Raw genomic sequence first — 56689 nt, forward strand, 5'->3', positions numbered from 1 at the left:
CTTCATCACGGCTAAAGGAACCAAATAGCCCAACAAAATGAATACCAAACTTGTCATAAAAATATGTTTGATTTGATTTAAGGTATTTTAAAATATCTTGTTTATCCATTAGGCTTACTCCTTTTTTGTATAATTATATCATAATTCAAAATAAAACTATTAGCAAAAATAGATAACTAATCAAGCACTAAAAGTAAAGACTAAAACCCTCCATAAGACTACAATAAAACCAAAAAGGAACACCCATGAAACGCTCATTCATAAGAGAGATACTCGAACATACCAGCAGTAACACCATTAGCTTTGCAGGAGGACTGCCCGATGTATCGCTTTTCCCTTGTGAGGCACTGCAGAGTGCTGCACATACAGCACTACAAAACGCTGAGAGTTTACAGTATGGTACTTCTACAGGGTATGCACCCCTTAAAGAGCAGATAGCTGGACACTACTGTAACCGTGGGTTTCCTACTACTCCTGAAAATATACTCATCACCTCTGGCTCACAGCAGGGGTTAGATATCATCTGTCGGTATCATGATGGTGCTTCCATTGTCATAGAAAAGCCTAGTTATTTGGGTGCTTTGAATATCTTCAAATTAAATAATATGAAAGACTATAGCGTACCTCTAGAAGAGGACGGCATAGCACTAGAAGGCTTTAGACAAAGCATAGCCAAAAGTAAACTAGCCTACCTCATACCCGACTTTCAAAACCCAAGTGGTAGATGCTATAGTGATGCACACCGAAAGGAAATAGCCGACATAATAGAAGCTTCACAAACCCTACTCATAGAAGATGCACCCTACAGTGAACTCTACTTTCATGCACCACACAAGAGCATCAGCCACATGCTCCCAAAACAGAGCTACCATCTAGGCTCATTTTCCAAGGTACTCTCACCTGCCTTACGTGTAGGTTGGATACGTGCCGATGTAGAGCTACTCACTCCACTCATCGCCTACAAAGAAGCGATGGACTTACACACCTCAGGCATCACACAGAGGATGGTATGTGAGTATTTGAAAGATGATACATCATTTGAGAAGCATCTACAGACCCTTAGAGTAGCCTACCAAGAGAAGATGCATTACTTCTGTCAACAGTTAGACCTGCATCTACCTAGTTTTGAATACACACAACCCAAAGGTGGCATGTTTATCTACGGACGCTTTAAAGGGGTAGATACCAGAGCATTGGTACAACAGTGCTTGGCAAAAGGAGTTGTTTTTGTTCCAGGTGCAGAGTTTGGTGGAGCAAATGACGAGATACGCTTTAACTTTACATATAGTAGCTTTGAGGAGATAGCTGAAGGGTTGAAGAGGATAAAGTCTGTACTTTCTTCTAACTAGATGCTTCTCTCTTGCGTAATACAAACCGAGATCCAGAAGTATATTCTGTGTCTAATGCTAAGTTATATCCATTATTTTCAGCCAAATTCTTTGCAATAGACAAGCCCAAACCAAAACCACTTTTTTCTCTGTTTTTACTCTCATCAGCGCAGTAAAAAGGCTCAAATATCATGGTGGCATCTTTACTGTCTATGCCAGAGCCTGTATCTTCTACGATGATACCTTCATCAAAAGATTTGACGGTGATACTCCCTTGTTCTGTATGTTTTGTAGCATTGTGCATGAGATTGACCAAAATACTTTTAAGTGCTATGCGGTCAAAGGTGATTTCAAACCCCTCTTCTATTTCACATTTTAGCTCTACCTCTTTTTTAGCACGCACTAAAGGACACACTTCTTCATGTAAAAAATCTTTAAGCACTATGGTTTCTTTTTCTGATCTGTTTTCAAGTGACTGCAAGTAGTGTATGACTTCGGAACTTAGTTCGTTGATATAGGCTGTTTCTTTTTTAAGTGTTGCGATGACAGCTGGTTTTTGCTCTGGGGTGACGATATCATCTTCCAACTCCTCTAAGTACCCTTCTATGATGCTCAGAGGAGTCTTAATATCATGAGAGAGTGAGAGTATCATGTTATTCAGTTGTGTATTATTCTTTTTGAGTGTAGTGATAGAGTTTTCTAGACGATGAGAAAGCTCATGGATAGACTCATGAATAGCATTAATATCGGTGATACTCTCTTCATGCTTGTCTGTTAAAAATTTGTCTTCACTAATGTCATCGAGAGAGAGGCTAATAGTTGAGAGTCTATCAGACAAATATCGACCTATGATATAGCTCAACAGACCAATAATAGGTAGTGTTGCAAGAATGGTCAAGAATATTTTAAACATCATCTTCTGACCGATAGGCACATCAATAATCCAATAGGTCATCAACGCTGTAAACAAAGAGATGATGACCCCTGCGATGGAGTAATAGACTATCAGATACATCTTAGCGTTCATAGAGTGTATACCCCACATTTCTTATGGTTTTAATCATATCATCCTTACTGAGCATGGCTATTTTCTTGCGAATTTGGTAAATATGTGTGCCTATACCCTCTTTATCAATATTCCCGATGTCTTCATTATAGAGTATTTGTGACAGCTCCTCTTTTGAAAAGACCTTTTTAGGGGTTTCAAAGAGTATTTTAAAAATAGTATATTCACTGACGGTTAACATGAGAGGATGTGTATGGATATAAAACTGCTTTAAGGCACTATCATGCCGGATATTAGCATAACATGGTAGAGGTGCATGTAGCATTTCTATACGTCTTTTGAGTAAAGACTCTATCTTGATGGCTACAAGTTTAGGGGAAAAAGGTTTAGGGATGTAATCATCTGCACCTAGAGTATAGGCTTTTTCTTTTTGCACAATGGTATCAAGTGCAGAGATGATGAGTATCAGTGAATCTTTATGCCGTTGACGTACATTTTCGCACAAGGTTAAGCCATCTACATGAGGAAGCATGATGTCTAATGTAACCAAATCATAATGATGTTGTTGTATATTTGCTAATGCCTCTGCACCATCTAGTGCCACAGTGACATCAAATATCTCACTATCTAATCTATTTTCGATGAGCCTCACAATGTCAGGCTCATCTTCGACGATAAGGATTTTATATTTCATTGCTTAGTGTGTACTTTGTAGTTTTGTAAACAGATAATCTGTCTCTTTAACAGCACTGTGACATGAGATGCATCCTTTGCTCCCCTTATCCCAAGCGACATAGTTACCCTCTTTTTTAACAAAACGTGCATAACCCCAGTTGTCACCATTGGCATTAAATGTCTTAGAATCTTTTACCATATACTCAACCCTTTGTACTTTGTCTGCTTCAAGTGCATTAGGGAAAGTAGGCATCTTTTTCACAGACCAGCCTATTTTTACTATTTTAGACCCCTCAGGCATGACTTTTGCTTTTTCTTTTAAAGCATTATACCCAATAGGGTTTGCGAGTATGTAGCGTATCTCATTTTTATCTGTTCTAAAATGAGTGGCAACTATCTTGTAGTCTTGGTAACCTTCTATCATCTTAAAGGTTAAGTTGTTATCTGCCATCTTTAGTTCAGGCAATGTTTTGTTGTGTGTTTGGTAGATGTCATTGGCACTTAAACTAACCATGAGTGCTATAGTAGCTAGTGTGATTTGTGTTAAATTTTTCATTCTTTACTCCATTTCTATTTTTAATTTACTTATGAAGTATAAAAAAGTTTTATCAAGATTGCATGAAGAGGGTAGAAACCTCTTTTTAAGTACTTATCTACTACACTTTTACCAACAAAATAAAAGGAGAGCATCATGAAAACATTTTCATACACTACACAAATCACCCAAAGATTTTCTGCTCTCCTTCTCTCTTTTTTCCTGCTTAGCCTCTAAGCATTTACCTAACATTTTATAGATTCCTTATTGGATGACCAGCTAAGATAGGCTGTGTATGCACATATGTAGGGTGTTGTCCCTGACAACACCTTTTTCTTTGGATACAAAATATATTTGCATATTGGATTATTGGTGTTGTCGGGGGACAAGCATTAAAATGCAGTGCAAGCGAAGCACTAAATGCTGAGTCGTACAACACCCTACATGAAAAAGAGAAATAATGAAAAACAATAAAAATACAAAAGAAACCAACTACTGGAACCCAAACACTTACAACAAACACACGGCATTTGTCTCACAGTTAGCATTGCCTGTTGTGGATCTACTTGATCCTCAGAATGGAGAGAAAATTTTGGATGCAGGCTGCGGCGAGGGAACTTTGGCTGTCGAGATAGCGCGCAGAGGTGCAAAAGTTATCGGTGTTGATATGAGTGCCGAGATGATAGAACAGTGTCAAGCCAAAGGCATAGAGGCATATGTGGGTTCTGTGACAGATTTGCCCTATAATGAAGCCTTTGATGCCGTCTTTTCCAATGCGATGTTGCATTGGGTGAAAGATGCAAAAGGTGCTGTGCAAAACATAGCCAAATCACTCAAAAGCGGCGGGCGTTTTGTGTGTGAATTTGGAGGTGAGGGCAATGCCTATCATTTGATATCTGCCATGCAAGAAGTGTTTGCCAATCATCCAGAATTTGGAGTATTTGATAATCCTTGGTATTTTCCAAGTATTGAAGCGTACACAACACTTTTGGAATCTGAAGGGTTTAGTGTGGAGTACATGGAGATCATTCCCAGACCTACACCGATGGATGATGTGTCTCACTGGTTAGAGATCTTTGCCAATGGTGTTACAAAACATTTAAGCCAAGAGCAGTTTGAAACTTTTAAAGAGGAGTGCCGAGTAATTTTGAAAGAGACTATTTATATAGAAGAGGAGGGATGGATGTTGGATTATAAGCGGTTGAGAGTAAAGGCTGTTAAAAAGGGTTAAACTTTTTACTGTACACTTCTTAAAAAGAATAAAGGATAATGATGAAAAAGATAGTACTTTCATTAGCTGTATTGAGTGTGAGTCTCTTTGCAGAGTTTAAAACAGTAAGTGTAGATGAGTTTGCAAAGCTTCAGGGGAAAGGATATCCAGTTATAGATATACGTACGCCGGGTGAATGGAAACAGACAGGCATTATCAAAGGTGCACACAAGATGATGTTCTTTGCTCCGAACGGTCAGCCTGATCTGGCTAGATGGTTTTTTGAATTAGGGCATCTGGTCAAAGATAAAAAAGAACCTATACTTTTATATTGTGCCCATGCTAACCGTTCTAAAGCTTTGGGCGAGGGACTTAGTAAAATGGGGTTTAAACATGTGTATGAGCTCAAAGGCGGTATAGAGAATGGTTGGATAAAAGCAGGTAAGAAGACAGTCAAACAGTAAGGATATATCATATTTATATTTCAAAAGAATGAAGGGCAAAAAGAGAGACTGGAAAAGCTCTTCAAAAAAGCAAAACTACTTTATGGTACAGTGCCTCCCCAAATAACCTTTTTGGGTAACATTGATGCCATGTATTTGGAAGAGTTTATGGTTCAGGTGCTTCGCATAGTAAAGCATCCACATATAGATTCTGATCTGTTTGGATTTATACGATTATATATTGCTTTTAAAGAAGGGTATACCTATTGTAAAGCATACAATACCAAATTTCTTTTAGCTAAGAGGTATACGCAAATTCAACTCAATGAAACCATAGAAAATATAGCTAAGGTACCTTTTGATGAAAAGCATCAGGCATTGGCAGAGTTTGCAATAAAAGTTATATATGAAAGTAAACAGTGTAGGCAAGATGATTTTGATATTCTTTATGCGATGGGTTGGAGTCAAAAAGATGTGTTTGATGCTGTAGAACATGCAGGAGCAATTTTGCGCAATGGGCGTATTCTTACTGCGTATAGTATAAAAGAGTCATAGATGCATATTACTTCCATACCTTTTGTACAGTATACAGGCATAGAGAAACTTACAGAAGATACTTTGGCATTGAACAATAAGACAACGCTTTGTAATCATATGGGTACTATGCATGCCGGTGCACTTTATACACTGGCAGAGAGTCAAAGCGGGTTGCATCTTCAAACACTATACCCTGAGTTGCGTGATCAGGTTATTCCTTTGTTGCGTGAGGGGAGTATGAAGTACAAAAAAGCAGTCAGTGAAGGTGTGTATGCTCTCTCTGATGTGAGTGATGAAATTAAATTTCAGTTTGAGAAGCAGTTTTCCAAAAAAGGCAGGGGCAGTATTACTGTGAGTGTTAAACTTAAAGATGAAGCTGGTGATATATGTGCAGAAGGAATATTTGTGTGGTTCATACAGTCTCTTTGAACCAACGTTTCAAAAATACCTGACGTTCATATATTTTGGCACCAAGATGCAGTTTATAATCCATATAGGGCTGCCCCAGATTCCAAAAGGCAAAGTCATTCTTTTGAAGATATTTTGCCAGTAGGACGAGTTGTGCTGTCCCATAGTTGGTATATTTTTTTTCTTTACTGCTGAATCCGCTTAGACTGGTATAGGTTTTACCTATGATGTAGCCTATCTCTCCCGCAATGATTTTTTTATCCTCTTTGATACAGGCGGATATCACTTTGAAATTTTTATCTATGTTCTGTGTTGCTTTGAGTGTCTCAATATACTGCGGTGTAAGCCAGCTGTTTTTATATGCTTTGTCTATACCTTCAGCAACATCATCCAAATCTTGACCGATCTCGATTTTTAGTTCTTTTTTGTTTAATAGCTGTCTTACTTTTTTACTGATATGAAGATCTTCAAAATCCAAAAGGGCATAACTGAACTGGATCTCTGGAAGAAGCAACTCTTTCTCCTCATAGACATCTGTTACTGCAATAAAACCGGCTTTAGCCTGTGCAATATAGTATGCTGCAGAAAAGTCATTACTCCAATAGTAGTTTTTGTACATATCAGGATAGATCTTTTCATGCAAGATGGATCGATCTGTAATATCTTGATAAGAGAGGTGATGAATACCCAATTGTACATTTTCCATTGTATATTGTACTAAAACAGCATAAGAGTTAAATGGATTATATTGATTTATTGTAATGAAAAATTGGAAGAGAAAGGTGTTTAACCTTTCTCTTTATAATAAGTGATCTATGAAAATGTGCTAAGCGCCAAGTCCATATCCTACAATTCCGGCATTGGTACTGCCGGAGCCTTCTATGATCATTTTTGTTTTCGGATCACTTCCATATGCAGGTACAAGACCATCAGGAAGTGTTGAATCATCTACATCTACTTTTGTTTCACCGCCAGGAAGGTTAACTATGAACCATAGCCCGTTTTCATCCGTAATAAGAGTATGCTCGTTACCGTTCACATCTGTAAGGATCACTGCAACTCCCGGAATACCGACATCGCCACTGTCATATTGCTTGTTTCCGTTGGTATCCATTTTTACCCAACCGTAGATGGAACTTCTTCTGTGGATCGTATACCCGTCCATTCCGGCATCTGTTTCTGCGTTGAGGACAACATTAACCGTTGACGGATTTTCACCGTAAACATATTTATGTCCTTCAGGAAGCGTGTCTTCAACTACTTCAACAGTTGCTTCTCCTTCCGGAAGACCTGGTAATGTCCATTGACCATTTGCATCTGTTACAGCAGTATGTATATTTCCTTCACTGTCTGTAATGTTGAGTGTTACGCCGGCAAGACCTGTATCTCCGCTATCATAACTTCTACTGCTGTCTACATCTTCAAGAACTTGACCGAATATAGTGCCAGTTGGTATAGGAAGTATATAGCCATCTGCTCCGGCATCAATATCTTTATTTGCGATAATATTGATGTCATTTGGATCTAACCCATATGTTAATTCTGCTCCAGCAGGTAATGTAGAGCGATCTATTTTTACCGTTGCTGATCCTTCCGGAATATTAATAACACAATAGTTTCCTCTGTCATTAGTCACTGCTTCATGCGTGTCTCCGTTATGATCTGTAATTATGACTTTAATTCCTGCTGCACCTACTTCTGTGGAGTCCTGTACGCCATTTTGATTGCTGTCTTCAAAGATCGTTCCGCATGCATTACCAACAGGTTCCGGAAGGGTATAACTATCTTTACCAGCAGGATTGTTCTGATCTGCAACTACAGTGATGTCATCTGTGACAGTTCCCGTAAATGTTGCACCGTCAGGAAGGGTCGTTACATCTACTGTTACTGAAGCAGAACCTTCAACCACATCTTTGAGACAGTAGTTACCTGCATCGTCTGTGGTTACTTCATGAGAATCACCGTTTGCATCAATGATCGTTACTTTGATACCGGCGGCACCTTTTTCGTTATCGTCTTGGGCACCATTTTCATTGCTGTCTTCATACACTGTACCGCATACATTACCTGTAGGTGCCGGGAATGTATAGCCATTTTTCTCTTCCCAGTTTCTACGATGTGCTTTTACCTCTACATCTGTAGGGTCAGTTCCTACCACTTGAGTTGGATTATCCGGTAATGTAGTCTCATCAATATCAACAGATGCCGTTCCTTCAGCAATATCACAGGCACAATAATAACCACGTTGATTGGTTTTAACTGTATGGACTTTACCTTTTGAATCGGTGATCTTCACTGTTACATTTGCCAAACGTTTGTCTGATCTTTTATCGAATTCTCCATTGGCATTAGAGTCTTCAAAGACAAGACCGCATACTTTACCTGTCTTATTGATATTCGCTTCACATTTTTTGTAAAGATTCATATAGTAAAGATAATAACGGTAATAACAGTAATATCCGCATCTATTGTATGCTGCCAAATACTTATCTGCAAGATTTTTGTATTTAGTACAATTGTCTGCTGTCTGATTTGGTTTGCAAGCGTTTGCTTTTTTCATGTAATGGACATAGAGTCTGTAGTATTTGTAGTTATAGCATTTGTAATATGCTCTTAAATACTTCGCAGCAAGTGCCTTGTATTTATTATATTTTGATGTGCTACAACTTGATCCATGAGAACCGTGTTTTTTGGAACCATGATGTGCTTTTGATCCATGAGAACCGTGGTTTTTAGAACCATGATGTGCTTTTGACCCGTGGTTTTTAGAACCGTGATGTGCTTTTGATCCATGATTTTTAGATCCATGCGAATTAACATTGCATGATGATCCATGTGCTTTAGAACCATGAGAACCGTGTGCATTTGCCATGGATGGCAAGAATAGAGTAATAGCGAATGCTATTATCACGCTTCCTATGAACGAGCTAAGTTTATTAGATGAGTTCATCTTTTCCCCTTTTATATACATAAGTTTAGGTTAAGACGATCGTCAATAAGTTGTAAGAAGTGATTATTGATAACCGTCAATTGCTTTCTTATGCAACCCGGCTATCTTCTTAAGGCTATGCTTAATAGAGAAGACCCGTAGCTTTCTGTCCTATTCTCGCGAATAGTTTAGCTATGCGCTTATTATGACATAAGCAAATTTTGACATACCTTAAATGTATTACCTAAGTGTTAACTATTTGTAATAGATAGTTAAATATAAATAATTTTGTGTATCATTGTAACATCTACAACAATAGAATAAGGAGATTGATCTATTATGAAAATAACACTTCATACAAAACAAATTATTAAATTTCTTTCTTTAGTTGCTATTTTGCTGATCCTTGCAAACAGTGTTATGTTAATGATCTATTTTGATATCAATGATCCGGATAAATTTGACTTTGTTCAAATGGTTGATCTTGACCAGGAAGCAAATCTACCGACACTTTTCTCTTCTACCTTATTGTTGATAGCCGGTTTCCTTTTTTATTTACTTGCTCAAGTTGCAAAGGAAAAAACAAAAGAGCAATATAAGTATTGGCTCGGCTTAAGTTTTGTTTTTGTCTTTTTAGGTTTTGATGAGAGTGCCACAATTCATGAAACATTAGGAGATTATACAGAGAAATTTGTGGATACCAGTGGATACCTGCATTACCCATGGGTACTTTCTTATGGTTTATTATTAGTGATTTTAGGCTTTTTGTATTTACGATTTTTTTTACGTATGGAGAAAAAAATATTTTACTCTTTTATATTGGCAGCTTTTATCTTTTTGAGTGGAGCCATAGGGTTTGAACTTTTAGGTGCAAAAGAGGCTGCTCTTCATGGGACAGACACAGTGCTCTACTGTACACTTTATACAATAGAGGAGAGTTTGGAGATGTTTGGAGTAATCTTTCTAATATATATTTTATTGAACCTTTTGACAGGAAAGAGCTTGGAGGTGCATAGCTAAAAAAGAACCAAAACAGCAGATGTGATCTACGGTTCCAGGCACTTTGCAAGTTCTTCCGGTGTTTTGGAGGCTTCAATGCATGTTTGCATCTCCTGCATCGCTCTTGTACCTGCTTCTATCTCTCTGATCATATTCGTCTTGGTCTCTTCATTCCAGGTGAAGTCTTCACCATATCCTTCACTTGGTTCATCGGAAAGGTCGCCCATTCCCATGGCAAGTTCTTTGTTAAGTGCTCTTAATGTCTTACTGCAGGCAAATGCTTCTTCTTTGCTTTGGGCATTTTCCAGACATTCGGGTATTTTTTGCATAGCTTCAATAATACGGGGCTGGATGGTCTTGAAGGCACTGGTCTCCAGTTCTTCCAGACTCTCTGTAACCACCTCTTCCTGTGAGATATTGGTCTCAAGTGTCGGTTTAAAGGGTTTAAGTATTTTGACAGACACCTGTGCATCTGAGATATTGCTCTCTTTTAGAGCATCGTCTTTTTGAATGATCTTTACTTTTCCAGGTTCTTTCTCTTCTCGCTTTTTTTCACTGCAGCCCGTAAAAAAAAGACTTAAAAGAGAGATACTTATGATCACTTTTCTCATGCTTATCCTTTGTTATACAAAAATGTTGTAACCCGGCTATCTGTAATAAAAGCAGACCACGTGGCTTTCTGTCCCACCCTCACAAATGGTTTAGCGATGGTAAATTATGCCTTATAGAAACTTAAGTCTTTTCTATGAAAGAGACTGCTCCTTTGGTGACTGCTGCATCATCCAAAATTTTTCTATGTCCCAAACCTGTAGTTTTTTTTAGTATAGCCCATGGCCATTTTTGACATAAAGCAAGGGAATGTTCTATCCCTATCTCTCTATCCTCCTTATCGTGAAAAATGAGTGTCGGTACATGAAAAGAGGAGTTAAAAAGATCATTCCAGTCTTTTCCGTACAGTTCAAACCGTTGTCTGTTCTGTTCCCAGGTATAGTCACGCATTTTTTTTACGATGGCAGAGGAAATACCTAAGCGTTGTGCAAAATTGTCTGAAACGGTGATGACATTGTGAATAGGTGCTATTAAAACCAGTTTTTTTGTATTTAACCCAAGTTTGGAAGCCACTGTTACAGCAGCACCTCCAAAAGAATGAGCAATAATACACTCTGCCTGTCCGGTCTGCTTTAATGCAGCTTTTACACTGTCTGCCCAGTTGGCAAGGTCTGAGAGTTCTGCTTTTGTTTCTCCGTGACGCAATGCATCATAGGTAACCACCTGAAAGTGATGGTTGAGTAATCTGTCGATAAAATGGCTCATGCTCCGTGAAGTTGTAGACCAGCCGTGTACAAGGAGAACTACCGGGTCTGTTGCATCTCCCCATTTATAGCCTTGCAGTGTTACGTTCCTATAAAGTGGTATTGTGAATTTTTCAGCCTTGGGCAGAGGGAGTTCATTACGGTTTTTTCTTGTTGTATTCACAGGATAATGGAAAAGCCTATAGGCAGAAACAACAGCTAAAGAAGGGAACAGGCGGCTGACAATAAAAAAATACAAACGTATGAGTTTGAGTTGTATCGGATGATGCATCATTGTCTCCTTTCTTTTATTATAGTCAAAAGTTAGGTTATAATGAAATATGGATTTTAAAACATTAGATAAATATATCAGATCGAAAAAAGGGGTAACGTTTGACTATCCTTTTGATGATATAGTACGGGTGTATCGTATCGGTGAGAAAATGTTCGCACTTACTTCAGAGGAGAGACCCTTAAGGGTGAATCTCAAATGTGACCCGATCTATGCGTTGGAACTCCGTTGCATTTATGAGGGTGTGATACCGGGGTATCATATGAATAAAAAACATTGGAATACGGTTACTGCAGAGGATTCTGATGTAGATGAAGAGAGTGTGAAAGAGTTGATAGACCATTCCTATGAATTGGTCTATAATAAATTAACAAAAAAACAGAGAGAGCTCTTGGGATAAATGATGTTAAAAAAAATTTGTACAATAAGTATGGCTGTATTTCTAGTATCAGGTTGTGGAAGTTCTGTAAAGAAGGATGATTTAAATAATATATCTTCTGTAAATCATAAGCCTGTACCGGTATACAATCAGGCATATCAGGAAAATTATGCAGCAGATAGTATAATAGATATCATCGATCATGCAAAAGATGCCTATGTATTGATAGACCCGTTTGAAGATAATGTATTTCAGGATATTCCAAAGATCAAAACAAATAACAATCAAGTCGCCGGATATATTTCAGCAGGAACAGGGGAAGACTGGCGTGAGGATTTTAAGGCACTGAAGCCGTTCCTTACTACAAAAGAATGGCCACAGTGGAAAGGTGAATATTTTGTCAGTGAAACGACCACAGGTATTTTAACGGTGATGAAAAAACGCATTGATAAAATGGCTGACTGGGGTTTGGGCTGGGTAGAGTTTGACAATATGGATTGGCTGGATGAAGATACACGTGTACAGTACAACCTTACTGCTACTGTACAGGAAGCAAAGACCTACATCAATGCACTGTGTGACTATACACATGCTAAGGGTATGCAGTGTATGGCTAAAAATACGGTAGATGGCTTCGGGCAGTTCGATGGGGTACTCTATGAGTCCTTTCATTCTGAAAAAAACTGGTGGGACAAACAAGGTACAAGAGACTTTTTAAATGCAGGTAAACTGGTGATCATCAACCACTATAATGAGACAGAGTGTGACAGTGTCTATGAAGAGTATAAAAACTTTTATCAGAATGAAAATATTTCATTTATTTGTGAAAATGTTGCTACAAAAAAGTATAAACATTATAATGAATAAAATAGCTATTCAAACGTATAAAAGTCCTGTTGGTGAAATGCTTTTAGGTTCATATGAGGGCAAACTCTGTCTGGCAGACTGGCGATACCGAAAGAGGCGCTCTGCTGTAGATAACAGAATTCAAAAAGGGTTAAATGCCGAGTATGTGGAAGAGAGTTCCAAGGTCATAGAAAAAACCATAGACCAATTTAAAGCGTATTTTACAGGTGAACGTAAGAGCTTTGATATCCCTCTGCTTATGGTAGGTACTGATTTTCAAAAATCTGTGTGGAAGGGGCTTATGCAGATACCTTATGGCACGACTGCTTCTTATCAGGAACTCTCAAAAAATATCGGTAATGAAAAGGCTGTTCGAGCCGTAGCCTCTGCCAACGGAGCCAATGCTATCTCCATACTCATACCTTGTCACCGTATCATAGGAAGTGATGGTAACTTGGTCGGGTATGCAGGTGGGTTGACTGTGAAGAAAAAGTTGTTGAAGTTGGAAAGAGGATTATAAATATACATTAACCAATGTATTATGATAAAATAGTTAAAAGAAAAAAGGAGCATACGATGTTCTTACATAAAATAATGATGCTGATCCTCATAAGCGGGATTGCTTTGGCAAATGAAGTAAACATCAAGATATGGGATTTTGAAGAGACCAAAGCAGGAGAGATCCCTTCTTTATGGCAGATTGCTGCTACACATCCTAAAAAGACGTTGGCAACGTGGGAAGTAAAAGAGGTCAATGATGCACCCTCTGGAAAGAAGGTACTTGTTTTAAGCAGGATAAATCATCTTTACGGTGGTACATTTAACCTGTGCTATACGAAAAGTATGGAATTCACTAATGGTGAGATCTCTTTAAAATTCAAGGCAAACAGCGGGAAGATAGATCAGGGTGGGGGTATCATGTGGCGTGTGCAGGACAGTGACAATTATTATGTTGCCCGGTTCAATCCTTTAGAAGATAATTTCCGTTTTTATGTGGTCTTGGATGGTATGCGTATGGAACTTGCCTCTGCTAATGTGAGATTGTCAAAAGGGTGGCACCGTATGAAGATCATACAAAAGGAAGATCATTTTGAAGGGTACCTTGACGGTAAAAAACTTTTGGAACATACCGATAAACAACTTGCCAAAAGCGGAGGGGTAGGTGTGTGGACCAAAGCAGATGCGGCAACAAGTTTTGATAATTTCAGTGTGAAGGTACAACGATGAAAAGAGTGATACTGCTTTGCACAGTGCTGATGATCACTGCTTGTTCCTCTCAAAAAGAGCAGCAGAGTGTCACAGTCTATGTTTCTGAAGATCAGGTCTTTTCTGAGCCGATCCTAAAGGATTTTGAGAAAGAGACAGGGATCAAGGTCAATGCGCTGTATGATACAGAAGAGTCCAAAAGTACAGGGGTAATGAACCGTCTGATCGCAGAGAAGAACAATCCCCGGGCAGATGTCTACTGGGCAAATGAACCTGTTCGTGCCGAAGTACTCAGACAAAAAGGAATATTGATCCCCTATCTCAGTCCCAATGCCAAGGGGATCCCTGAAGTCTTCATACAAAAAGCGCATTACTGGACGGGATTCTCAGCGCGGGTAAGGCTCCTTTTGGTAGGTGAGGGAGTTAAGCACAAGCCGGATTCTATTCTTGCCTACACAGCAAAAGCGTACAAGGACAGGGCAGTCATTGCCAATCCACTTTTTGGAACGACGACCACCCATATTGCAGCACTGTTTACTCTCTGGGGAGATACCAAAGTCAAAACCTTTTTGGAGGCACTGAAACAAAACGGTACAGCCATTTCCACAAGTAACGGGGAGAGTGCTGATTTTGTTGCAAAAGGAAGGTATGCGTTTGCTTTGGTGGACAGTGATGATGCTGTGAGCAGAGTGCATCAAAAAAAGCCTGTCAGTATTGTCTATCCTGATCAAAAAAAAGGAGAACCCGGCGTATTTGTCGTACCTAATGCCGTGATGATGATCAAGGGGGCACCCAACCCCAAAGCAGCGCAAAAGCTGATCGATTATCTGTTGAGCCGAGAGACTGAACAGAAGCTTGCTTTTGCGGATTGCGCACAGATACCGCTGCATTCAGGGGTAAAGATGCCTCAAGATATCAAGCCGATCGATCAGATCAAAGTGATGCAGGTTGATTATGAGCAGGTTGCCCAAAAACTTGTTGAGATACAACCTTATCTGAAATCATGGTTGGAGCAGTAGCATGAAGGAGCGTACACTCTTTGGCGGAGTGGTCGCATTCTTATTTGTAGTGGGTGCATTACCTCTTTTGATGATGCTTTTTGGCAGTCTATATGACAATGGCAGATTTACTCTGACAGCCTACAAAGTACTTTTTACCAATACTGCACTATTAGAGAGTTTAAAGAACAGTTTTCTTCTGGCATTGACCGTAGCCACAGCTAGTACGTCAGTAGGTATTGGACTTGGCATACTGCTGGGTAAAAGTGACCTCAGGTTCGCAAAGTTCTTTACACTGATGCTTGTTATACCCCTTGTGATACCACCGTATATCCTTGCCTTTTCCTGGGCGGATCTGTTTGGAGAGTGGTTTTTCGGTTTTTGGGGTGTGGTATTTGTACTTTTTACTGTCTATCTGCCTATTGCAATACTGGTCACGATGCTCTATCTTCGTCAGATAGATCCGCATCTGGAAGAGGCAGCCCTGCAGATGAGCAGTTGGAAAAAGGTACTTTGGCTGGTTACCCTCCCTTTGATCAGACCGGCTATTGTTTTTGCCTTTTTACTGGTGTTCATTTTGGCTTTTGGTGAGTTCAGTGTGGCGAATTTCTTACGCTACCCTGTGTTCAGTACACAAAGTTTTGTCTATTTCAGTGCGTTTTATGATTTTAGGGCAGCTACTGCAGCTGCTTTACCTATAGTAGCGGTTGTTGCAATGGTGTTCTGGATGCAACGTTTTTTAGCCGAAACAAAAATGCATTTCATTCCTGCATCTTTGATGCAAAAGATAAGACTTTTAAAATGGCGTTTACCGCTTTTTCTCTTTGTCCTGCTGATTGTTATGCTTTTTGTCATTACACCCCTGTCTATGCTGGTATTCAAAACGAACAGCATGGAGAGTTTTCTTGAAGCAGGAGAGAAAGCGCTTGATCCTTTGGGAAGAAGTCTGTTGTTTGCTATGTTGGGAGCAACTCTTTTGAGCGTATTTGGATTTTTGAGTGCCTATATTATTCATAAGAGATTGTTCCGATGGTACAGATGGCTGGATGGAAGCATACTTTTGCTGTTTGCACTGCCTGCATCTCTGTTCGGTATCGCTTTGATACTCTTTTGGAACAGACCCTATACAAATTTCATCTATGCCACACCATTGATACTGCTCATTGGTTATCTGGGAAAATATCTGGCACTCACGACCAAGATCACAGAAACAAAACTCGTGCAGATCCCACAGAACCTTATGGATGCGGCAGCACTTTCCGGTGCATCCTGGTATCATACTCTATGGTATATCATCCTTCCGCTTTCCAAGGAAGTCTTGTTGGTCGGATGGGTGGTGGGATTCATCTTTTCGCTTCGTGAAAACACCATGACGATGCTGCTCTACCCGCCTGGGTCAGATACGCTGCCAGTCTATATTTTTACCCAGATGGCAAACGGAAAAGCATCACTGATCGCAGCACTGTGTCTGATTATGATCACCGCGACACTGCTGCCGCTACTGTTTCTCTGGCTTTATAATACGGCAAGAAGGAGGGATGCATGATCATTTTAGAAAGTATTGATGTCAGCTTTGATGAACAACCGATCCTGCAAGATGTTCATTTGAAGATCGCTGACAAAGAGAGGCTGGTACTGCTTGGCTCTTCAGGTTCGGGGAAGACAACAGTATTAAAGCTTATTGCCGGATTTGTCACTCCCGATAGAGGCAAAGTATTCATCGATGGGCAGCTTGCAAGTGAAGAGGGAAAGATACTTATGCCCCCACACCAAAGAGATGTAAGTATGGTCTTTCAGGATCTGGCGCTCTGGCCGCATATGAATGTTGCCAAGAATATAGCATTCGGTCTTAAAATACAGGGTATGCCTAAAAAAGAACGTGAGAAAAAGGTTCATGATATTCTCTCCATGGTCGGTCTTGAAGATGCCGGTAAAAAACGTATTGAACAGCTTTCAGGAGGGGAGAAACAGCGTGTGGCACTGGCGCGTTCACTGGTACTTTCCCCTAAAGTTCTTTTGATGGACGAACCACTCTCCAGTCTGGATCCTGCATTGAATGTGCGTTTGCGAACGCAGATCGTAAAACTGCAGGAGGAACTCGGCTTTACTTTGGTGTATGTCACACACAATGAAGCAGAGGCAAAAGAGATCGCAACACGGGTGGTTTCTATGCAAAAAGGTAAGATAGTGGAATAAAATTACAATCCCAACTCATTCATACATGCTACACAATACACAGACTCAGGCATCAGCTTGAGTCTTTCTAGTGGTATATCTTCTTCACACTCTTTACAGATGCCATACTCCGGTGTATCGATCTTCAGGTAAGCATGTTTAAGTCTGTTGAGACGCTTTGTGGCTTCTTCATGACGTTGTATATGTATACTTTGGTCAAGCTTGAAGTTGAGGTGTGCCACTTTGTCAGAAGGCCCTTCTCCACGTTCTGGGTAAAGAGCTTTTTTGATGGTGGCTATCTCGGCACTTAGCTCTTGTATCTGTTCGTCTATTATTTTTTTAAATGTTTGTTTTTCTTTTGGGGTCATGTTTTTCTCAGATTGGATTGATGAAATAATTTTAGCATATTATGGCTATATCTGTAGGGTGTTGTGCCCTCACAACACCAAAAAGTCAAATAGTAATTAAAAGTCAGAACTTTTTAGACTATCAGATAAAAAAGGTGTTGTCGTGGGACAATACCCTACGCCTTTATGCAATAACTTGTATTGATATGTATTCAGAAATTTGTAGGGTGGGCATTGCCCGAAGGAAATACCCTTGGGGTGCTTGCCAACCAAATAGAGAAATATACATATAGTCACATTTTCACCGTAAGGCTTAATGTCTTTGAATAGTAGAATAGGTTGAAATATGGGTATCCCACCGAGGACGGATGGGAACCAGAGAAAAAGAAGTTGTTGAGGTTGGAAAATGACTTATTGGGTGAATAATATTTTGAATGAGTGATTATAAATCAGTTTTCTATTTTACCTTCTCGATTCGTGCCCCATGAAAATGTAAAATATTTTTCTCTTTTGTAACGATGAGAGCACTGCCGTAGAGTATTTTTTTGTTAAAGTCTATCAGTAATGTAACATGGTCTCCATATCCTTTTTCATACCATGAAACCATATAGACATTTGGATAGACTTCAAAAGCCGTATAGGGGAATTGTCCCCACCAGGAGGAGGGAGAAGTCCCTGTCAGGTATTGATAGCTGATACCTTTTGGAGTGAATTTCACATGGTAAGAGCGTCCGCTTGTATAATGATAAGTAATCGCTTTCCCATCAAGTTTATATGTCTCTTTACTTAATGATGAAGCAGTAGTCTCTTGAACAAACAATAAAAAAACAAAAAATATTATAAATACTCGCATGCTGACTCCTTTTAAACAGTGTAACTAATGCAGCCTTTTTTTCTTCTAATAACAGCGTACCTATATATAGAGAGATATTTAAAATACTACATCCTCTTCTTCGTCCGACTCGTAGCCTGTGCCTCCAACGGATCATCAGGCCAATAATGCTTTTTGTACTTCCCTCGTAACTCTTTTTTGACATCTTCATAGGTATTTTCCCAAAAGCTTGCCAAATCTTGGGTGACTTGCATAGGGCGGGAGGCAGGGGAGAGTAGGTGTAGCATCAGTTTTACTTTGCCGCCCAGTATGGTGGGCGTATCGCTTGTACCGAACATCTCCTGGAGGCGTACTGCTAAGATGGGTTGGGTGGGGTTGCTGTAGTCTATGGCAATGTTGGAGCCTGAAGCGACTTTGAGTTTGGCAGGGGCTAGTGTGTCTAAGGTTTGGGTCTGTTCGTAGCTTAATTGTCCCAGCAGTATGTTGTGTAGGTTTAACCCTTTGACACCCCGTATGGAGTTAATACCTTGCAGGTAAGGGGCTAACCATTCGTCCATATTTTCTAATAGATACGCATCTGAAAGATCGGGCATTACTTCGCCATGATACTTGAGGAAATTGACTCTGCTTTTAAGGCTAAGCGCTTCTTTACTCCAGTTGAATGTCTCCAGGCCCAAAGCTTCCAGCTCTTCTAGCAGCAAGTCTGTTACTTCTGTGTTGTCGGTAGATTTGACAGGCTTCTGGGAAAGCACGATGCTACCAAATCGCTTAACCAAACGTACCTCGACTCGTTGCTCCTCATCATTCCAGTCTAGCTCTTCATTCTCTTCTATCTGCTCTTTCAGATAGCTCTCTATCTGTGCTTGGGTGAGGGCTATGGCTTTGTAGATTCTGGCATGGGTGGCTTTGGCATCGAGGTCAGCGATGACCAAGAAACGCTCTTTTGCCAAAGTATCATCGGCTTGTAGTTTAGCCCCCTTGCCACTGCTTAGCAGATAGGTAGCTGTGTTGATATGGCGCTGTTTGGCGATGCGTTCTGGGTAGGCGTAAGCCAGGAGTATGCCTAGCAGCTCTGTGTTGAGTATGGCTTTTTGTTTGGGCTCTATGCGTTTGGCATTGGCTAGGAGGTAGTGACATTGTTTGGTGTTCACACCTTGCATGCCTAGACTCTGCTTGTTGGCTATACGATGCAATACCTCTACACGCTCACGCAGGTCTACACTTCTGTATTGTGAGCTAAAGATGTCTTTTTCTGTAAGAAGGGTAGCCACAAGAGAAGCCTCATAGGAGAGTTCAAGTTCCTTAGCCTTTAGCATCATATGTGAAAGCCTGGGATGTAAACCAAATTTGCTCATGGCTCTACCGTGAGGGGTGATGACCCCTTTTTCATCTAGTGCACCAAGTTGTTTGAGCAGTGTTTTGGCATGGATAACAGCAGTGGGGGAAGGCGTGTCCAGCCATGTGAGAGAGTTGATGTCGTCATTGCCCCAAAGAGCTAGTTCAAGGGCTAGCTGCGTGAGGTCTGCCTGGAGGATCTCTGGGGTGTCGTGTTTTTGGAGTATTTTGGACTTGTGCCAAAGGTGGTAGGCTTTGCCTGCACTCAGTCGTCCTGCGCGTCCTGCCCTCTGGGTCGCTGCATCTTGTGAGATGAAGTGTCTCTCCAGGGTGTTCATGCCTGAGAATGGGTTAAAAACAGCGTGATTTTGAAGCCCAGAGTCTACGACTATCTTGATGCCTTCTATGGTGAGAGAAGTTTGTGCGATGTTGGTGCTTAGCACTACTTTTCGTTTGCCCTTGGGAGGGGCTTTTATGGCTCTGTCCTGTGCCTCTTTGCTTAGGTTTCCATAGAGGGTAGAGATGTAGGTATCGGTGAACTTCTCTTCTAGCAGTAGTTTCTCAACCGCCTTTATCTCCCGAACTCCAGGCAAAAAGACCAAGATGTTTCCCTCCTCTTCAGCCAGTAGTTTGCGTACACGCTTATGTACATAAAATGGCAACTCTCTTTTGCTAGGTTGTAGGGTAGTGGGGTCTAGGTAGTAACGCTCCACTGGATAGGCACGCCCCTCACTCTGGATGCTGGGTGCATTTAGCATAGAGGAGATAGTTTGGGTGTTGAGTGTGGCAGACATGATGAGGATTTTGAGGTCTTCACGCAGTACTGTCTGAGACTCTAGCGCCAGTGCCAAAGAGAGATCCGCATGCAGTGAACGCTCATGGTATTCGTCAAAGATGATGAGTGCGACATCTTCCAAGCTGGGGTCGGATTGAAACTTGCGCGTCAAAATACCCTCAGTCACGATGAGGATTTTGGTCTGCTTGCTCTGCACAGAGTCCATTTTGATCTGATACCCTATGCGCTCTCCCACCTTCTCCCCCAACATCTCAGCCATGCGTGCTGCACTCGCACGTACAGCCAAACGCCTAGGCTCCAGCATGATGATCTGCTTGCCCTTTAGCCATGGTTCATCCAGTAGAGCTAGGGGCAAAGCCGTGGTCTTACCTGCACCCGGAGGGGCTTGGAGTACGACAGTACTATGGCTTTGGAGTTTTTCTTTCACTTCAGGAAGGACGTGGGTGATGGGAAGTGTTTTCATGGGTAGGATTATACTGAAAAGTTTTGCTACAATGGTTTATGCAAAAATATCTAGAAGCCACAGAGATCATAGACTGCCATGATAATAATATACAAGCCTTGGCTAAAAAACTTTCAGAAGGTATGGGTGAGGATACAGCTATAGCAAAGAAGTGTTTTGAATGGGTGAGAGATGAGATACACCACTCAGGTGACCATAAAGATGACATCACTACCTACAAGGCTTCTGATGTACTCAAACACAAAACAGGCTGGTGTTATGCCAAGTCTCATCTGCTTGCCGCATTGCTTCGTGCCAATGGGATACCTGCCGGATTTTGTTACCAGCGTTTGGGCTGTTCAGAGTACAAACCTGATATTTATTGTCTACATGGACTTAACTGGATATATTTAAAAGAATATGGATGGTACAGAGTGGATGCTAGAGGAAATAAAGAGGGGGTAGATGCACAGTTTACGCCACCTCATGAGCAGTTGGCATTTGCGTTAGGTGAGCATGAGTTTGATTTGAGTGAAAATTTGGCTGAGCCTTTAGATGTAGTAGTCGAGACATTAAAGAAAAACAGATCTTATGATGAAATGATATGCAATTTCCCAGATATAAACAGTAAGGATAACCATGTCGATGATACAATTTAACAAAGAAGAGAAAGCTTCACTTGTCCAAAAACTTAAAAGATATTTCAATGATGAACTGGGTCAGGACATAGGGCAGTTCGATGCAGAATTTTTGTTGGAATTTGTCTCTAAGGAGATAGGGGTATACCATTACAACAAAGGCTTGCAAGATGCACAGGATATTTTTAAATCAAGAGTAGAGAGTGTGACAGATGCCATCTATGAGTTAGAGATTCCTACAGAGTTTTCAGGGAGATAAGATGCCCAATGTAGAAAAAGTAGATACCTACACTTTTACTTCTATCCTCACCAGACTCCAGACATGGTACATAGCTCCATTACCTAAAAGTATGGTCATAGAAGCCGTGCAGCCCTTCGGACGCACACCTGTCATCGCAACACTCAACGGCAAAGAGTGGCAGACTTCACTCTGGACAGAAAAGAGTGGAGAGACAATGATAGCAGTACCCAAAAAGGTTAGAGGGAAGTTAGAAGAGGGTGATGAAGTGGAGATAGCGTTTGTGTTTGATTATGATAGGTTTTAGAGTGTTTTCTAGTTCCTATCGTCCACGATGGGAATTCATACTTTAGTCTTATATGTATATTAAGTTTATTTTGTTTATTGAATTGAAATATGCGTTCCTACCGAGGACGGATAGGAACGAGTTAAAACAAAACACAGTACTAAACATACTAAAATCAGACAAAAATGTCTTCATCACAGGGTCAGCAGGGACGGGTAAGACGTATTGGTTTAACCTCTATACAAAGTACTTCAAAGAGCGTCGGGTTTTTTTAGTTCTCATTCTCCCTGATGTGAATGTATAGTTTTTTGATTAGATTGTGTATGTGCTACCACCTAGAACGGCTTTGTGGATGAGTTAAGTACACAAAATAAAAAGCCTTACGCCATAAACTACATTATGTTATAATCATTTCATGAAACAAACACTACAAAACATCACCTCACAAATACGTGAGATAAAAAATAAATATCAGAATGAAGGCTTTGAGATAGTGGGTATATTTGGCTCCTATGCGCGTGGTAATGCCGATAACTTTAGTGATGTAGATATAGCGTATAGTGTAGACTACAGTAGATTTGACCAAAAATTTAAAGGTGGGTTTGCAAAGATATTACGTATCGAAGAGATAAAAGATGAGTTACAAAAACGCTTACACCTCAAAGTAGACCTTGTCTCCTTAAATAGTAATAATGATAAATTTAAACAAAAAGTACAAAAGGACATGGTGTATGTCTAAGGTACTTGAACGTGTAGAAAATATTGTTAAAAGCATAGAAGATATAGAGTTTATTTTAGATGACTCTCATATTAAGCTTACCCATGCCATAGAAAATAAAATTATCAAACCTGCCATTCGCATGCATATCGTGAAAATTGCAGAGCAATTTACTAAGCTCAAAGATGACAATGCTTTTAAAATATTAGCAAACTTCTCGGATAGTGATTTGCGTGGTATCAGTGCTGTACGCAATTATATAGCACATGATTATGATAGTGTAGATGACCATATTATAGAAGATACTATCAGATATGATTTACCACATATTAAAGCACAAGCTCAAAAAATATTATCAAATTAATTTAAAAGATACTTACCCCTTATGAAACAAACCACAGCACTAAACATACTAAAATCAGGTAAAAATGTCTTCATCACTGGGTCAGCAGGAACAGGTAAAACGTATCTACTAAATCTTTATACAAAGTACCTCAAAGAGCGTCGGGTGTATCCTACCATTGTGGCACCTACGGGGATAGCGGCTTCACATTTGGGTGGACAGACGATCCATTCTTTTTTTGCTTTGGGGATTCGTGAGAATATAGACGAGGGGTATGTAGAGTTTTTAATGGAGAAGAAGTACTTAAAGACACGTTTTTCCAAGCTCAAACTTCTCATCATCGATGAGGTCTCTATGGTTTCTCCTGAGCTTTTTTCAGCTATGGATTTGGTGTTGCGTGGGTTTAAAGGGGTGGATGCTCCTTTTGGTGGGGTGCAGGTGGTCATCTCTGGTGACTTCTTTCAGTTGCCACCTGTGAGTAAGCAACCAAAAGAGAAACGCTTTGCGTGGCAGTCTCCTTCATGGAAAGCACTTGAACTTCAAACCTGTTATTTAGAAGAGAAGTTTAGGCAGGATGACAACAGGCTTATTGATGTGCTGGATGACATACGCTCTGGTAATATTTCGGAGAAGACCAATAAGGCATTGGAAGCACGGATGGATGTGAGTTTGTCAGACGATGCGAAAATCACCCAACTCTACACCCATAATGCAGACGTAGACCGCATCAACCTAGCTGAACTTGACAAGTTAGAGGGTGAAGAGAAGCTTTATGTCTATGAGTCAAAAGGGTCTGCTAAAAATATAGATAAAATCTTCAAGTCTTCGCTTGTTTTAGAGGAGTTACGGCTTAAAAAGGGTGCTTTGGTCATTTTTATAAAAAATAGTCCTGACGGGGAGTATGTCAATGGTACTACAGGTGTGGTGCAGAGCTTTAGCCCCATAGACAAGATGCCTATTGTCATCACCACAGAGGGTAGGAAAGTAAAGCTAGACTTAGAGGACTGGTCACTAGAAAATGACAGTGGCAAGGTGACGGCTACCGTCTCACAGGTACCATTGCGACTGGCATGGGCTATCACCATACACAAGTCACAGGGTATGACACTGGACGCTGCACAAATAGACCTCTCTAAGACCTTTGAAGTAGGACAGGGGTATGTTGCTCTGTCACGTATAAAAAGCATAGAGGGGCTTAGTTTACTAGGGCTAAACCCTATGGCTTTACGTGTAGACCCTCTCATCCTACACATTGACGACCGTATAAAACAGGCTTCTGTAAAGGCACGTGAAGTGGTGGAGGCTTTGGGTGAGGATGCTTTTGTATCTGTATGTGAAAAGCATATTTCTAGTATGGGTGGTGTGGTAGAAAAAGAGAAGATAGAAGAAGAGATAGCCAACATCAAAGCAGGCAAACCCTCACACTCTGCCTACGTCACCCCCACACACATCAAAACCAAAAACCTCATAGAGAAGTCAGATAGCCTCGTGAAACTTGCTGTTAACAGAAAACTGGCGAAGGGTACCATCATACAACATTTGGCACTCATAAAAGAAGAAGAACCAGAGATAGACTTGAGTAAATATAAACCATCAGACGAACTCTTTGATGAAGTAGAGAGTGCGGTACTTAAACTGATGACAAAAAAGCTTCCTGAAAACTTTACAGAGGATGGTAAGTTACGTCTCAAGCCTGTGCACGAGGCTTTAGAGGGGAAAATGAGTTATGATGATATTCGGGTTTGTTTGTTATTTGTTTAGATATGTTACACTTAGCAGAAAGTGCCTAAACGAAACATGCAAAACCACAGGATAAAATATGTTTGAAATAGCAGAATACATTGGGATCATTGCTTTTGCTATGAGTGGATTTTTTGTTGCGGCACGTAATCATCTTGATCTTCTTGGAACGCTTGTCTCTGTTTTTCTTACGGCTTTTGGCGGTGGTGTGATGCGGGATGTGATCGTCAATAAAACCCCTTATACCTTCTCCCATGATGCTCCGGCGATCATTGTCTTTACCCTCATGTTGTTGATGATCCTGTTTCGGCTGCACAGGAAAGAGAGCATTGAGAACAAAATATGGTTCATTCTCAGTGATTCGATCGGTCTGGTCTCTTTTAGTATCGGGGGTGCGTTGGTCGCTTTGGAAACCGGGCTCAATATGACAGGGGTGCTTGCCTTGTCATTTATTACAGCAGTTGGTGGCGGGATCGCCAGAGATGTTATTATTAATGAAGTACCTTTTGTTTTTAAAACAGGCTTTTACGGTACCGTTTCACTTTTGACAGGTCTGCTGATCTACCTATTGGATAGGTTCAATATGATACATTTCTATCCCATAGCCATGGTCTTTGTTTTGGGTGTCGGGTTGAGAATGACCGCCTATTATAAAAAATGGTCTGTCCCTCTTGTTTAGATACCTCTTATCATAATACCTACGACTACCGGATCAATATAGAGCGGTTCATATTGCTGTACACGCTCTCTTTTAGCATTGTAAGTGGCATTTTCAATGGTGGTACCGATGATGGCTCCGGGAAGCTCAAAGAGAGAAGGCAGATGACTGGCATCTTTGGAACTGCAGCCTAAAAGAAAAAGAGAAAGAATAAGTAGTATCTGCTTCATAAGAACCAACCTTTTACCTTAGTATACCAAATAAGCATGAACCGGTAGGGTATGCGTATTATTGCAATGCCCCTCATGATATACCTCGGAAGAGAAGCTCATTACAGAGATATTTCTGTCTCTGAAATGATCTTATTTGATGAATTCAACTACTTCATCAAATGGAAGTCTAAGTTGTTTGGGTTGGGTATTCACTCTGTATCCGAAAGAGACAATGACCGAGACTTGCCATTTGGAAGTATCAAGTTCAAGTATCTCTTCCACTTTCTCTTTTTCAAAGCCTTCCATGGGGCAGGAGTCTATGCCTGTGTATGCTGCTGCTGTCATCATATTTGCCAGGGCAATATAGGTCTGTCTGGCTGTCCAACAGTAAATATTTTCATCTGAACTGAGTGTCTGGCTAAGATGTTTTGAATAGAGTTCAATGTAGCTTTCTATCTGTGCCTGTGGTAATTCTCGTCTGCCAAAACGTTTTGCCGGAATGCCTGAGTCCGGTTTTACATTTCCTATAGCAGCCAAAATAACCACCAAGTGTGAACAGCTTGTGACCTGTACCTGATTCCAGCATACAGGACGCAGTTTTTCTTTTAATGATTCGTTGGTGATGACAAGAAACTTCCACCCTTCCATACCGAAAGAGGAGGGGGACTTTCGTCCTGCTTCTAAAATGTAGTGTATCTCTTCATCGTTAATCTTTTTTGATTCATCAAATATTTTACAAGCATGTCTAAAATCCATGGCTTTGGTGAAATTGTTTTGCATGTTAATCCTTTAGTTTGTAATATTGAACCTTATCAGTTTATATGCTATTATGTCAAGAACTAACCAAAAAGGTATATACATACCAAAAGGATACTAATGAAGATAAAATATGATGGCAAAGAGTATACATGTTCTTTTGGTTTTGCCCTTGATATGGTCTCTGGAAAGTGGAAAGGGCTTATACTTTGGTACCTGAGAGAAGAAACTTTACGCTATGGTGAAATTCGTAAAAAATTAGATGGTATTACACAAAAAATGTTGACACAAACGCTGAGAGATTTGGAAAAGCACCAGCTTATTACAAGAAAAGTATACCCTGTAGTACCTCCGAAAGTTGAATATACCATTACAGAACACGGGTTAAAACTTATACCTATTTTTGAACAAATGGTGGAATGGGGTAATGATGTAGGTGCACAACTTGGTGAGGTATTGGAGTGTGATTAGAATGTGGTATACTTATGGGTATCACCTATTATTAGAGGTTCCCTTATAGAACTCTCTGAATTCTAGGTTATTCAGAGGAAATACACACAGGAGTGATAATGAAATATATATTATTGGTAATATTAAGTATCACATTAGTGCTGGCGGAAGGTTTCACACTAAAAAGCAGTGACTTTGGCGGTCAGCTTGCGAAAGTGCAGGAGTTCAATGGTTTTGGGTGCAGTGGACAGAATATCTCACCGGGACTTTCTTGGAGCGGTGCGCCCAAAGGAACAAAAAGTTTTGCAGTGACCCTGTACGACCCGGATGCTCCTACAGGAAGCGGATGGTGGCACTGGATCGTGGTGAATATTCCTGCAAATGTCACTTTGCTTCCTACGGGTGCTTCAGGCAAAGCAATGCCCAAAGGAGTGTTGGAGATCATCAACGACTATGGTACTGCAGGATTTGGCGGTGCCTGTCCTCCCAAAGGTGACAAACCGCATCGTTACATTTTTACCGTTTATGCCTTGGATGTGGAGAAGCTTGATGTTAAAGGTGATACCAATGATCCTGTAGTAGGGTACTATATCAATGCACATACCTTGTCCAAGGCTTCATTGATTTCCTATTACGGAAGGCAGTAGCAGGGGTTTTGTATCTGTGGAAGGTATGATGATACAGTAATCAGAGGGTGCCGTTCTCTACCTTTTCTATAAGATCTGTCAGACATCTTTCTATCATAGTATATACATTTTCAATACCTTCATCAAAGGTATCGAAAAAGTAAGGGTCAGGAACATCTGCACCTAAATAATCTGCAAACTCACCTAAAAGATAGACATTGCGAAAGCCCAGTGTCTCTAGTTTCTTTTTATTGTCTGCATCCATTGCTACCACAAGATCAAAAATATTTTTATCGGTTCTTTTTACCTGTCTTGCACGCAGTTTGGAGATGTCAACATGATGCATATGGGCTATTTTTATGGAGTCGGCACAGGGTACTTCTCCTTCATGCCAACTGCTTGTGCCTGCCGAGTCTATTTCAAATTTCAGGTTTTTTGTTTTGGAAATCTCTTTGGCAATGCCTTCAGCCAACGGACTGCGGCAAATGTTGCCCAAACAGACAAACAAGATCTTGATTTGTGACATTTTCTACCTTTTACCTTTACTGAAAAAAATTATGGTTACAATAGCAAAAAAACTTGGATAGCTTGATGAAAATTTTTCTTATAGTATTATTTCTTCTTACCCTTTCAGTACAGGCTAAAGATTATACCAAAAATGCCAATACAGTCATATTCATTGATAAGGTCAGTAAAGCCTATGGTTTTAAAAAAGCATATCTTGAAGCACTTTTTTCAGATGTAAAAATACAGAAACGTCCGCTTGCTTTTTTTCGTCCGAGAAAAAAAATCAAACGTACACCAGAGCAGATAGCAAGACTGAAAAAACTGTATCCGAAATATGGAGCATGGGACAGATATGCCAGACTGAAGGTCAATCCGAGCCGAGTAGAACAGGGTGTGAGATTTATTCAAAGGTATCGCAAAACGTTTGATGAAGTGGAGAAGAGGTTTGGTGTGCCCAAGGAGTATATTACAGCGATCATAGGCATAGAAACAGTCTATGGAGGACATGTGGGGAAGTATCCTGTATTTGATACACTGACGACACTGGCTTTTGAGAAAAACCGCAGAAACAGGTTTTTTAAAAAACAGCTTCAAAAGTTCATACATTTAGCCTATACACAGAAATTTGATCCAAAAGATGTCTACGGATCGTATGCCGGAGCTATAGGCTTGGGACAGTTTATGCCGAGCAATTATGAAGCATATGGTGTGGATTTTAACGGTGACGGACGGATCACACTGCAAAAAGCCGAAGATGCCATTGCCAGTATTGCAAACTATTTTAAAAAGAACGGCTGGAGAAGAGGTGAACCGGTAGCAACACGGGTAAGTTATAAAGGGTTAAGATTCAAAGGCTACAGAACAGGCTATAAAAAATCCTATACCCGTGAGCAGCTCACAGGAATAACACCAAAAGATGGAAAGTGGGGGTATCACGGGAAAGTAAGGTTGATAAAACTCAATAAAAAGGCGTATGATGAACTTTGGTACGGAACAAAGAATTTCTTTGTGATCACCCGTTATAACCATAGTGCCTATTATGCCATGGCAGTGCATCAACTGGCTACAAAAATAAGAGAGAAACTAAACCATGAAAATTAATGTGATCATCATCGACAAGAAAGGCAAAGACAAACTCTATGCAGGGCTTATAGAACACTATATAAAAATAGCAAAACCTTTTGCCAAAGTAGAAGTGATAGAACTTTTTGACAAAGAAATAGCCAAAGCACATGATATTTCTTCTCAAGCAGCTCAAAGATCTTATACAAAAGCCTTGGAAAAATATTTGAAATCCGGTGTAAATATAGCTTTAGATCCTTCGTCAAAAGAGGTTGATAGTCATGATTTTGCAAAATTGCTTAAGGATAGCGTCACTGTAAATTTCTTCATTGGCGGTGCATACGGCTTTGAGAGGGGTTTTTTGCGTCAATGTAATAATGCCGTATCATTTGGTAAAATAACGCTTTCACATAAACTAGTGAAGGTTGTTTTATTGGAGCAGATATTCAGAGGGCTTACAATTAACAATAATCATCCATACCATAAGTAGATGTTCTACTTATTCTTGCCAAAGGCAAAGCTTTAGTGATTGAATTTGCTATGAGCTTTACTTAATAGCAAGTGAGAAACTTAATAATAACAGGAAGAAGTAAATGCTTACAAAAAAAGAATTAGAAGAGTTTGAACAAAAGTTATCTGAAAGAAAAATACAGATTGAAAAAAACCTTACAGGTACAACGCTTGAATTGGAAGAGATGAGAGACCTTGATCTGAGTGATGAAGGTGATCATGCCGCCGCATCTGCGGAAACGATCGTAGATAGTGCGATTTTAGTACAACAGCGTAAAGAATTAAACGAAATTGAACTTGCTTTAGATAAAATAAAAAAAGGGACTTACGGTATTTGTGAAATGTGTGAAGAGCCTATAGGCAAAGCACGTCTAGAAGTGAAGAATTTTGCACGTTTCTGTATTACATGCCGGGAGATCAACGAAAAAGAACAGAACTAAAGGAGCTAAAATGAGATTGGGTCTATATATTTTTGCAGCACTGACACTGAGTGTTATTATCGGTGCATTTGCCTATACCATCAATCCAAACAATTATGTCGTAGAGATCATGGGTATTAACTTCAATTTCCCGGTAGCGGTCTGGTTAATATTACCAATGTTGCTTTTACTGGCTTTTACGATCGTGCATATGCTTTTTTACAGTCTAAAAAGTTATTTTAAACTTAAAAAATGGCAAAGAGATGCAGCAACTTTGGATGATGCCCTTTACTGGTCATTGGTCAATGAGCCCAAAGAACAGAAATATGCGATAACAGAGATCGCCAGTTCGGCAGCTTTGTTGGGAAAATCCTCTCTTAATGTCCTTGATAATGTTGAAGGGCTTAGTCCAAGATTGGCAAAAGTATTGAATATTATCAATAAAATTAAAAATGGTGAGTTCATAGACCTTAAAGAACATAAAATGGCAAAGGTTTTCAATGAGGGGAATCCGCTTTTAATACAAAACAGACTCAACCGTTTGGAATCGGATGAAAAATTTGTTGAGGAAGTGATGAAATCTTCCTCTTCTTATTCCGATATGGTACGAGGGCAGGCACTGGAGATCTTTGCGCGCAAGGAGACATTTTTCAAAGCACGTAAATATGCAAAAGTATTTGATGTAAAGAACTTTATGGTGATGCTTGAAAGAGTGAACCATGAAGAAGAAATGGGGCTTACCAGTGAAATTTTAAATGATTTTGTCTCTACCCTGAAGCTGGCATGCAGTGATTTTGTCAAGATTGCAGACGTAACAAAAAAGCAGTTCACACCTGATGAGAACTTAGCACTTTTTAAACAGTATCAGACAGACAATCCTAAAGCGCAGAATGCCTATCTTTATCTTCTATTCGAATATGAGCTTTTAGATGCTGTGGCGGCTTACCTTGAAGAGCATGAAGAGAGTGAATTTGTTAAATTCAGAGCACTTTATGAGCTTAAAAAAGAGCATAAGAACTATAAATTAGAAGACCTTATCGATACTGATTCTATTTGCTAGTTGCCTCGAATAAGTGATGCCTAAACTAGATTTTTCAAAACCCATTTATGCTTTAGCCCCGCTTGCGGGCTTTACAGATCTTCCTTTTCGTTCAGTTGTCAAGAAATTTGGAGTTGATCTCACTGTCAGTGAGATGATCAGCTCCAATGCGCTTGCCCATAACTCTAAAAAAACCCATAAAATGCTGGAAAAAAGTGAACTTGAATCCCCTTATTCTATACAGATCGCAGGTTCAGATCTGGACGTTATTAAGCGTGCGGTAGATATCATTAACAAAAAAGACGGGGTAGATGTTATTGATCTGAATTGTGGTTGTCCTGCACCCAAGGTGGTCAATAACCTACAAGGCTCTTCACTCCTTACCGATCTTGATCAGATGGGAAAAGTAATAGAGACTATTAAAAAATACTCCAATAAAGAGTATACTTCTGTAAAAATGCGATTGGGCTTCAATGAAAAGAATCATATGCAGATTTCAAAAATCATTGAAGATGCAGGAGCAGATTTTCTTGCTGTGCATGGGCGTACCCGTGCAGGTAAATATAAAGCGGCAGTGGATTATGATGCGATCGCCGAAATAAAATCCAATGTAACTATTCCTGTCATCGCAAATGGTGATATTGATTCTGTAGAGAAAGCAAAATGGGTATTGGAATACACCAAAGCAGACGGTATTATGATAGGACGCGCAGCTGTAGGGAATCCGTGGATATTCCATCAGATAAAAACAGGAGAAGAGCAAGTCGATACAGAGCTTATGAGAAGAGTGGTACTGGAGCATTTTGACCAGATGACAGCACATTATGGTGACTACGGAGCCATTATGTTCCGTAAGCATTTGCATACCTACTCAAAAGCTGGTTATCAAGGTGCTTCAGCTTTTAGAAATGAAGTGAATACTATTTCTGATGCTGCAAAAATGAGGGAGACGGTTTACAGCTTCTTTTCTCAAGAGATTTTTAAAAAGATTTGATATATATCAAATCTTTTAAACCAAGGTTATATTATAATCCCGCAATTTATTTATAAAGGTCAATCATGACATATCTTATTATCCATACTATCCACCTTTTTGCAGCATTTATCTATGGTGGGTTTCTCATTGTAGACAATCTTTTTTTAGTTCATATCAAAGAGGCATTTTCTGCTGAAGAACATACAAAGATACGTGAATCTTTTATGAAATATGTTCGTAAAGTGGTACCACCGAGTCTTATTGTTGCAGTAGTTACCGGGCTTTATCTTATCTCTCAGATCTATGGTCCCATAGGCAAAGAGGGACTCAGTACCTTTCAAATGATCCTTGGACTGAAAGCATTTTTAGGTATCTGGCTTGGATTACGCGGTGGCTTGCAGGTTTATTTCAAAATACAGCCGTTTGTCTTTAAAAGTCATGTGCTGCCTTTTGCTTTTGTTATTACCATTATTTTCCTCTCTCAGTTTATGTGGATTCAGTAGCAAATCATGCTATAATTCCAAATTAATTTTTTGGAGTATAGCAGATGATCATAGAGTTGTTACTGGTAGGTATCTTTATCGGTACTATGTCAGGTTTTTTTGGTATAGGTGGAGGAATGATACTTGTGCCTATTCTTCTTGCACTTGGCTTTGAGATCAAAGATGCGATCGGTATCTCTATTGTACAGATGGTTTTTAGCTCTGTATTTGGTTCATTCCTGAATTGGAGAAAAGGTTCTCTCATTGTAGAAGAGGGTATTTTTGTGGGTATAGGCGGATTTTTTGGTGGGTATATTGGTGGGAAAGTCACCCATCTTGTATCTGATCAAGTCTTGCAAATTCTTTTTCTCGGACTTTTGCTCTATTCACTTGTCAGACTCTTCTTTTCCAAGCACCATACTGATGATACACAGACAAAAACATTGAACAAAGGTTTACTTTTTGTTATAGGCTCTGGTATCGGTATCTTCTCTATTGCTTTGGGGATTGGTGGATCAGTGATCTTAACGCCTCTTTTGGTAGGATTGCTGCATTATCCCATTAAAAAAGCAGTCAGTGCAGGATTGTTTTTTGTTGTATTCTCCTCTATAGCAGGTTTGATAAGTAGATTAAGTACAGGAATGATCGATTTTAACAATGGTCTGATTGTCGCAATAGCTTCTTTAGTAGGGGTGGGCTTTGGTATATGGCTTAAAGAGTATGTAAAAGACAACCATCATAAAATGGCACTTTTGGTGCTCTATCTGCTTGCAACTCTGATGCTTGTTAAGAAAATGTGGTTTTGATAAAGAAAATAGAAGTTTGGAGAATGAATGGCAGTTAAAAAAGATATGATACATGTCTACGGGGCAAAAGAAAATAATTTAAAAAATATAGATATCAGTATTCCTAAAAACAAACTGGTAGTGATCACCGGAATTTCGGGAAGTGGTAAATCCACTTTGGCTTTTTCTACACTTTATGCTGAGGGACAGAGACGTTATATTGAGTCATTATCGTCCTATGCACGTCAGTTTCTTGGGCGTGTAGGTAAACCGGAAGTGGATAAAATAGAGGGACTTACACCTGCTATTGCGATTGATCAAAAAACCACTTCTAAAAATCCACGTTCAACGGTAGGTACGATCACAGAGATCTATGACTACTTACGTTTACTGTTTGCACGTGTTGGAGAACAGCATTGTCACCAGTGTGGCAAGCCTATTTCATCAATGAGTGCAAGTGATATTATTGAAGAGGTACTTAAGCTGCCTGAAGGTGCGAAACTTGTCATTATGGCACCGCTTGTCAAAGAGAAAAAGGGTACCTTTGCAGATATGCTGGAGTCGCTTCGTCACAAAGGGTATGTTAGAGCCATGATAGACGGAGTGATGGTACGTCTGGATGATGAGATAGAACTTTCCAAAACCAAGAAACATACCATTAAAGTAGTTGTGGACAGGGTAGTGGTCAAAGAGGATAGCCGTGACCGTATTGGACAGGATGTAGAGAAGGCACTTAAAGAGAGCTACGGTGAGATGGAGATAGAGGTGCTCAACTATGAGGAACTGGAGCTTGACAGACAACACTGGCACTACTCGGAACATTTGGCATGTTTTGACTGTAAACTCAGTTTTGAACCTTTGGAGCCTGTAAGTTTTTCATTCAACTCACCAAAGGGTGCCTGTCCTGCCTGTGACGGGCTGGGGATCCGTTATGCGATAGACTTGAAAAAGGTGATTGATCAGGAATTGAGTATTGACAAAGGTGCTGTAAAGATCATGTATGGCTTTAACAAGAGTTACTATACAAAGTTCCTTAATGCTTTCTGTGAACAGAACGATATTGACATTAAAGTACCTTACGGGGAACTGCCTGCACATCAGCAAAAGGCGATACTCTACGGTATAGGCGGTACCGTTGACTTTACTTGGAAACGCCATAAACTCAAACGTGAGTGGCCCGGTGTGGTGAAATTTGCACATGACATGTTTAAAGATGAGAAAGATCTTTCTGAATATATGACAGAGAAAGTCTGTGACAAGTGTGAAGGACATAGGCTCAGACCCCGTTCTTTGGCAGTGAAAATAGAAGGGAAGAATATTGCAGATATCATCGATATGCCTATTGAAAAAAGTTATGCCTACTTTGCAGATGAGAAGAGCTTTTCACATTTGAGTGATCAGCAGAAGATGATAGCAGAGTCGATCCTTAAAGAGCTTCATGAGAGACTTTTTTTCCTCTATGATGTAGGATTAGGCTATATTACACTTAATCGTGATGCACGTACCATTTCCGGAGGAGAAGCACAGCGCATCCGTATTGCTTCACAGATAGGAAGTGGACTTACAGGGGTCATGTATGTACTGGATGAACCCAGTATCGGACTCCATGAAAGAGATACGATGAAGCTGATACGAACACTTAATTCACTCAAAGAGAAAGGAAATTCGGTTATTGTTGTCGAACATGACAGAGAAACTATTTCCGCAGCGGATTACATAGTGGATATAGGTCCGGGAGCAGGAGCATATGGCGGAGAGATCGTTTTTTCCGGAGATGCAAAGAAGTTGGCAAAGGCAAAAACACTCACAGCAGACTATATGTACGGGAGAAAAGATATTACGTATTCTCATGACAAGTCTCAAAAAGAGTGGATAGAGATCAAAAATGTTACCATCAATAATATTCAAAAACTCAATGCAAAGATCCCCTTACATAATTTTGTCTGTGTGACAGGCGTGAGTGGAAGTGGAAAGAGCTCTCTGATTTTGCAAACATTGCTTCCTGTAGCCAGAGAACTGCTTAACCGTGCAAAAAAGGTCAATAAAGTAGATGGCGTAGAGATCACAGGACTTGAAAAACTTGATAAAGTGATCTATCTTGATCAAAGCCCTATAGGACGTACACCACGCTCCAATCCTGCTACCTATACAGGCATCATGGATGAGATACGTAAACTTTTTGCACAAACCAAAGAAGCTGAACTCCGTGGCTACAAGATAGGGCGTTTTTCTTTCAATGTCAAGGGCGGACGCTGTGAGAAATGCCAAGGTGACGGACAGATCAAGATAGAGATGCACTTCCTTCCCGATGTATTGGTCAAGTGTGATGCCTGTGATGGTACACGCTACAATGCTCAGACAAGAGAAGTACTCTATAAAGGCAAATCTATTGCAGATGTATTAGCAATGAGTGTAGGGGAGGCGTTGGAATTCTTTAAAGCTATTCCCTCTATTGCTGCAAAGCTAAAAACTTTAACAGATGTGGGGCTTGACTATATTACTTTGGGACAGAATGCTACGACCCTTTCAGGTGGAGAAGCACAACGCATCAAGCTGAGCAAAGAGCTCAGCCGTAAGGATACAGGTAAAACACTTTATATTCTGGATGAGCCGACCACAGGACTTCACTTTGCAGATGTTGACAGACTCACAGGTGTATTGCATCATCTTGTTGAACTGGGTAATTCTGTTGTGGTTATAGAGCATAACCTTGATATGGTAAAAAATGCAGACTATATCATAGATATGGGACCAGAAGGCGGAAATAAAGGAGGGCTTATTATTGCAACAGGATCACCTGAGAAGTTGGCAAACGAATATAAAAAAACAGGCTCTTATACGGGTAAGTATTTAGCTAAAGAGTTAGTATAGTTTTTTAGGGGAGGGTGTTTTATTTTGCTTTGTAAAATTAAATAGGCTAAGAAGACCCATCTTTTGATTCCTTTGAAATAATGCATTATTCAAAGAAAGTTTATAGTCAAAATGTCCAGAAAAAACAGGAGTCAGGGTCTACGAAATTCTTTATTTCTGCCTTTACGGCTATTTTCTACACTGAAAGAGATGGCACTTTTAATGATAAACAGTAAAGCAAGTCCGGCAAGTATTTCGTAGCCGATAGCCCATGTCAAAATAAAAGAGGACTCTTCATTAAGTGAGAGGAACAGTTCCTGTTTTCCTTCTGCTACATAGAAAAAGAGGAAAAGAAGACCGGCTATATAAGGTAATGTAATGAAATAGATCACTAAAAATATTTTTTCAAAACCGTCTGGAAAAAAAAGAGGGGTATCATCAAAAGTCACTTCTTTTTCGGTAAACTTTTTTGCTGATTTACTATATTTTTTTTCTATGGTATAGTTAATGTTTTCTGTACCGATATTATGCGTGTTCATTATAAAGTTTTTCCTCATTTGTGTAACTTAAACATGTATTCGAATCAATAGCTATTTAAGTATTTGTTTGAGTAACTCGGCGGTCTTTCGAGAGATCCGTAGCTTTCCGTCCCTACTTTGCAGTAAGTTTGGCTTTTATCATAATAATTAATAATAGCATAGTTAGATTTAAAGTTCTCTATATTCTCTCGATCCGTATTAATTCAGAGTGCTTTCTAACAAAGAATAGGTTAAAATAAACAAAAAATCAGGTTCTCCATTGAAAACAATCACCATCATAGACACATTCGGCTTCTTCTTTCGTTCTTATTTTGCACTTCCTCCTCTACGTAACTCTGAGGGGTTCCCTACTGGATTACTTACAGGGTTTGTAAATCTTGTAGACACATTACGTCGTGACCACAGTACGGACTATTTGGTTTTTGCCTTAGATGCAAAAGGAAAAACATTTCGTAATGAGATGTTTCCTGAATATAAAGATAACCGTGATGAAGCACCGGAAGATTTGAAAAAGCAACTTCCTGTTGCTATTGAGTGGATAGAACAGATGGGCTTTGCAAATTTAACACGTGAGGGTTACGAAGCAGATGATATCATCGCTACGGTGACTAAGTTTGCACGTGAAAAAAACTTAAAAGTATGTATCGTCTCACATGATAAAGATCTGTATCAATTGATTGATGATGGTGAAGTGGTGATATATGATGCAGTCAAGCGCCAAGAGGTAGATGAAGAAGCATGTATTGCCAAATTTGGGGTACATCCAAAAGACTTTATCAATTTTCAGGCACTTCTTGGTGACAGTTCAGACAATGTTCCTGGTGTTAAAGGCATAGGAAAAGTAGGTGCAGCAAAACTGATTAATAAATATCATACCCTTGAAGCCATCTATGAGGACATAGAGAATGCAGGAACACCACGTATCCAAAAACTTCTTTTAGAAGGAAAAGAGATGGCATTTCTATCGCGTGATTTAGTGCGTATGAGTGACAGTGTATTTGCTGATATAGATGTAGAGAGTTTTGTTTTTGAAGACAAAAACTATCTCTCCTGTCTGCTTGAAGAGTTTGAACAGTATGAGATGAAACAAGCTATACGTAAAGCCAAAGTAGGGATGGAAGAGGCAGACTGTGAACGTGAATATGTGGAACCTGTCAAACCAAGCCTTACTTTTAAAGCAATTACTTTAGACACAAAAGAGAAACTTAACAGTGTTATTGATGAAATAGAGGCAGATACTATTGTTGCGTTCGATACGGAAACGACCGGACTTAATACCAAAACAGCAAAAATGGTTGGTTTCAGTTTCTGTATCGAAAGTGATAAAGCCTACTATGTACCTATAGGGCACAGCTATTTGGGTGTGGAGGATCAAGTAGCACTAGAAGATGCACTTTTGGCACTTAAAAAGCTTCTTAAACATAGGGTCGTAGGACAAAATCTAAAATTTGATTTCTCATTACTCTACAATCAATACAATTTTGAAGAAATGATACCCTATGCCGATACAATGATCATGGCTTGGCTGAGTGATCCCGGAAGTAAGGTCGGGCTGGATACTTTGGCAAAGAAGTTCTTCAAGTATGAGATGAAACCGTTTAAAGCTATGGTTAAGAAGGGGGAGAATTTCTCTCATGTTGATATATCTGATGCCACCTTCTATGCGGCAGAAGATGCATGGATGACTTATCTGCTGTACGGCGCAATAAAAAAGAAGATGGAGTTAGGATCTTTGACACATTTGTTGAAAGAAGCGAAAAATGTGGAATATCCATTCATTAATGTGTTGATCCGAATGGAGCAGTTGGGCATTAAGGTAGACCAATCCAAACTGCAAACACTGCAAAAAACACTTAGTACAGATCTAAGCAGCTTGACACAGGAGATATATGCGTTAGCAGGAAGTGAATTCAATATACGCTCTACGCAGCAGTTGGGTGTAATACTCTTTCAGCAGATAGGACTCAAAGGTGGTAAAAAGACCAAAACAGGTTACAGTACCAATGAAGCAGTGCTTCAATCCTTGAAGCATGAACATGAGATCATTCCAAAGATACTTGAATATAGAGAGTACCAGAAGATCCTCTCTACCTATGTGGATCCACTTTTAAAACTGGCAAAGCAGGATGAAAAGAGCCGTATCTACACGTCCTTTATTCAGACAGGTACAGCCACGGGCCGCTTGAGTTCCAAAGACCCGAATCTGCAGAATATTCCGGTACGTTCTGCTTTGGGCCGCTCGGTAAGAGAAGCATTTATTGCCAAAGAAGGATATAAACTGGTCAGTATTGACTATTCCCAAATAGAGTTGCGACTGCTTGCCCATTTCTCACAGGATGCAGCACTGCTTGAAGCTTTTCAACACGGTGTCGATATTCACCTGGCTACTTCTACCATACTCTTTGGAGAAGAACAGGCGAAAGAGAAAAGAAATTTTGCAAAATCTGTGAACTTTGGATTACTCTACGGCATGGGACCGAAAAAACTCTCTGATGAACTGGGTATCAGTTCTTCTGAAGCAAAAGAGATCATTAGCAACTATTTTGCTTCTTTCCCCACTGTTAAAAGCTTTTTGGAAGGTATTCAGGAACGGGTAAAGATAGATGGTTATGTAGAAACCATTCTTAAACGCAGACGTATTTTTGACTATGAGTCTGCTAACGGTATGCAAAAGGCTGCTTTCATGCGTGAATCGGTCAATACCGTGTTTCAAGGATCAGCAGCTGACCTTATAAAACTTTCTATGAATCAGATAGATTCTATGATAAGAGAAGAGGAGTTGGATACCCATATGCTCCTTCAGATCCATGATGAACTCATTTTTGAGGTTAAAAAGGAAAAAGTTGAGGAGATCAGTAGACGTTTTGTGCATATCATGGAAAATGTGTTGGAACTTGATGTGCCTTTGGAGTGCTCAGTGAGTGTCGGAGACTCTTGGGGTGAATTAAAGTAGTAACATTGAAGCCTTCGAATTCAGAGGGTTCAATTAGCATTTCATTAACAAACATTGGTTACAATCGCCTTTATTAAATGACAAAGGGGTTTTAAACCATGTTAAAACGACTATTATCCATGAAAATGGCTGTGCTGGTCATGTTCATTTTTGGTGTTGCTATAGGGACTGCAACATTTATAGAGAATGATTACGGTACACAGACGGCCAGAGCACTCATCTACAAAGCAAAATGGTTTGAGTTCTTTTTGGCATATTTTATACTTATTCTGACCTATCAGATATTTAAATACAAAACCTATAAAACAAAATTCCCTGTATTTTTATTTCACTTTTCCTTTATTGTCATCGCGTTTGGTGCACTGATTACCCGTTATGTCGGATATGAGGGGATCATGCATATTCGAGAAGGTCAGGCAACGAATTTAATGGTTTCCGATGTGAAGACACTACAGGTATTTGCAGGCAGTAAAGAAGCAAATGCTTCTTTAGAAAAACCACTTTATTTTTCAACGATGACATCTAACCGTCTCTCTGAAAATCTTAAAGTAGGTGACAAAACCGTACATCTCTCTCTGGTCAAATATATGCCTACTGCAGAAGAAGAGATTGCCTATGATCCTCATGGAAAAACATTGTTGGAATTAAAAGTCTCAGCAGGCGGACAAGGGAAAATACATTTTTTTGAACCGGGAAGTATTAAAGATTTTGGTAGTTTCTACATTGCTTATAACCGAAAAGCGATTCCTACAGATAAACCTGCGTTTGAAATTACGGGACAACCTGATGCCTTAACGGTACGTTTTCCATTTATTCTGGAGACACTCAAAATGGATACCAAAAAGAGTGCCCAACTTGCAGCAGGAGATAATAATTTAAGTAAAAGAACATTGTACCGTTTTGGAAATAATGCAGTGGTACTCAAAGATATTCATGAAAAATCAATCCTTAAAACAGTTTCTCATGATCTTAAAACCAAACCGGGGAAACCTGAGTTCATACAGCTTAAAGTAAGTGTGGGGGATCAAAGCAAGATCGTAACATTTAAGCCGAGAAAAGGGCAAACAGGTGATTTGAAAAAAGTAACTTTGAATGGTGTTGAGGTGCAGCTTCGTATTGGTGCAAAAGTGATTCAACTGCCTTTTTCTATTAAACTTAAAGATTTTCAATTGGAGCGTTATCCGGGTTCTATGACACCTGCTTCATATGCGAGTGAAGTGGAACTTATAGACAAAGAACAAAATATCACTATGCCATACAGGATTTATATGAACCATATTTTAGACCATAGAAACTACAGACTCTTCCAATCGTCATATGATCCTGATGAAAAAGGTACGGTACTCTCTGTTAACCATGATCCTGGAACTTTGCCTACCTACATTGGATATCTGTTACTTGCTATAGGGATGCTTTGGAGTCTGTTTATTCCAAATGGAAGATTCCAGAAACTACTTAAAGGTGCGAGAAAACTACAGGGGAGTACGGCTGTTGCTGTGCTTTTGATGCTGTTTGCTGTGATGCCTCAGCATATGTATGCTGCTATGCCACACTTAGATACCAAAGTAATTAAAGAGATGAAAGCTTTTAGTCCAGAGCACTGTCGTAAATTCGGTATGCTTGCTGTGCAGGACAATATGGGGCGTATGAAACCTATGGATACGGTAGCACATGATGTCATTTCAAAAATTACGGTAAAAACAAAACCGTTTGGGTTGGAACCGATACAGATATATTTAGGAATGATACTGGAACCTGAACTTTATCAGAATGTGCCTATGATCAAAATAGGACATAAGAAAATTGCACTTGAGCTCGGATTGCCTAAAAATACTGAGTATGCAAAATTTACAGATTTCTTCAGTGCAAAAGACAATGGGTATAAACTTTTTAAACAGATCACTGAAGCAAGTAGAAAAAAACCTCTTGAGAAGACGCAGTATGACAAAGAACTGATCAAAGTGGATGAAAGAGTGAATGTTGCTTATATGGTTTATCAGGGTACATTGATGCGGATCTATCCTAAACCACACGATGCGAACAATAAATGGTTTTCTCCTATGGATGCGATGAAACAGTTTGATCCTAAAGATGCTAAAAATGTAAAAATGAGTATTTCTGCGTACTTCATGATGGTAGCACAAGGGCTGAAAACAGGAAAGTGGGAATATGCCGATACAGCACTTAAAGGTATTCAGAAATTCCAGAAGAAATATGGTGCTGCAGTACTCCCAAGCCAAAAGCATATTGAGATGGAGATTTGGTACAATAAATTAGGACTCTTTAGTAAACTTTTTCCTCTTTATCTGACACTGGGAATGATCTTGTTGATCTTCGCATTTATTCATGTGATGAAACCAAGTTTCTCGATGAAGTGGATCATGCGTATTTCTTGGAGTGTATTGATATTTGGTTTTATTGTACATATTACAGGGATGGGTATCCGTTGGTATATTGCAGGACATGCTCCATGGTCCAATGCTTATGAATCTATTGTATTCATCGCAGCGGCTACCGTATTTGCAGGGATAATTCTTGCCAGAAATTCGCCGTTTGCACTAGCGGGAACAGCACTTTTGGCAGGCTTTACGATGTTGGTTGCGCATATGAACTTTATCAACCCGGAGATCACCAATCTGGTACCGGTACTTAAATCCTACTGGCTGATGATCCATGTGGCAACGATCATCTCTGGAGATGGTTTCCTTGGACTCGGATCGATCCTTTCTTTAATGGTATTGATCCTTTTCATCTTGCGTGGTAAAAAGGGAAATGCAAATATTGATCGTTCTATTAGAGAGTTGAGTAATCTTTCTGAAATGGGACTTATCATTGGACTAATGTTGCTTACTATAGGTAACTTCCTGGGTGGTGTCTGGGCAAATGAGAGTTGGGGACGCTACTGGGGTTGGGATTCAAAAGAGACCTGGGCGGCAGTGACCATTCTTATCTATGCTACGGTACTGCATCTTCGGTTTATCCCGGCAATGAAGTCAACATTCATTTACAATGTTGCAGCTACCTGGGCATATTCGAGTGTACTTATGACCTATTTTGGTGTCAATTATTATCTGTCAGGATTGCACTCTTATGCTGCCGGTGATCCGGTACCTATTCCTGTATGGATCTACTATGCGGTTGCAGGGTTGTTTATTTTAACACTTTTAGCTGCAAGAAACAGAAAACTCTCCTAAATTATTAGAGGTTTCCTAAAGTATTTTTCTTCAAAAGGAGAAAAGTGTATTTTCTTATATTTTAAGCGGTAACTCTATTTTCTTATATTATAATTTTTTATCTCGACATATAAAGGAAAAAGAATGTTAGAAGAGTTTAAAAAGTTTCTCATTAAGGGAAATATGGTAGATATGGCGGTAGGTTTCATCTTTGGTAGTGCTTTTGCAACAGTGGTGAAATCATTGGTAGACAATGTGATTATGCCTCCGGTAGGTTTGTTGCTGGGGAAAGTAGATTTTTCTCAATTATTTATCCCTTTAGATGGTAATTCATATAATACATTGGCGGCTGCTGAAAAAGTGGGTGCACCAATTATTAAATATGGTGCAACGATCAATGATATTATTTCATTTATCATTTTAGGTTTTGTTGTGTTTATGTTTATCAAAGCATACAACAAAATGAAAGAACCAGAAGCTGAAGCAGCACCTACAACTAAAGTATGTAGTGAGTGTGCAATGGAGATACCAATAGACGCTAAAAAATGTGGATATTGTGGAAATATAAACGTATAGATATGTCACAATTTTAAACAAGGCTTTAAAGCCTTGTTTTTTACTTCACAATACTTTTTATCACTTCAGAACAAATAGTCAATCCAAAAGCACCTGTTACTCCCACAAAAGAACCTTTCTCTTTACATTTGTCCTCTTCGGGTGAGAATACCACTGTGAAATTCCTGTCAAATTTTGCTTTTTTAAGCTCATTGCGTATTTTACGTGCAAGTGCATCACCGTGGGTTTTCCAGATCGAGGCTACTTCTATTTTGTTCGTCTCAAAACGTTTGGCTGAACCTACGGACATAATGAGTTTTTTATAGCATTTCTTTGCAACTTCTATTTTGACTTTGGTGGTGTCGGCTGCATCGATAATGATGTCGTAAGGCTCAAAATCAAAGTTTTCTACCCATGCCATACTCATCTTTTGATGAATGGTTTGTATACCGGGGTAGAGTTTAGACAAGCTTTCTATTTTACATTCTCCCACTGCATCAGAACCTATCTGTCTATTGCGGTTGGTTTCATCAAAAGTATCATAATCCAGTATGGTGATGTGGTGTACACCGGAGCGATAGAGGCAGTCCAGAGCATAAGAGCCGACTCCGCCGACTCCGAGTATAAGTATTTTGGCTTTTTGTATTTTCTCAAAGTTCTCTTCTCCAAAGAGTATTCTACAGCGTTCAAATCTCATCTATGCTACAGCCACGTGTCAAGATCTTTAATGTCATTATAAGAGGTCATATCCAACTGTACCGGGGTGACCGAGATATAACCGTCATTCACTGCTTCAAAGTCGGTAATATGCCCTTTTGTCTCCATCCAACCGAGTTCGGGAAGTCCTATCCAGTAGTATTCTTTGCCTCTGGGATTATAGTGTACCTCTGCATTGTGTGCATAAAGACGATTCCCTGCACGGGTAACTTTAAAGCCTTTACAGGACTCTGTCGGGATAGGAGGGATGTTGACATTAAGAAATTTGCGAGGGGGGAGTGGGAAATCTTCTTTAAAGATCTTTTCTACCAGAGTGACAATGCTTTTCTGTGCCAATGCATAACCGTACTCATCGATACTCTTGCCATGTTCTGCATAGACCTGGGAGATAGCAATGGCAGGGATGCCTTGCAGTACGGCTTCCATCGCAGCTGAGGCAGTACCTGAATAGGTAATGTCCTCTCCCATATTTGAGCCTATATTGATACCGGAAATAACAATATCCGGTTTATTCTCTTTAAAGAGTTTATTCAGAGCTAAAAAAATACAGTCCGAAGGTGTTCCATCATCTAGTTTGTAAAAATCTTTTTCCAGTGCAATAAAATTCAGAGGTCTGGTAAGTGTCAATGAATGGCCGCAAGCCGATTTTTCTGTGCTAGGAGCGACAACTGTAACATGCCCTAAGGGTTGAAGTGCCTCAATCAGTGCTGTTAAGCCTTTTGATTCATAACTGTCATCATTAGTAATAAGTATTTTTTTACGATTAGGCATATCGTGACTCCCTGCATTGAAATGTATTTTTTAGCATTAAAATTCTTTGATAAATATAATTTTGAAGTTAAGACTTCAGTCCCACTTATTATGGATAAGTGTTATTATAACCTTTTTGCTATAATACCTACAATAATAAACCATATAAGGATAAATCGTGCAAAAAGAGCCGATGTTAAGAGTCACCTACGTGAAGTTAAGTGAAGAGTTGGAACAACTTAAAAGTGAAGAACGTGGGAAGATCGCCAAGATCATAGATGAAGCAAGAGAACTGGGTGACCTTAAAGAGAATGCAGAGTATCATGCAGCTAAGGACAGACAAGGACTGATGGAAGCACGTATTGCAGAGCTTACTGATGTGGTAGGACGTGCACAGGTGATCGAGCCTTCAACTTTGGCACATGAGAGAGTAAGTTTTGGCTCTACTGTAGAGTTGGTAGATCAGGAAACGGATGAAGAGATAGTCTATACCATCGTAGGAGGACAGGAATCTGATCCTTCCAAAGGGCTTATCTCTATCCAGTCCCCTATGGCAAGGGTACTTATGGGAAAAGAGGAGGGAGATGAAGTAGAACTTCAGCTTCCCACAGGGAAAAAAACATATGATATTGAAGAAGTATCATATGTAGAGATAAAATTAGGATAGGCTTCGGCAAGCTTAGCCACCGTAGAATATATAAATGATGTTCCCTGAGCTTTTCGAAGGGAAATAGATGGAGATAATATGATAAAAGTAGGAATTGTAGGTGCAAGTGGGTACACTGGCTTGGAACTGGTAAAAATGCTAGTGAACCATCATGGTTTCCAGCTTACCTATTTGGCGACTACACAAGGTGGCATGACTGTTGAAGAGTTGCATCCTTCGTTAGCAGATGTACTCTCTTTACCTGTGGAGAAAGCAGATGTAAATACAGTGGTAGCACGTTGTGAGCTTGTCTTTTTGGCATTGCCACATAAGGCTTCTATGGGGTTTGCGAAACAACTTTTGGAAAAAGGTGTAAAAGTGGTTGACCTTTCGGCAGACTATCGTCTAGACTTGGAAGCCTATGAAGCAAACTATTGTCCACATGAGGACAAAGAGCATTTAGATACTTCTGTCTATGCGCTTATAGAGTACTACCGTGAAGCACTCAAAAAGACAAACCTGGCAGCAGGACCGGGGTGTTACCCAACGGCGACACTCTTAGGTATCTTGCCATTCATTCCATACTTAGATGAAAACAGTCCACTTTTTGTAGATGCCAAGTCAGGTGTCAGTGGAGCAGGGAAGAAGCTTACCGATATAAATACCTTTGTCAATGTCAATGAAAACATTTTTGCCTATAATCCGCTTAAGCACCGTCATGCACCAGAGATTGCAGAGAAGATAGAGAAGGTACATGGTGTGAAAATGAACGTAAATTTTGTACCGCATCTTATTCCTGCAACACGTGGTGAGTTGGTGTCAGTGTACGGTGTACTAAAAGAGGACATCGATCCATTGGCGATACTCAAAGAACACTATAAAAATGACCCGTTCATACGTATAAGGGAAACACCCGTAGACATTAAAAGTACAGCAGGGACACATTTTTGTGACATCTTTGCGGCTAAAAATGGCAATGCATTGTTTGTCAGTTCGGCGATTGATAACCTATTACGTGGGGCATCATCGCAGGCATTGGCAGCAGCCAATCTGATGTGCGGATATGATGAGGGGATGGGACTGCCAACCATTCCATATATGCCATAAATATGTAGGGTGTTGTACCCTTACAACACCAAATCAATAATTATAAAAGGTGTTGTGAGGGCACAACACCCTACGAAGGACATAATTGATCTACGAAATCAAAGAAAATGCCATTTTCATAGCTGACTCCCACTACCCGCATCATGGCGATGCTTTCCTGAAAATATTACAAAGGTTAGAGGGTGGAGAGATTCAAACCCCGCAACTCTTTTTAATGGGTGATAACTTTGATCTGCTCTTTGGACATAATGACTACATTCAAACCTTTTCAGCGGAAGCCATAGCCATTTTACAGAGACTTTCTCAAAAGATAGAAGTACATTATTTTGAAGGAAACCATGACTTCTGTCTTAAAGACATATTTACAAATATGAATGTCTATGACAGGGATGTTCAGCCTATGATGTTCAAACTGGATGACAGAAAAGTTGCCATCTCTCATGGTGACAAATATGTGACAGGCTTGGGGTATGATCTTTATTGCAGGATACTGCGAAACAAAACCATGCTGACACTACTTAAACCTTTTGAAAAAGCCATCATTGATGACCGTATAAAAAAACTCTCTAAAAAAGAGATCTGTCATAACTTTAAGAACTTTGAAAAGAGGGTAGAGGAGATACTCAAACATTATGAAGATGCAGACCTTGTCATAGAAGGGCATTTCCATCAGTCCAGGATTATAGGCAAATATATCTCTTTACCCTCTTTGGCATGTCAGGGTATGGTTGCGGTCATACAAGAGGGTAAAATGGTGTTTAAAACACTTTAATGACCTATATCACACTCTTTTTGGTTGCTTTTGGAGCAGCCACATTTCTACCGCTTGGCAGTGAAGCACTGTATTTGTATGATCTTGAAGCAGGCTACAGCTTTTTTTTCTTATGGCTTTTTGCATCTATGGGCAATACTTTAGGCTCAGTACTTAATTACTGGCTGGGACTTAAAGGTGAGGTATATCTCAAGAGAAAAGGGTATCTTTCCGGCAGAAAAATGCGAAAAGCAAAAGAAGTTTTCGACAGATTCGGAGGGGTGACGTTGCTTTTATCATGGGTGCCGGTGATCGGTGATCCTTTGACCTTTATCGCAGGTGTACTGCGTTACAGATTTATGTGGTTCATTATGATCGTCTTTGCAGCCAAAGCAACACGCTATGCAGTGATTGGGTTTCTCTTACAGAGCATGTCTGGATAAAAGACTCAAAAGAGTATTTTAGAACGGACTTAAGCGTGGATAAATAAGAAATTTTATTTTTAAGTTATAATAACGCATTTGTAGAAAAAGGAGTTTTAATGCATATTTCAGAGTATGATTTTGACGTAATGAAAGTAATAAAAGAAGGATTTCGCCGTATAGAAGGGGTAAAACAGCCTTTTGTATTGGCATTTCTTATTTACGTTGCAGCGGCTATTGTGACACAGACAGTATTGAATTTATTTTTTCCTTCTTCTGCAGAAAACCCCAATCTGGTCAATTCACAGATTGTAAGTATATTAAGTTACCCGGTACTTATACCTTTGATGACCGGTATCATGATGATGGCAGTTAAATATGCAAGAAATGAGCCTGTGGAACCCAGATCTATTTTTGACTATTACGCCATAACAGGAAAACTCGCATTGGCAGGACTTTTGGTTTATATTATGACCGTGATCGGATTTTTGTTGCTGATTCTCCCCGGTATTTACCTTAGTGTCGCATATGTATTTACACTCCCGCTTATGGCAGATAAAGGTTTGGGTATTTGGGATGCTATGGAGCTTTCACGTAAGACGGCAACAAAACAGTGGTTTAAGATAGCTGCTGTCATAGGGATATTGAGTATTGCTTTCGTATTAGGTTTTTTTGCATTTGGCATAGGGCTTATCTGGGCTATCCCACTCTTTTTTGTCACACTGTATGGAATACTTTATCCTATGATATTTAATGAAGTGGAGGAGCAGAGAGGAATATGACGCCATCCTGCGTGCTTATTGCATTTTACATTAATGAAAGGGGTGACAATCCCCAATAGTGTTACAGGTGCTGAAAGTATCACAACCTGCAGTACAATCTGAACATGTATCAAGATTATCTTTCTTTTTGTTTTTTTGTTTTTTCTGTATCTCTTCCGCAGCGAAACTACATCTGTCAAACTGTTCTTTGATGAGTGGAAACGCAGAGAAGAGTCCATGCTCTGCTATGGCTATTTTGGCATACTGAGAACAGGAGTCCTCCCCTGTGTAAACTCTGTAGGCACAGCAGTAGCCTTTGTATGGGGAGAGGTAGCGCTGGTAGAGTGTGATGGTATGGATGGAGAGTTTGGTTAGCATTCTAACCTATCAGCTCCGCACACAGATCAAATCTATTATGTGTCATCAAATGCACCTTCCCGTGCGCTTCCATCACATCATCAAAAATACGCTTGGAAAGTCTGAAGCCTACTTCACGTTCTTTTTGTGCACCATCCATAGCTGCCAAGTTCATCTCGTCGATGATCTCTTTGGGTACATTGATGCCTGGGACTTTGTCGTCTATGAAGTTGGCAGTTCTGGCAGCCACTATGGGGAACTGTCCCAAGACGATCTGTGCCTCTTTGGCTGTCTCTCTGATGCTCATGGTTTTTGCTTCTTCAAAGATTTCCAAGACTGCTTTGGCATTCTCCAGAGTGTACACAGGCTGGGTGATAATGGCTCTGGCACCGTAGTCAAGCTTTTTGATCATACGTTTTTGAAGCTGTTTCATATCTTTGGCATACGAGTTACTCACGGCAAAAGGGTAAATGGGTCTTGGTGCAGGGTTGAGGGGTTTGTTGCTGTAGTCCACACCGTTGTTCAAGTGGTAGATGATGCTTAAAAGCAGGGTAGAGTCACGCTCCAGTACCCCTTTGACCTCCGGTTGGTCTGAGTATTTCGCTGGGTCACCCGTAAGTGCCAGAATGCAACGCAGATCAAAGTCATTGGCACCGAGCAGGGTAGACTGCAAAGAGAGCTTGTTCTTGTCTCTCATACTCATTGTAGCAATCACTGGTTTGCCGAAGGTCTGCTGTACCTTAATAGCAGAGAGAACGCCGCTCATTTTGAGTTTTGCCAAAGGGTTGTCCGTACAGGAGAAACCGGAGACCTTCTTATGAAGTTTATATTTTTTAATATCTTTCAATATCTGATCAATTGAAGCCCCATGAGGCGGGTTGATCTCAACAGTGATGAACTTTTTTGTCTTGTTACATAAAAAATCACAGAACTCTTCAAACATAAATATACTCTTTATAGGTTTATTAGATATAATTTTACCCAAATAAACCATAGAGGTATATGTGATGAAAAAACTGGCAGTATTTGATTTTGACTCTACACTTATGGATGGTGAGACCATTGACTTTTTAGCCGCACCGCTGGGACTTGAAGAACAGGTGGCTTCCATTACCGAACGTGCCATGGCAGGAGAGCTTGATTTTTTCAAATCTCTTGTAAGCAGAGTGGCACTCCTTGAAGGACTGCAAAAGGCTAAAGTGGATGCCATCTGTGCCGATCTGCCTATGATGCCGGGAGCAGCCGAAGTGGTAGCAGGGCTTAAGGAAAAAGGTTACACAGTCGTATGTTTCTCGGGAGGGTTCAGAAATGCAACCAAACCGGTGTGTGAAAAGCTGGGAGTGGATGCAGACTTTTCAAACTTCCTGCATGATGAGAACGGTATACTCACCGGGCGTGTCGGCGGAGAGATGATGTACAGTGAAGCCAAAGGCGATATGATCGTCCGCATGCAGAAACTTTTAGGCATAGGCAGGGAAGATACACTGGTTGTAGGTGACGGTGCCAATGACCTGAGTATGTTCGCACATGCGGACATGCGTGTGGCATTTTGTGCCAAAGAGGTACTCAAGGAAGCAGCAACACATTGTGTCGATGTGAAGGATCTCAGAGAGATATTGAAAATTGTATGATTTTAAAGAGAATGAATGAAAAACCAATGTAGCATAAAAGGTATTGTACAGCAACTCTTACAACATAAAAAAGAGTTGATCTTCGGTAATATGATTGCCATTCTTGCAACACTTCTTGTCGTGACTATTCCACTTTTTATTCCTATTATGGTGGATGAACTTCTTTTAGGGAAAGACCATCATTTTATTTCATTCATTTCCAAATATATCTGGCAGACCGATACCAAAGGGTATGTACTGGGTATCTTGGTTGTTATTCTGCTCTTACGCTTGATAAGTACGTTACTATCGGTAGTACAGACAAAAATATTTGTTTCAATATCAAAAAATATTACTTTTAAAATGAGAGAGTCTCTGCTACGGCATCTTAAACATGTTTCACTTAAAGAGTATGAAATGATGCGGGTAGGGGCAGTCACTTCCAAACTGGTGACCGATGTGGAGACTATAGACGGTTTTGTCAGTTCTACCATCTCCAAACTGATCGTTGCAGTACTTATACTCATTTTTTCTGCTGTGGTACTGCTATGGATACACTGGCAGTTGGCACTGTTCATCCTGTTTACCAATCCGATCGTGGTACTCTTTACCGTGAGACTCTCCCGAAACATTGGAAAACTCAAAAAAGAGGAGAACAAAGCCATAGAGATGTTCCAGTCTTCACTGACGGAAACACTTGAACTCTTTCATCAGATACGTGCTGCCAATAAGGAGGAATACTTTTTTAAGCAGAGTGAGCACAAAGCAAAAGAACTCAAAGAACACTCGGTGAACTACGGCTACAGAAGTGATGCTGCCATAAAGTTCTCTTATCTTGTTTTTCTCTCAGGGTATGAGATATTCAGGGCAGTCAGTATTTTGGCTGTGGCATACAGTGACCTGAGTGTGGGACTGATGCTTGCCATCTTCTCCTACCTTTGGGTCATGGTCTCTCCTACGCAGGATATCATTAACTTTCAGTATGTGCTTGCTACAGCAAAAGCAGCGTGTAAGCGTATCAACTCTGTTTTTGAAATGGAACAGGAGCCTCAAATAGAGCAGAGAAAAAATCCGTTTGAAGGCAGTGAAGCCATAGAAATAAAAGTGGTTAACCTCTCCTTTTCCTACCTTAAAGATAAACCAATATTAGAAAATATTAACATGAAAATAGAGAAGGCATGCAAGGTAGCAATAGTAGGTGCAAGTGGGAGTGGAAAGACAACATTGGCAAATATTCTTGTCGGGTTCTACCCGTTGAATGAGGGAGAGATATTTTACGGTGATGTCTCCAACAGGAATCTGAAACTTTCAACAATACGTGAAAATATTCACCTTATCTTGCAACATCCTAAACTCTTTAATGATACAATGCGTTTTAATCTGACACTGGGTAACATGTACAGTGATAAACAGATCAAAGAAGCACTGCATATAGCACAGCTTGATGATGTCATAGCGCACTTGGATAAAGGACTTGATACCCTTGTCGGAAAAGACGGGATCAAGCTCAGCGGCGGACAGAGACAGAGAGTTGCCATAGCCAGAATGGTACTGAGCAACCCTAAAGTGGTCATCTTTGATGAATCGACTTCAGCTTTGGATGTGCATACGGAAGCAAAACTCTTTGAAGCGTTACACAGCTTTTTGGAGAATAAAACGGTCATTACCATTGCACACAGGCTCAGTACTATTCAAAGTGCTGAGTTTATTTATGTGTTGGAAGACGGGAAAGTAGTGGACAGCGGTTCTCCCAAAGAGCTGCTTTCAAAAGATGAGAGTTATTTCAGCTCGATGATATAAAGTAAGGTAGAATAATGTTAAATTATATAAAAAACATCTTTGATCTTAAAAAAATACTTAAAGTATTTTTATATGCCACACTTCCTGGACTGATCTTTTATGTAGTCTCGTTTATGATCATGAAAAGAAACGGATACTACACAATGGAGATTATTAGAGATTTTGCACAAATTGTAGATGAATCCAGTTTTCTAGGATTTCTTTCTAGTATAGGTACATGGTTGTGGGTGTCTGCAGCGGCTATAGCCTTCTTTGGCTTTATGATGGTGAAGTCCCCTCCAGGTTATAAACATAGAGAGTTACTTTTTTTATTGGGACTTTTCTCTTTTCTTCTGGCTTTTGATGATTTTTTTATGATACATGACCGATATATTGATCAGAATATCTGTTATGGTATCTATGCATTTTTAGCGATAGCGTTATTGGTACGGCATTATAAAACAATTATTACTGTAAATGGTTTTGCATTTTTGTTTGCAGGTACATTATTGGCATTGTCTATTTTTACAGATTTAATTCAAGATTATCTTCCGTTTAAGTATTCCAATACTCAAATAGTTGAAGAAGGTTTTAAATTTACCGGTGGAGCAACATGGCTATTCTTTGTCTCTCTTGTAGCTTCTTATACGTTTACAGATAAAACAACACAAAAAAAGAAAAAGAAGAAATAATTTGGATATTTTTCAAGCAATTATCATGGGGATTATCGAAGGGTTTACAGAGTTTCTGCCCATCTCGTCTACAGGGCATATGATCGTGGCTTCTGAGTTTTTAGGATTACCGCAGGATGCAGCCAACAAAGCCTATGAAGTGATCATCCAGTTTGCTGCAATCTTGGCAGTGATACTCATTTATAAAGAGAAGATCACTTTTAAAAAGATAGACCTTTGGATGAAGCTTCTGGCAGCATTCATGCCGTTAGCGATCGTCGGCTTTATTTTTAAAGATCAGATCAAGGCACTCTTCAGTGTAGAGATCGTAGCGTGGATGTTCATTATCGGCGGGATCGTTTTTTTGGTGGTTGAACATTTTTACAAGGAGCAGCCTCACCATATAAAAGAGGTAGAAAAAGTCAGCTATAAGCAGGCAATGCTGATAGGCTTTGCACAGCTTTTCTCTTTCATTCCCGGAACCAGCCGTTCCGGAGCTACCATCATCGGTGGTCTTTTGGCAGGACTGGACAGAAAAACATCTTCCGACTTCTCTTTTTTACTGGCGATCCCTGTGATGGGAGCAGTAAGCGGGTATGACCTGTTAAAGCATTACCATGAATTTGCAGGTGTGAACTGGAATGCTTATGTGGTAGGGTTTGTGGTTGCGTTTGTGGTTGCTTATATCACAGTCAAACTTTTTCTTGTATTTATTCAGAAATTCTCTTTTGTACCTTTTGGTATCTATAGGATCATTTTTGGGATATTGTTGTTGATGGTGATGTAGGGACAGACCTATGTGTCTGCCCTCTGACTGGGGCAACACATGGGTTGACCCCTACGCAGAATTGAATTTATAGAGCTTCTTATGAGAGCCTCCATTAAGTTCAAAACAATTTTTTGGACAAATTTATGATATAGGGGCAGAATCCATTTTTGCCCATGTCAAAGGCAAAATATGAAATTTAATACATTTGATTTTCACCGTGATATTGCAAAAGGTGTGAAAATAGCAGGCTTTAAAGAACCAAGTCCTATTCAGGAGATGGCTATACCGATCATCGCTAACGGCAGTGATATGGTAGGACAGGCACACACAGGAACAGGTAAAACAGCAGCTTTTGGACTGCCGATGATGGATAAACTTGCACGTGGTGAGATAGAGAGAGCATTGGTCATTACACCAACCAGAGAACTTGCGACACAGGTGGCAGATGAACTGTATCATCTGGGTCGTTTTGCAGGGATCAGAACATTGACCGTCTATGGTGGTGTAGGATACGGTCGTCAGATCGCACTGATCCATAAGGGAGTACAGATCGTAGTGGCAACACCCGGACGATTGAAAGACCTTTACAAAAAAGGGAAGATCGATGTCTTTAATCCCGAGATCGTAGTACTGGATGAAGCAGATGAAATGCTTGATATGGGTTTTCTCGAAGAGATCAAAGAAATATTTGAATACATTCCGCAAAACCGTCAGACACTGCTTTTCTCTGCAACGATGCCTGAGCCCATCAAGGAACTTGCAAAACACATTTTATATCAACCTGAATTCATCTCAGTAGTAGGTGATGAAGAGACAACCAACAATGTAATAGAACAGCGCTACTATGTGATCAATGAAAATCAGAGGGATGAAGCGATCGTTAAACTGCTTGAGACGGAAAAAACCAATAAATGTATTATTTTCTGCCGTATGAAAAGAGAAGTAGACAGGCTTACAGAATATCTGCAGGCATTAGGTTTCAATGCAGCAGGCTTGCATGGAGATCTTGAACAGATGGATAGAGAAACGATCATCAAGGCTTACAGAAGAGGGCAGACAAAGATCATGGTAGCTACCGATGTGGCTGCCCGTGGGCTTGATGTTAAAGATGTGACACATGTCTTTAACTACCATATCCCGTTTGATCCCCAGTCTTACGTGCACCGTATCGGTCGTACAGGACGTGCAGGTAAAAGCGGTCAGGCGATCACGCTGGTGACGACGGAAGAGTTCAGGGAGTTGCAGCGTATTCAAAAAGAGGTGGGAGCAGAGATGCGGTTGGCTACACTTCAGGGAGGAGATGGACTTGATGAAACAGCACTTGAATATCTGGCAGACCAGATTAGAGATATGCCTGTACACAATGAAGCACAATCACTCATTTCCTATATGGGTGATATGGACAAAGAATTGCTTTTAGAGAAGCTGATTTCCTGCTTCGTTGAGAAGGAACAACACAATGTCGGTTCACAGATCGGTTTTGATCAGCATACTGTAGATGAGATGCTGCAAAGCTATGTGAGTGATCAAAAAGCTACACGAAATAACAATCGCAGAAAAAAGAGAAGATAATCTCCTCTTTTTACCTAACCCAAAGCAAAACAATTTTAAAATTTGGAAACTATAATTAAAGGTGTCCATATGGAAATTGATATAGTAGGTGAAAGCCTAAAATTCATGGTACTTGGGATGTTGATCGTCTTCGTATTCCTCGTAGTACTTGTTCAGATAATGAAGCTTCAGGCTAAAATTATCAATAAATACTTTCCGGAGAAAGCACCTGCTGTGCCTACCCAGACAACTACACAAGCTACAGACAATGCACATCATGTTGCAGCCATTGTCGCAGCTATTTCAGAATTTCGTAAAAATAAATCGTAAACAAGGTAACTTAAATGGCTAAAAAATATATTGATGTAATGGATACGACTTTTAGAGACGGATTTCAATCTGTCTTTGGCGGTCGTGTACTTATGGATGATTTTTTTCCTGCAGTGGAAGCAGCGAAAAAAGCAGGTATTACTCACTTTGAGTTCGGTGGCGGTGCAAGATTCCAGTCTCTCTACTTCTATCTTCAGGAAGATGCATTTAAAATGATGGATGGTTTCAGGGAGATCGTCGGTCCGGATGCGAATCTTCAGGTACTTTCACGCGGTATTAACACAGTGATGTTGGACACGGGAAGCCGTGAGATGATAGAACTGTTTGCGAAAATGTTCAAAAAGCATGGTACAACAACCGTACGTAATTTTGATGCACTTAATGATGTGAACAATCTTGCATTCTCTGCAGAAATGATCAAAAAACATGGGTTGAACCATGAAGCAGTTGTGACCATGATGGATCTTCCTCCAGGGTGTAAAGGTGCGCATGATGTGGCTTTTTATGAAAAGACACTTAGAAATATTTTAGACAGTGGTATCGCATTTGACAGTGTATGTTTTAAAGATGCGTCAGGTACAGCAAATCCGCACAAAGTGTATGAAACGATTGCAATGGCAAGAAAACTGCTTGGAGAAAGTGTCCATTTAAGACTGCATACACATGAAACAGCAGGTGTTTCTGTAGCTTCTTATCTTGCAGCACTTGAAGCGGGAGCGAACGGTATCGATATGGCAGCATCACCGGTAAGTGGTGGTACATCACAGCCGGATATCCTTACAATGCTTCATGCGACAAAAGGAACGAATTATAATCTTGGTGATCTTAAACTTGATAAAGTCCTTAAGTATGAAGAACGACTTAAAGAGTGTTTGGCTGAGTATATGATTCCACCTGAGGCAACACAGGTATCACCGCTTATTCCATTTTCACCTATGCCTGG

Annotated in this window: 63 protein-coding genes and 3 riboswitches (1 of these 66 cut by a window edge); of the genes, 45 read left to right on the plus strand and 18 right to left on the minus strand. The window is 40.0% G+C overall.

Annotation, left to right across the window (positions count from 1 at the left end; all coding sequences use genetic code 11):
- Window positions 1-245: 245 nt before the first annotated feature.
- A complete protein-coding gene (locus tag MVE01_RS03150) occupies window positions 246-1349 on the plus strand; it encodes an aminotransferase-like domain-containing protein (protein ID WP_472560711.1) in 1104 nt (367 codons plus the stop codon).
- Here MVE01_RS03150 and MVE01_RS03155 read toward each other — a convergent pair.
- The 3 genes from MVE01_RS03155 to MVE01_RS03165 are packed head-to-tail and all read right to left on the minus strand — an operon-like array spanning window position 1342 to window position 3565.
- A complete protein-coding gene (locus MVE01_RS03155; protein WP_472560712.1) occupies window positions 1342-2355 on the minus strand; it encodes a sensor histidine kinase in 1014 nt (337 codons plus the stop codon). The two genes, MVE01_RS03150 and MVE01_RS03155, sit on opposite strands and share 8 nt — an antisense overlap.
- The gene (locus tag MVE01_RS03160) at window positions 2345-3028 is read right to left on the minus strand and encodes a response regulator transcription factor (RefSeq protein ID WP_472560713.1); all 684 of its coding nucleotides are present in this window, start codon (window positions 3026-3028) and stop codon (window positions 2345-2347) included. The genes MVE01_RS03155 and MVE01_RS03160 overlap by 11 nt, the downstream gene beginning before the upstream one ends.
- 3 nt (window positions 3029-3031) lie before the next feature.
- Entirely contained in the window at window positions 3032-3565 is a 534-nt protein-coding gene (locus MVE01_RS03165) for a cytochrome P460 family protein (RefSeq protein ID WP_472560714.1), read from the minus strand.
- 439 nt (window positions 3566-4004) lie between these two features.
- Here MVE01_RS03165 and MVE01_RS03170 point away from each other — a divergent pair, with 439 nt between their 5' ends.
- The 4 genes from MVE01_RS03170 (at window position 4005) to MVE01_RS03185 (ending at window position 6163) form a co-directional block, all read left to right on the plus strand.
- The gene (locus MVE01_RS03170) at window positions 4005-4775 is read left to right on the plus strand and encodes a methyltransferase domain-containing protein (protein ID WP_472560715.1); all 771 of its coding nucleotides are present in this window, start codon (window positions 4005-4007) and stop codon (window positions 4773-4775) included.
- 41 nt (window positions 4776-4816) lie between these two features.
- Complete coding sequence (locus MVE01_RS03175) at window positions 4817-5218, plus strand: rhodanese-like domain-containing protein (protein WP_472560716.1); 402 nt, start codon at window positions 4817-4819, stop codon at window positions 5216-5218.
- Window positions 5219-5329: 111 nt separating this feature from the next.
- A complete protein-coding gene (locus MVE01_RS03180; RefSeq protein ID WP_472560717.1) occupies window positions 5330-5752 on the plus strand; it encodes a carboxymuconolactone decarboxylase family protein in 423 nt (140 codons plus the stop codon).
- On the plus strand, window positions 5753-6163 hold the full coding sequence (locus tag MVE01_RS03185) for a PaaI family thioesterase (protein ID WP_472560718.1): 411 nt from the start codon (window positions 5753-5755) through the stop codon (window positions 6161-6163). It begins immediately after the preceding gene.
- Here the strand turns inward: MVE01_RS03185 and MVE01_RS03190 are convergent.
- A complete protein-coding gene (locus MVE01_RS03190; protein ID WP_472560719.1) occupies window positions 6147-6848 on the minus strand; it encodes a hypothetical protein in 702 nt (233 codons plus the stop codon). The genes MVE01_RS03185 and MVE01_RS03190 overlap by 17 nt on opposite strands.
- A 120-nt stretch (window positions 6849-6968) precedes the next feature.
- The gene (locus MVE01_RS03195; protein ID WP_472560720.1) at window positions 6969-9092 is read right to left on the minus strand and encodes an SdrD B-like domain-containing protein; all 2124 of its coding nucleotides are present in this window, start codon (window positions 9090-9092) and stop codon (window positions 6969-6971) included.
- A gap of 88 nt (window positions 9093-9180) precedes the next feature.
- Window positions 9181-9274, minus strand: a riboswitch (cyclic di-GMP riboswitch).
- A gap of 136 nt (window positions 9275-9410) precedes the next feature.
- Here MVE01_RS03195 and MVE01_RS03200 point away from each other — a divergent pair.
- Window positions 9411-10091, plus strand: coding sequence for a hypothetical protein (locus MVE01_RS03200; RefSeq protein WP_472560721.1), 681 nt, complete (start codon window positions 9411-9413; stop codon window positions 10089-10091).
- A 26-nt stretch (window positions 10092-10117) separates the two neighbouring features.
- Here the strand turns inward: MVE01_RS03200 and MVE01_RS03205 are convergent, their stop codons facing one another.
- Window positions 10118-10681: a hypothetical protein gene (locus MVE01_RS03205; protein WP_472560722.1), complete on the minus strand. Its 564-nt coding sequence runs from the start codon at window positions 10679-10681 to the stop codon at window positions 10118-10120.
- A gap of 23 nt (window positions 10682-10704) precedes the next feature.
- A riboswitch (cyclic di-GMP riboswitch) is annotated at window positions 10705-10786 on the minus strand.
- A 16-nt stretch (window positions 10787-10802) separates the two neighbouring features.
- Entirely contained in the window at window positions 10803-11654 is an 852-nt protein-coding gene (locus MVE01_RS03210) for an alpha/beta hydrolase (protein ID WP_472560723.1), read from the minus strand.
- 49 nt (window positions 11655-11703) lie between these two features.
- Here MVE01_RS03210 and MVE01_RS03215 point away from each other — a divergent pair, with 49 nt between their 5' ends.
- From MVE01_RS03215 to MVE01_RS03245, 7 genes are read left to right on the plus strand one after another with little or no spacing between them, the layout of a single operon-like run.
- The gene (locus MVE01_RS03215) at window positions 11704-12054 is read left to right on the plus strand and encodes an MmcQ/YjbR family DNA-binding protein (protein ID WP_472560724.1); all 351 of its coding nucleotides are present in this window, start codon (window positions 11704-11706) and stop codon (window positions 12052-12054) included.
- A 3-nt stretch (window positions 12055-12057) separates the two neighbouring features.
- A complete protein-coding gene (locus MVE01_RS03220) occupies window positions 12058-12900 on the plus strand; it encodes an endo alpha-1,4 polygalactosaminidase (RefSeq protein WP_472560725.1) in 843 nt (280 codons plus the stop codon).
- Window positions 12893-13399, plus strand: a complete 507-nt coding sequence (locus tag MVE01_RS03225) for a methylated-DNA--[protein]-cysteine S-methyltransferase (protein WP_472560726.1) — start codon at window positions 12893-12895, stop codon at window positions 13397-13399. The genes MVE01_RS03220 and MVE01_RS03225 overlap by 8 nt, the downstream gene beginning before the upstream one ends.
- 56 nt (window positions 13400-13455) lie before the next feature.
- Entirely contained in the window at window positions 13456-14106 is a 651-nt protein-coding gene (locus tag MVE01_RS03230; protein ID WP_472560727.1) for a 3-keto-alpha-glucoside-1,2-lyase-like domain-containing protein, read from the plus strand.
- A complete protein-coding gene (locus MVE01_RS03235) occupies window positions 14103-15104 on the plus strand; it encodes an extracellular solute-binding protein (RefSeq protein WP_472560728.1) in 1002 nt (333 codons plus the stop codon). The genes MVE01_RS03230 and MVE01_RS03235 overlap by 4 nt, the downstream gene beginning before the upstream one ends.
- 1 nt (window position 15105) lies before the next feature.
- On the plus strand, window positions 15106-16629 hold the full coding sequence (locus MVE01_RS03240; protein WP_472560729.1) for an ABC transporter permease: 1524 nt from the start codon (window positions 15106-15108) through the stop codon (window positions 16627-16629).
- Entirely contained in the window at window positions 16626-17279 is a 654-nt protein-coding gene (locus tag MVE01_RS03245) for an ABC transporter ATP-binding protein (RefSeq protein ID WP_472560730.1), read from the plus strand. Before MVE01_RS03240 ends, MVE01_RS03245 begins: the two co-directional genes overlap by 4 nt.
- 2 nt (window positions 17280-17281) lie before the next feature.
- Here the strand turns inward: MVE01_RS03245 and MVE01_RS03250 are convergent, their stop codons facing one another.
- The 3 genes from MVE01_RS03250 to hrpB form a co-directional block, all read right to left on the minus strand.
- Complete coding sequence (locus MVE01_RS03250; protein WP_472560731.1) at window positions 17282-17626, minus strand: TraR/DksA family transcriptional regulator; 345 nt, start codon at window positions 17624-17626, stop codon at window positions 17282-17284.
- Window positions 17627-18062: 436 nt separating this feature from the next.
- Complete coding sequence (locus MVE01_RS03255; RefSeq protein ID WP_472560732.1) at window positions 18063-18458, minus strand: MoaF-related domain-containing protein; 396 nt, start codon at window positions 18456-18458, stop codon at window positions 18063-18065.
- Window positions 18459-18544: 86 nt separating this feature from the next.
- The gene (hrpB, locus tag MVE01_RS03260; protein WP_472560733.1) at window positions 18545-21031 is read right to left on the minus strand and encodes an ATP-dependent helicase HrpB; all 2487 of its coding nucleotides are present in this window, start codon (window positions 21029-21031) and stop codon (window positions 18545-18547) included.
- Between the two features lie 38 nt (window positions 21032-21069).
- Between hrpB and MVE01_RS03265 the strand changes: the two genes are divergently transcribed.
- The 7 genes from MVE01_RS03265 to MVE01_RS03295 all read left to right on the plus strand — a co-directional run bounded on the left by MVE01_RS03265 (window position 21070) and on the right by MVE01_RS03295 (window position 25652).
- Window positions 21070-21669 (plus strand): transglutaminase-like domain-containing protein, encoded by a 600-nt coding sequence (locus MVE01_RS03265; protein WP_472560734.1) that lies wholly within the window; start codon window positions 21070-21072, stop codon window positions 21667-21669.
- Window positions 21650-21907 (plus strand): DUF2164 domain-containing protein, encoded by a 258-nt coding sequence (locus tag MVE01_RS03270; protein WP_472560735.1) that lies wholly within the window; start codon window positions 21650-21652, stop codon window positions 21905-21907. Before MVE01_RS03265 ends, MVE01_RS03270 begins: the two co-directional genes overlap by 20 nt.
- Window position 21908: 1 nt before the next feature.
- Complete coding sequence (locus MVE01_RS03275; RefSeq protein WP_472560736.1) at window positions 21909-22193, plus strand: DUF1905 domain-containing protein; 285 nt, start codon at window positions 21909-21911, stop codon at window positions 22191-22193.
- 394 nt (window positions 22194-22587) lie between these two features.
- A complete protein-coding gene (locus MVE01_RS03280) occupies window positions 22588-22911 on the plus strand; it encodes a nucleotidyltransferase family protein (RefSeq protein ID WP_472560737.1) in 324 nt (107 codons plus the stop codon).
- Window positions 22904-23254: a HepT-like ribonuclease domain-containing protein gene (locus tag MVE01_RS03285; RefSeq protein ID WP_472560738.1), complete on the plus strand. Its 351-nt coding sequence runs from the start codon at window positions 22904-22906 to the stop codon at window positions 23252-23254. Before MVE01_RS03280 ends, MVE01_RS03285 begins: the two co-directional genes overlap by 8 nt.
- Before the next feature lie 21 nt (window positions 23255-23275).
- Window positions 23276-24994 (plus strand): AAA family ATPase, encoded by a 1719-nt coding sequence (locus MVE01_RS03290; RefSeq protein ID WP_472560739.1) that lies wholly within the window; start codon window positions 23276-23278, stop codon window positions 24992-24994.
- 58 nt (window positions 24995-25052) lie between these two features.
- Window positions 25053-25652, plus strand: coding sequence for a trimeric intracellular cation channel family protein (locus tag MVE01_RS03295; RefSeq protein WP_472560740.1), 600 nt, complete (start codon window positions 25053-25055; stop codon window positions 25650-25652).
- On the opposite strand, the gene MVE01_RS03300 is transcribed toward MVE01_RS03295, so the two are convergent.
- Both MVE01_RS03300 and MVE01_RS03305 read right to left on the minus strand, forming a co-directional pair.
- Entirely contained in the window at window positions 25649-25861 is a 213-nt protein-coding gene (locus MVE01_RS03300) for a hypothetical protein (protein ID WP_472560741.1), read from the minus strand. The two genes, MVE01_RS03295 and MVE01_RS03300, sit on opposite strands and share 4 nt — an antisense overlap.
- Window positions 25862-25993: 132 nt before the next feature.
- On the minus strand, window positions 25994-26623 hold the full coding sequence (locus MVE01_RS03305; protein ID WP_472560742.1) for an NAD(P)H-dependent oxidoreductase: 630 nt from the start codon (window positions 26621-26623) through the stop codon (window positions 25994-25996).
- Between the two features lie 96 nt (window positions 26624-26719).
- Between MVE01_RS03305 and MVE01_RS03310 the strand changes: the two genes are divergently transcribed.
- Window positions 26720-27070 (plus strand): winged helix-turn-helix transcriptional regulator, encoded by a 351-nt coding sequence (locus tag MVE01_RS03310; RefSeq protein ID WP_472560743.1) that lies wholly within the window; start codon window positions 26720-26722, stop codon window positions 27068-27070.
- 98 nt (window positions 27071-27168) lie between these two features.
- Entirely contained in the window at window positions 27169-27696 is a 528-nt protein-coding gene (locus tag MVE01_RS03315; protein WP_472560744.1) for a YbhB/YbcL family Raf kinase inhibitor-like protein, read from the plus strand.
- A 40-nt stretch (window positions 27697-27736) separates the two neighbouring features.
- Here the strand turns inward: MVE01_RS03315 and MVE01_RS03320 are convergent, their stop codons facing one another.
- A complete protein-coding gene (locus MVE01_RS03320) occupies window positions 27737-28201 on the minus strand; it encodes a low molecular weight protein-tyrosine-phosphatase (protein WP_472560745.1) in 465 nt (154 codons plus the stop codon).
- A gap of 65 nt (window positions 28202-28266) precedes the next feature.
- On the opposite strand from MVE01_RS03320, the gene mltB reads away from it, so the two are divergent.
- The 8 genes from mltB to uvrA all read left to right on the plus strand — a co-directional run bounded on the left by mltB (window position 28267) and on the right by uvrA (window position 36326).
- Window positions 28267-29283: a lytic murein transglycosylase B gene (gene mltB, locus MVE01_RS03325; RefSeq protein WP_472560746.1), complete on the plus strand. Its 1017-nt coding sequence runs from the start codon at window positions 28267-28269 to the stop codon at window positions 29281-29283.
- Window positions 29273-29734: a 23S rRNA (pseudouridine(1915)-N(3))-methyltransferase RlmH gene (locus MVE01_RS03330; RefSeq protein ID WP_472560747.1), complete on the plus strand. Its 462-nt coding sequence runs from the start codon at window positions 29273-29275 to the stop codon at window positions 29732-29734. Before mltB ends, MVE01_RS03330 begins: the two co-directional genes overlap by 11 nt.
- 103 nt (window positions 29735-29837) lie before the next feature.
- Window positions 29838-30194 carry an RNA polymerase-binding protein DksA gene (dksA, locus tag MVE01_RS03335; protein ID WP_472560748.1) on the plus strand — a complete coding sequence of 119 codons (357 nt, stop codon included), beginning with the start codon at window positions 29838-29840 and terminating at the stop codon, window positions 30192-30194.
- Between the two features lie 10 nt (window positions 30195-30204).
- A complete protein-coding gene (locus MVE01_RS03340; protein ID WP_472560749.1) occupies window positions 30205-31233 on the plus strand; it encodes a hypothetical protein in 1029 nt (342 codons plus the stop codon).
- Window positions 31234-31249: 16 nt separating this feature from the next.
- Window positions 31250-32206, plus strand: coding sequence for a tRNA dihydrouridine synthase (locus MVE01_RS03345; RefSeq protein ID WP_472560750.1), 957 nt, complete (start codon window positions 31250-31252; stop codon window positions 32204-32206).
- A 65-nt stretch (window positions 32207-32271) separates the two neighbouring features.
- Window positions 32272-32691, plus strand: coding sequence for a hypothetical protein (locus tag MVE01_RS03350; protein WP_472560751.1), 420 nt, complete (start codon window positions 32272-32274; stop codon window positions 32689-32691).
- Between the two features lie 44 nt (window positions 32692-32735).
- Window positions 32736-33476 (plus strand): sulfite exporter TauE/SafE family protein, encoded by a 741-nt coding sequence (locus MVE01_RS03355; protein ID WP_472560752.1) that lies wholly within the window; start codon window positions 32736-32738, stop codon window positions 33474-33476.
- 27 nt (window positions 33477-33503) lie between these two features.
- Entirely contained in the window at window positions 33504-36326 is a 2823-nt protein-coding gene (uvrA, locus tag MVE01_RS03360; protein WP_472560753.1) for an excinuclease ABC subunit UvrA, read from the plus strand.
- Between the two features lie 131 nt (window positions 36327-36457).
- Here the strand turns inward: uvrA and MVE01_RS03365 are convergent, their stop codons facing one another.
- The gene (locus MVE01_RS03365) at window positions 36458-36844 is read right to left on the minus strand and encodes a hypothetical protein (protein WP_472560754.1); all 387 of its coding nucleotides are present in this window, start codon (window positions 36842-36844) and stop codon (window positions 36458-36460) included.
- A gap of 67 nt (window positions 36845-36911) precedes the next feature.
- Window positions 36912-36987, minus strand: a riboswitch (cyclic di-GMP riboswitch).
- Between the two features lie 116 nt (window positions 36988-37103).
- Here MVE01_RS03365 and polA point away from each other — a divergent pair.
- The 3 genes from polA to mscL all read left to right on the plus strand — a co-directional run bounded on the left by polA (window position 37104) and on the right by mscL (window position 43546).
- A complete protein-coding gene (polA, locus tag MVE01_RS03370) occupies window positions 37104-39797 on the plus strand; it encodes a DNA polymerase I (RefSeq protein ID WP_472560755.1) in 2694 nt (897 codons plus the stop codon).
- Between the two features lie 98 nt (window positions 39798-39895).
- Window positions 39896-42991 (plus strand): cytochrome c biogenesis protein, encoded by a 3096-nt coding sequence (locus MVE01_RS03375; RefSeq protein WP_472560756.1) that lies wholly within the window; start codon window positions 39896-39898, stop codon window positions 42989-42991.
- A 123-nt stretch (window positions 42992-43114) separates the two neighbouring features.
- On the plus strand, window positions 43115-43546 hold the full coding sequence (mscL, locus tag MVE01_RS03380) for a large conductance mechanosensitive channel protein MscL (RefSeq protein WP_472560757.1): 432 nt from the start codon (window positions 43115-43117) through the stop codon (window positions 43544-43546).
- Between the two features lie 40 nt (window positions 43547-43586).
- Here mscL and MVE01_RS03385 read toward each other — a convergent pair whose 3' ends face one another.
- Both MVE01_RS03385 and surE read right to left on the minus strand, forming a co-directional pair.
- Window positions 43587-44222, minus strand: coding sequence for a tRNA threonylcarbamoyladenosine dehydratase (locus tag MVE01_RS03385; protein ID WP_472560758.1), 636 nt, complete (start codon window positions 44220-44222; stop codon window positions 43587-43589).
- Between the two features lie 5 nt (window positions 44223-44227).
- On the minus strand, window positions 44228-45013 hold the full coding sequence (surE, locus tag MVE01_RS03390; protein ID WP_472560759.1) for a 5'/3'-nucleotidase SurE: 786 nt from the start codon (window positions 45011-45013) through the stop codon (window positions 44228-44230).
- Between the two features lie 157 nt (window positions 45014-45170).
- Between surE and greA the strand changes: the two genes are divergently transcribed.
- The 5 genes from greA (at window position 45171) to MVE01_RS03415 (ending at window position 48700) form a co-directional block, all read left to right on the plus strand.
- Window positions 45171-45659 (plus strand): transcription elongation factor GreA, encoded by a 489-nt coding sequence (gene greA / locus MVE01_RS03395; protein ID WP_472560760.1) that lies wholly within the window; start codon window positions 45171-45173, stop codon window positions 45657-45659.
- Window positions 45660-45737: 78 nt separating this feature from the next.
- Entirely contained in the window at window positions 45738-46745 is a 1008-nt protein-coding gene (gene argC, locus MVE01_RS03400) for an N-acetyl-gamma-glutamyl-phosphate reductase (RefSeq protein ID WP_472560761.1), read from the plus strand.
- Window positions 46746-46830: 85 nt separating this feature from the next.
- Complete coding sequence (locus MVE01_RS03405) at window positions 46831-47517, plus strand: UDP-2,3-diacylglucosamine diphosphatase (RefSeq protein ID WP_472560762.1); 687 nt, start codon at window positions 46831-46833, stop codon at window positions 47515-47517.
- Window positions 47517-47939: a YqaA family protein gene (locus tag MVE01_RS03410; RefSeq protein ID WP_472560763.1), complete on the plus strand. Its 423-nt coding sequence runs from the start codon at window positions 47517-47519 to the stop codon at window positions 47937-47939. The genes MVE01_RS03405 and MVE01_RS03410 overlap by 1 nt, the downstream gene beginning before the upstream one ends.
- Window positions 47940-48037: 98 nt before the next feature.
- A complete protein-coding gene (locus MVE01_RS03415) occupies window positions 48038-48700 on the plus strand; it encodes a hypothetical protein (protein ID WP_472560764.1) in 663 nt (220 codons plus the stop codon).
- Window positions 48701-48730: 30 nt separating this feature from the next.
- On the opposite strand, the gene yidD is transcribed toward MVE01_RS03415, so the two are convergent.
- Both yidD and MVE01_RS03425 read right to left on the minus strand, forming a co-directional pair.
- Entirely contained in the window at window positions 48731-49057 is a 327-nt protein-coding gene (gene yidD / locus MVE01_RS03420) for a membrane protein insertion efficiency factor YidD (RefSeq protein ID WP_472560765.1), read from the minus strand.
- A gap of 1 nt (window position 49058) precedes the next feature.
- Window positions 49059-49979 carry a methylenetetrahydrofolate reductase gene (locus MVE01_RS03425; RefSeq protein WP_472560766.1) on the minus strand — a complete coding sequence of 307 codons (921 nt, stop codon included), beginning with the start codon at window positions 49977-49979 and terminating at the stop codon, window positions 49059-49061.
- 64 nt (window positions 49980-50043) lie between these two features.
- Here MVE01_RS03425 and serB point away from each other — a divergent pair, with 64 nt between their 5' ends.
- The 7 genes from serB to MVE01_RS03460 all read left to right on the plus strand — a co-directional run.
- Window positions 50044-50667, plus strand: coding sequence for a phosphoserine phosphatase SerB (serB, locus tag MVE01_RS03430; RefSeq protein WP_472560767.1), 624 nt, complete (start codon window positions 50044-50046; stop codon window positions 50665-50667).
- A 15-nt stretch (window positions 50668-50682) separates the two neighbouring features.
- On the plus strand, window positions 50683-52446 hold the full coding sequence (locus MVE01_RS03435) for an ABC transporter ATP-binding protein (protein WP_472560768.1): 1764 nt from the start codon (window positions 50683-50685) through the stop codon (window positions 52444-52446).
- A gap of 14 nt (window positions 52447-52460) precedes the next feature.
- A complete protein-coding gene (locus MVE01_RS03440; RefSeq protein ID WP_472560769.1) occupies window positions 52461-53117 on the plus strand; it encodes a hypothetical protein in 657 nt (218 codons plus the stop codon).
- Window position 53118: 1 nt separating this feature from the next.
- Window positions 53119-53883, plus strand: a complete 765-nt coding sequence (locus tag MVE01_RS03445; RefSeq protein ID WP_472560770.1) for an undecaprenyl-diphosphate phosphatase — start codon at window positions 53119-53121, stop codon at window positions 53881-53883.
- A gap of 171 nt (window positions 53884-54054) precedes the next feature.
- A complete protein-coding gene (locus MVE01_RS03450; RefSeq protein ID WP_472560771.1) occupies window positions 54055-55437 on the plus strand; it encodes a DEAD/DEAH box helicase in 1383 nt (460 codons plus the stop codon).
- 69 nt (window positions 55438-55506) lie between these two features.
- Window positions 55507-55746 carry an OadG family transporter subunit gene (locus MVE01_RS03455; protein ID WP_472560772.1) on the plus strand — a complete coding sequence of 80 codons (240 nt, stop codon included), beginning with the start codon at window positions 55507-55509 and terminating at the stop codon, window positions 55744-55746.
- A 14-nt stretch (window positions 55747-55760) separates the two neighbouring features.
- Window positions 55761-56689, plus strand: partial view of a biotin/lipoyl-containing protein gene (locus MVE01_RS03460; RefSeq protein WP_472560773.1) — the 5' portion only. The gene runs 856 nt beyond the window's last position; the window shows 929 of its 1785 coding nt (coding positions 1-929); its start codon is at window positions 55761-55763; its stop codon lies off the right edge, out of view.

This window comes from Sulfurovum sp. (genome assembly GCA_026990595.1).
Taxonomy (GTDB): Bacteria; Campylobacterota; Campylobacteria; order Campylobacterales; family Sulfurovaceae; genus Sulfurovum.

Bases quoted from the DNA above. Each gene is read 5' to 3' on its own strand.
- MVE01_RS03150 (WP_472560711.1), top strand. From the start codon at position 246: ATGAAACGCTCATTCATAAGAGAGATACTCGAACATACCAGCAGTAAC.
- MVE01_RS03155 (WP_472560712.1), bottom strand. From the start codon at position 2,355: ATGAACGCTAAGATGTATCTGATAGTCTATTACTCCATCGCAGGGGTC.
- MVE01_RS03160 (WP_472560713.1), bottom strand. From the start codon at position 3,028: ATGAAATATAAAATCCTTATCGTCGAAGATGAGCCTGACATTGTGAGG.
- MVE01_RS03165 (WP_472560714.1), bottom strand. From the start codon at position 3,565: ATGAAAAATTTAACACAAATCACACTAGCTACTATAGCACTCATGGTT.
- MVE01_RS03170 (WP_472560715.1), top strand. From the start codon at position 4,005: ATGAAAAACAATAAAAATACAAAAGAAACCAACTACTGGAACCCAAAC.
- MVE01_RS03175 (WP_472560716.1), top strand. From the start codon at position 4,817: ATGAAAAAGATAGTACTTTCATTAGCTGTATTGAGTGTGAGTCTCTTT.
- MVE01_RS03185 (WP_472560718.1), top strand. From the start codon at position 5,753: ATGCATATTACTTCCATACCTTTTGTACAGTATACAGGCATAGAGAAA.
- MVE01_RS03190 (WP_472560719.1), bottom strand. From the start codon at position 6,848: ATGGAAAATGTACAATTGGGTATTCATCACCTCTCTTATCAAGATATT.
- MVE01_RS03195 (WP_472560720.1), bottom strand. From the start codon at position 9,092: ATGAACTCATCTAATAAACTTAGCTCGTTCATAGGAAGCGTGATAATA.
- MVE01_RS03200 (WP_472560721.1), top strand. From the start codon at position 9,411: ATGAAAATAACACTTCATACAAAACAAATTATTAAATTTCTTTCTTTA.
- MVE01_RS03205 (WP_472560722.1), bottom strand. From the start codon at position 10,681: ATGAGAAAAGTGATCATAAGTATCTCTCTTTTAAGTCTTTTTTTTACG.
- MVE01_RS03210 (WP_472560723.1), bottom strand. From the start codon at position 11,654: ATGCATCATCCGATACAACTCAAACTCATACGTTTGTATTTTTTTATT.
- MVE01_RS03215 (WP_472560724.1), top strand. From the start codon at position 11,704: ATGGATTTTAAAACATTAGATAAATATATCAGATCGAAAAAAGGGGTA.
- MVE01_RS03220 (WP_472560725.1), top strand. From the start codon at position 12,058: ATGTTAAAAAAAATTTGTACAATAAGTATGGCTGTATTTCTAGTATCA.
- MVE01_RS03225 (WP_472560726.1), top strand. From the start codon at position 12,893: ATGAATAAAATAGCTATTCAAACGTATAAAAGTCCTGTTGGTGAAATG.
- MVE01_RS03230 (WP_472560727.1), top strand. From the start codon at position 13,456: ATGTTCTTACATAAAATAATGATGCTGATCCTCATAAGCGGGATTGCT.
- MVE01_RS03235 (WP_472560728.1), top strand. From the start codon at position 14,103: ATGAAAAGAGTGATACTGCTTTGCACAGTGCTGATGATCACTGCTTGT.
- MVE01_RS03240 (WP_472560729.1), top strand. From the start codon at position 15,106: ATGAAGGAGCGTACACTCTTTGGCGGAGTGGTCGCATTCTTATTTGTA.
- MVE01_RS03245 (WP_472560730.1), top strand. From the start codon at position 16,626: ATGATCATTTTAGAAAGTATTGATGTCAGCTTTGATGAACAACCGATC.
- MVE01_RS03250 (WP_472560731.1), bottom strand. From the start codon at position 17,626: ATGACCCCAAAAGAAAAACAAACATTTAAAAAAATAATAGACGAACAG.
- MVE01_RS03255 (WP_472560732.1), bottom strand. From the start codon at position 18,458: ATGCGAGTATTTATAATATTTTTTGTTTTTTTATTGTTTGTTCAAGAG.
- hrpB (WP_472560733.1), bottom strand. From the start codon at position 21,031: ATGAAAACACTTCCCATCACCCACGTCCTTCCTGAAGTGAAAGAAAAA.
- MVE01_RS03265 (WP_472560734.1), top strand. From the start codon at position 21,070: ATGCAAAAATATCTAGAAGCCACAGAGATCATAGACTGCCATGATAAT.
- MVE01_RS03270 (WP_472560735.1), top strand. From the start codon at position 21,650: ATGTCGATGATACAATTTAACAAAGAAGAGAAAGCTTCACTTGTCCAA.
- MVE01_RS03275 (WP_472560736.1), top strand. From the start codon at position 21,909: ATGCCCAATGTAGAAAAAGTAGATACCTACACTTTTACTTCTATCCTC.
- MVE01_RS03280 (WP_472560737.1), top strand. From the start codon at position 22,588: ATGAAACAAACACTACAAAACATCACCTCACAAATACGTGAGATAAAA.
- MVE01_RS03285 (WP_472560738.1), top strand. From the start codon at position 22,904: ATGTCTAAGGTACTTGAACGTGTAGAAAATATTGTTAAAAGCATAGAA.
- MVE01_RS03290 (WP_472560739.1), top strand. From the start codon at position 23,276: ATGAAACAAACCACAGCACTAAACATACTAAAATCAGGTAAAAATGTC.
- MVE01_RS03295 (WP_472560740.1), top strand. From the start codon at position 25,053: ATGTTTGAAATAGCAGAATACATTGGGATCATTGCTTTTGCTATGAGT.
- MVE01_RS03300 (WP_472560741.1), bottom strand. From the start codon at position 25,861: ATGAAGCAGATACTACTTATTCTTTCTCTTTTTCTTTTAGGCTGCAGT.
- MVE01_RS03305 (WP_472560742.1), bottom strand. From the start codon at position 26,623: ATGCAAAACAATTTCACCAAAGCCATGGATTTTAGACATGCTTGTAAA.
- MVE01_RS03310 (WP_472560743.1), top strand. From the start codon at position 26,720: ATGAAGATAAAATATGATGGCAAAGAGTATACATGTTCTTTTGGTTTT.
- MVE01_RS03315 (WP_472560744.1), top strand. From the start codon at position 27,169: ATGAAATATATATTATTGGTAATATTAAGTATCACATTAGTGCTGGCG.
- MVE01_RS03320 (WP_472560745.1), bottom strand. From the start codon at position 28,201: ATGTCACAAATCAAGATCTTGTTTGTCTGTTTGGGCAACATTTGCCGC.
- mltB (WP_472560746.1), top strand. From the start codon at position 28,267: ATGAAAATTTTTCTTATAGTATTATTTCTTCTTACCCTTTCAGTACAG.
- MVE01_RS03330 (WP_472560747.1), top strand. From the start codon at position 29,273: ATGAAAATTAATGTGATCATCATCGACAAGAAAGGCAAAGACAAACTC.
- dksA (WP_472560748.1), top strand. From the start codon at position 29,838: ATGCTTACAAAAAAAGAATTAGAAGAGTTTGAACAAAAGTTATCTGAA.
- MVE01_RS03340 (WP_472560749.1), top strand. From the start codon at position 30,205: ATGAGATTGGGTCTATATATTTTTGCAGCACTGACACTGAGTGTTATT.
- MVE01_RS03345 (WP_472560750.1), top strand. From the start codon at position 31,250: ATGCCTAAACTAGATTTTTCAAAACCCATTTATGCTTTAGCCCCGCTT.
- MVE01_RS03350 (WP_472560751.1), top strand. From the start codon at position 32,272: ATGACATATCTTATTATCCATACTATCCACCTTTTTGCAGCATTTATC.
- MVE01_RS03355 (WP_472560752.1), top strand. From the start codon at position 32,736: ATGATCATAGAGTTGTTACTGGTAGGTATCTTTATCGGTACTATGTCA.
- uvrA (WP_472560753.1), top strand. From the start codon at position 33,504: ATGGCAGTTAAAAAAGATATGATACATGTCTACGGGGCAAAAGAAAAT.
- MVE01_RS03365 (WP_472560754.1), bottom strand. From the start codon at position 36,844: ATGAACACGCATAATATCGGTACAGAAAACATTAACTATACCATAGAA.
- MVE01_RS03375 (WP_472560756.1), top strand. From the start codon at position 39,896: ATGTTAAAACGACTATTATCCATGAAAATGGCTGTGCTGGTCATGTTC.
- mscL (WP_472560757.1), top strand. From the start codon at position 43,115: ATGTTAGAAGAGTTTAAAAAGTTTCTCATTAAGGGAAATATGGTAGAT.
- MVE01_RS03385 (WP_472560758.1), bottom strand. From the start codon at position 44,222: ATGAGATTTGAACGCTGTAGAATACTCTTTGGAGAAGAGAACTTTGAG.
- surE (WP_472560759.1), bottom strand. From the start codon at position 45,013: ATGCCTAATCGTAAAAAAATACTTATTACTAATGATGACAGTTATGAA.
- argC (WP_472560761.1), top strand. From the start codon at position 45,738: ATGATAAAAGTAGGAATTGTAGGTGCAAGTGGGTACACTGGCTTGGAA.
- MVE01_RS03410 (WP_472560763.1), top strand. From the start codon at position 47,517: ATGACCTATATCACACTCTTTTTGGTTGCTTTTGGAGCAGCCACATTT.
- MVE01_RS03415 (WP_472560764.1), top strand. From the start codon at position 48,038: ATGCATATTTCAGAGTATGATTTTGACGTAATGAAAGTAATAAAAGAA.
- yidD (WP_472560765.1), bottom strand. From the start codon at position 49,057: ATGCTAACCAAACTCTCCATCCATACCATCACACTCTACCAGCGCTAC.
- MVE01_RS03425 (WP_472560766.1), bottom strand. From the start codon at position 49,979: ATGTTTGAAGAGTTCTGTGATTTTTTATGTAACAAGACAAAAAAGTTC.
- serB (WP_472560767.1), top strand. From the start codon at position 50,044: ATGAAAAAACTGGCAGTATTTGATTTTGACTCTACACTTATGGATGGT.
- MVE01_RS03435 (WP_472560768.1), top strand. From the start codon at position 50,683: ATGAAAAACCAATGTAGCATAAAAGGTATTGTACAGCAACTCTTACAA.
- MVE01_RS03440 (WP_472560769.1), top strand. From the start codon at position 52,461: ATGTTAAATTATATAAAAAACATCTTTGATCTTAAAAAAATACTTAAA.
- MVE01_RS03450 (WP_472560771.1), top strand. From the start codon at position 54,055: ATGAAATTTAATACATTTGATTTTCACCGTGATATTGCAAAAGGTGTG.
- MVE01_RS03455 (WP_472560772.1), top strand. From the start codon at position 55,507: ATGGAAATTGATATAGTAGGTGAAAGCCTAAAATTCATGGTACTTGGG.